Source organism: Acidithrix sp. C25 (genome assembly GCF_904848545.2).
In genome coordinates, this window is record NZ_CAJHCI020000002.1 from 1,153,432 (window position 1) to 1,211,102 (window position 57,671).

The following is a 57,671-nucleotide window of genomic DNA, read 5'->3' on the forward strand; positions in this document are numbered from 1 at the left end:
AAGTTGACAGTTCGGGTGCCCTATGAATTCTGCGAATGAATTTGTCTCCGTCACCTAACCCAAACCGCGTCTGCGAAGCTATCATTGAAAAAACCTAAATAACTATCTAATCTATTAATCCAACCCCGAACCAATAATCAGGCTACATTACAAATGGGTCACGCGAGAAAAGCCCCTAACGGTAACTTCAGGTCTAATAAGGCTTTGGAGGTTCAATCCCCTAGTACTTCAGTGGCTCCAGCAGGTGTTGGTACAAAACCGTTTCCGACGGCACCAGGAGATCAACTTCTGCCGCTACGTACATCTCCAAGCAACGAACTGCCACTATTACCCTTCGTCTAGCAGCCCCTTACAACGAATAACCGATGGAACGCCTAAGGTATAAGGTTCATAGACAAATTAAGCAAACATACCCCACGCTAAATAAGAAGAGGTGAATGTGCGGCTATTCAAACAAATCGGAACCTGTTGGGCGGTTCTATCGCTCGGCCTTTTACTTGGAGCATGTGGCTCAAGCGGCCAAAGCGCGACGACCACAACAATTCCACCAACCACTACCTCGACAACAATTCCACCAACCACTACCTCGACAACAATTCCACCAACCACTACCACTACCAAACCGAAAGATGTAAGAGTCGCGGGCGGACGATGTGTACCAAGTCAGCTCACCATCACCGAGGGCCGCCCCTCTGTGGCGGCAGGATCGATCGGCGTATCTTTCTCGATGACTAATTCAGCATCAACCGAATGTTACATGCAGGGATATCCCGGTCTGGAGATGCTCAATAGCGCTGGCGGCTCCATCCCCACTTATGTACATCGGGGAAATTCAGTATCTGTAATTTCAGAACCTGTAACTAAAGTCACTCTCCAAAGCGGCCAAACCGCCTATTTTCTCCTTGGTTACTCCGACGGCACCGGATATGGTAGTGCAAGCTGCCCCACATCCGCTTCGATTGAGGTCACACCACCAAATGACTACGGATTCAACGTCGTTAAAGCTATTATCAATCCCTATGGCGGTAGGACCATCGCGAATCTTCAATGTGGAGACGTCACGGTCTCACCGGTAATCGCATCGCTTCCCCCAGGATACTAACTATCTCAACAATTCCACCAACCACTACGAACAGTTAGATGTACGCCACTGAAAGAATTACTTTGGCACATTGCATAAACGATTATTTTTAGGTACCTTAAATCCAAGGAATCTATCCCTGGTTCCAACACCAGGGATAGATTCCTTTATAAAAACTCATTTACCGAGACTCAACCGTTGAACCTCAGATAATACGACACACCCTGATCCACATCAAACATATGCTGTTTAACCCACTCGAGCACTCGTGGCGTCTCTTTTGGATATATAGCCCATCCTCAATCAACTTAATTACAACTCCCCTTGAAAGAGTGCCGGGTCGAGACAACCACAGTTTTCAATGGCCATTGCCGCTCAGGCAAATTGATAAATTGCAAACCAGACAACAACCCTTTACCAATCACCCGGTAGCAATTACCAGACTTGTCGCATATAGCCTCTAGCCAACACTCACCTAAGGTAACTATCTATCAACCCGCGGAGCCTCCTAGGACTAAAGCTCACCAACATATGCCTTTATCTGACAAACCTTCAGTAGCATCCCGCAAAAACACCACTACCAAAAAAACCAGAACACCTAAGCAAAATCCAAGGCACAATTTCCGCCAAAAAATACTAACGTCAAAGACTCAAAAGCTCCGTGAGCGAAACACTAGTTGGCCTCAAGTGACTTCTCGAGGATCTGGGCTACATCTAGGACTTCTACACCTTCTTTGGCTCCACCATCGGCGATCTTGGCCTTGACTGCGTCATCGAGCATGATCATGCAGTAGGGGCATGCTGTAGATACCATATCTGGATCCATCTCTAGGGCTTGATCCATGCGTTCTACATTTACTCTCTTGCCGATCTTTTCTTCTAGCCACATGCGAGCTCCACCGGCACCACAGCAAAAGCCCTTTTCTTTATGCTTGTGCATCTCAACAGACGACAGTCCTGGAAGCGATCCAAGGACACTTCTTGGTTCTTCGTAGATGTTGTTGTGGCGACCTAGGTAACATGGGTCGTGATAGGTTACTTTGGCATCTTGGGTAATGGTTGGAACTAGTGCTTTGGCATCTACTAGCTCTTTGAGTAGTTGGGTGTGATGGATGACTTCGTAGTTGCCACCTAGGCCACGATATTCATTGGCTAAGGAATTAAAGCAGTGGGGGCAAGAGGCTATGATCTTTTTGGCTTTGGCTGAATTTAGGGTCTCTATGTTGGTCATTGCTTGGCTTTGATAGAGGTATTCGTTGCCTAGTCTTCGAGCTGGATCACCGGTGCAGCTCTCTTTCTTTGCAAGTATTGCAAAGGTGACTCCAGATCTATGAAGTAGGCGAGCAATCGATTGGGTGACCTTTCTAGCTCTTTCATCTAGTGCTCCAGCACAGCCAACCCAAAAGAGGTATTCGATATCCTCAGGGATCTCATTGGTGATTATTGGGACTTCAAAGTCAAGTTCTGATACCCAATCTCCTCGATGAGAAGAGCCAAGGCCCCATGGGTCTCCTTGGTTTTCTATGTTACGGAGCATGCCTTGGGCTTCACTTGGGAAGTCGCTCTCCATTAGAACTTGGTAACGACGCATATCTACAATTGCATCGATGTGTTCTATATCTACAGGACAAGCTTCAACACAAGCTCCACAGGTGGTACAAGACCACAGGACATCTGGATCTATGACACTTGGGACCAGCATCTTGGGTTCTTCAAGAAGTTGAGTGGTTCCAGCGGTTGTCAATAGGCGCTGGGAGGATTCAAAGAGGTGCTCTCTTAGATCCATGATAAGGAGTTTGGGAGAGAGGGGCTTTTGTGTATTCCAGGCGGGACACTGTTCTTGGCATCTACCACATTCTGTACAAGTTACTAGATCTAGCAGTTGCTTCCAGGAGAAGTCCTCTATCTTGCCTACGCCAAAGACGCTGTCTTCACTTAGCTCTTCTGGGTCCATGTTAGGTGTCTTATCTAGGGCACCTAGTGCCTTGGGACGTCGAGAGAATGCGATGTTGATTGGAGCTACGAAGATGTGTAGGTGCTTGGAGTAGGTGACAAAGACCAAAAAGCCCATGATGATGGCGATGTTACCCAATAAGAAGATGGTCTCAATTGCACTGTTGGCTGAATGGCCCAGGGGTGCTAGGGCGTTAGCGATTAGGTGGCTTGCAAATGCGAAGTTGGAATAGGGGAAGTCACCTGTATTTACTTGAGCGGCTCGATAGACCAATAGGGTTATGACAACTAGGGCTATTCCCGCCAGTACTAGCCATGCTGCAGAGTTATGTGATCCATAAAAGCGAGATGCTTTAGCCTTTTTCTTAGGTGCATTTATCACTCTGATTATTGAAAAGACGACCAAAGAGACTAAGACAGCTACAGAGAAGAAGTCTTCGATAAAGCCAAGCCATGAGTCATGGCCAATCAGTGGAATGGCGAAGTTGGATTGAAAGAGAGCTCCATATGCCTCTATGATCGTTGCGATCAAAATGGTAAATCCCCAGAAGGTAAAGAAGTGTGCAATTCCTGGGATTGTCTTGGCGAGGAGCTTTCGTTGACCAAGTACCTCTGTGAGTTCAGTTGAAATTCGAGAAGCTATGGTTGATGAGCGATTTGGGGCTTTAGCTCCAGATCTCACCAACTTCATAATAAATAGCGCTCTATTTAGAGCTATGGCCAATGCAGCCACAGTAATTACTAATCCAACGATTAGACGCATCTAGCCTCCAGGGATCTTCATCGGTGCCAAAAGATTCTAACGAGTGCTCATTTCGTCATTTAGTCGCCATTTAGTTTGAAACAACCAATTGGCAAAAGTATCCAATTGGTGGAACATCCAAATAGATTAGAGGAAAGAGCAGTCATAAAATAGGCAAAAACTAATGTTACCACCAAGTAACAAATCTGCCAACTCTATAGATGGTTATTCTTCGAAGTTCTTATGGCTCATAGATGGCTGACGCAGTCACCCCCCCAAAAAAAATAACAGTCGATGGCGAAGATGGTTATTCTTCGAAGTTCTTATGGCTCATAGATGGAGTTGGGCCGCTTTGATTTTGGTACTTAGAACCAAGGCTCTTAGAGCCATATGGGATAAGGGCTGGGGTTGTCATCTCCAGAAAGCTGATCTGTCCGATCTTCATACCTGGATAGACAGTTATTGGGAGATTGGCTACATTGGAGAGTTCCAAGGTGATATTGCCACTAAAGCCAGCATCGACAAAGCCGGCGGTTGAGTGAATCAAAAGGCCAAGACGGCCAAGGGATGATTTTCCTTCCAGGCGGCCTACTAAGTTGTCTGGGATTCCAATGCGCTCAAGAGTTGAGCCTAGGACAAATTCACCTGGATGCAAGATAAAAAGACCATCGGGATCTACCTCGATAACTTCAGTTAGATCCTTTTGTTCAACACGTGGGTCGATCACCTTAGCTACATGGTTGCGAAAGATACGAAAGAAGCGATCGACACGTAGATCTATAGATGAGGGTTGAATTGCATTTTCACCCAATGGGTCAACTACTATTCGTCCAGCCTCAATCTCAGAGCGTATGGTGCGATCGGAAAGAATCATACAAAATAACGATAGTAAGAGAGATTGCACTGACGAACGAGGTCGGGGGAACTTTTGATTCATTTAAGGGCTAAAGACAGATCAAAAAGCTTAGAAGGCTCTTGGTGCGAGGAGGGGAGGCCGACAAGCTGACCCCCTTAGGAGGGGAACCCTAGGTCAATCTGGCCAATCTAAGTCAATCTCATGACAGATTCAACTGTGCTGCCTTGGCCCTTATCTAAATCAGCCTCTAAGGTAACGAACCTGTGATACTAAGGACAGACAATAGGATCATCCTTGTCGTAGCTGTAATAATCCATTTGAGCAATTACCTAACGCTGGGCTATTCAATGGCAAACCAATCCGCTCTCCATGACTACTACAACCAAAGCATCGTCTTAGAAGCCAAAACTCGCCAAACATCTCCGCCATACAATGAGACCCGCGTGATAAATTTCTCTACCCCAATAGAGAAACAGGGGGGCGTGCGACATAACCGCACACCCCCCTGAGGTCAACTAACTATTAGATATATTGATAGAACTTACGCTACTGTAACGGATCCTAGCGAAGGAACCGCAACTACATACATTCCTGTGTAGCCATTGGCCCTCAACTGTGTTCCGCTATTGAACTGGTTGGCACTGCCTCCAGAGGTAACGTAGATTCCAGCTGAGCCTACTGGCTGGATAAGAGAACCGTCAGCAATAGTCGAACTTGCTGGAGCCGAACCGGATCCAGTAATAACAGTTGAACCCGTCGATGCCTCTACAGCAGCCGCTTGAGCTTGTGTAGAAATTCCGAATGCGTGACCACCATCGTAAACGTAGAACGTTCCGCCGAAGTTCTGAATCGAACCGTCAGCCATCGTGGTCGCTGCCGTTGGAGGAACTCCAGTACCTGCGGTCAAACCACCCGAACTTGGAACTTCTACAACTTGCATTGGCGAATATCCATCAGCCATAAACTGCGATGCGCTAGAGAACTGGTAGATCTTACCATCAGTACCCACAACCCAGATACCAGCAGAGCCAGCAACCTGTATCAAAGTACCAGCCCTTGGACCCGTTGCGGTTGGGAATGTTCCAGTAACAACTGAAGCAGGATTCATCGCCTGTAGCTGTCCAAAAGCAGCTTGGGTTGAGATTCCGAACCCAATTCCGCCGGCAATAACGTCAATCTGAGCACCAGACTGAACGAACGCGCCGTTTGGATAGGTCATTGCAGTAGTTGGAAATGTTGGCGCAACTGAAACTGTCGATGCAACGAGACCGGACAATGTGGCCACGTCCGTACCAGCAGCTGGGTTGATCACGTTAGAGATCGCGATCTTCAACTGATCGCCTTGTGCGATCGCCTTGCTCACGGTCAAAGTCACACCCGTATCACCAGCCACAGTGGTGTCAACCGTAACCGTTGCTGGAGCCCCAGTGCCACTCGAATTAGTCAAGTCAGTGATCGTATACTGAGAAGTAGCCGTCGGCAACCCTGTTCCTGTAGGGAAGTAGAGGCCTATCTGTGGTGTTGTTGACGATACGCCGACTGGAAATGCTGCGGAAGCCGAAACATTAGAAATCGTATATGTCGACGCTCCACCTGCCAAGGAACTGCTCAACGTAACGGTAGGGGTCGAGGTTGTTGTCGAAGCTGCGGTTAGCGAATAGCTAGCTGAAGTTGAAATCGTGTCACTATCCGTATAGACAGACGCGGAATCCGAACCAGCGGCGCTCGGGTTAGTTACGCCCAACAACGTGATGGAAATACTATCACCTGCTGTTACGGCAGTTGGCACCGAAACCGTTCCTGTATTTGCGGCCGCACCAACACCTGGAACTACAGTGGCCGGACCAGAAGTGCCGGCTGTCGTATCAACAAAGTAAGCACTTGTTCCGAGCACAGTTCCACTAGCTAAGGTTACGTGAACCAGCTGACTTGTCGAAAGGGCCGAAACGGCTTTGAAGCCAACCGAGTAGGAGGTCGAAGCACCCGTGGTTGCGCTAGCTGGCGTTACAGCCAAAGCTGTAACTGCAGTTGGAGAACCAAGAGACAGTGCACTAAAGGTAGCGTTGCTTGTGGTAGGAGCTGCCCCTCCACCTGCACCGGTCAACCAGTCAGTACCCGTGGTTGGTGCTGGCGTCAATGTAGGAGTAACGGTTGTCCCAGTCCCCGGATTGAGTACATTTGCAGCCGAAATCGACACATAGTCGCCAGCTGGAATGGCCGTACTGACAACCAAGTCAACATTATTCGTACCAGCAGTAGCTGATGTTGGGTTAGTTGTACTTATAACGGTACCTGCTGAGTTAGTAACGGTGATCGTATAGTCAGTTGCCGTCGAGGTGAAAGTACCGTTGGGCAATCCTAAAGTAAGGACAGTCCCAATCGGGAAACTCGCTGCGGTCCAACTTGAAGTAGTAGCAGCCGGGGCCGTAGTAGAATACAGCTCCACGTTTCCAACTGTGAGTTTGGTTGGTCCGCCCAAGACCGGACTCGACAATGAATCTGTCGTCGCGGCGGGGGCGGCAGTAGCGACCGTAAACGTATTCGCTGCCGTGGCGTAAACGGAATCAACCGAGTCCGCTAGCGTTGCAGTATATGTCCCCGCTGCATCATTGGCCGTGGTGAAGGTCATAGAAACAGCCGAGCCAGCCGCAATTGAGGCGCCGGCTGGAAGCTTGATGGCTACTGTAGTAACACCTGTAGTAACACCACTCGCGTAGGTAATGCTGCTCGTTGCAACAACCGTATTTCCACCACTCGTTATCGCAACCGAAGGAGTGGAGGCGGCGATTGCTTGGACCGTAGTGCCACCCGTTAGCTTAAGGGTGATCGTTCCTGCAGTTCCGACTCCGTCAGTAGCCACAAATGACGTAGTATAAACTGTATTGCTACCAGCTGTTAGATTTGACAATCCTACTGACAAGCCGGTAACTTGCGAACCAACTATATAGTTTGAAGTATTAATCGTCGTTGCGGCCGATGCAGCTGTTGCACCAATAAAGACCGAGCCTACGCCACCAACTACTAGCGCCGTAGCACCAGTCATAGCTAAAAATCTCTTAGTAAATGATCCTGTTCGTCGGGACAATCCACCCTCCTCGGTATTAGAGTTATCAAATTTCAATTTGTTCATATCCTCTCCACTTCCTCCTGCACTTTTTTTTGTCTAGCTCTGTAAAGGCCAAAAGCCATCTTTTCCAGAGTATTCCCAGACATGGGAGCCAGAACACTCTGATCTACTTCACCTACACCAAGTGTAATCTTAGACGTATGGATCTAGCTGATCGAAAGATAATCTAGCACCTACTTCCCGCCAATGGTGCCAAATTTCTCAATACAAATGCGAAATTCCTCCTAATTAATCCAAAATCCTTTGAAAACCTCAACCTTTACTCCTGATTTAGGTCAATCCTTCATTCAAATTCACAAAAACGATTGCCCAAGTGCATTCATAGCAATCGTGGCGAAAACTCAAAGGGTCGATAAATCTGACTCTGTTGATCTGCGGAGTCAGATTTATCGACGGGGAAAGAGAAACTACTGGACAACCATAGAGGTTCCGTTGCTACTATCAAGGAGTCGAGCGCTCTCCCCAATTCCGAGCTAATCACCCTCAACGAACTATAGAAAGGCAACTCCAAAAACAAAAGTCTTTGAGTGTCAAGTCCTCCCGGCTTATTCGTAGACGTGTATACAGTTAAAAATACGAGAAATACTGAATTTACCTTCAGAGCAAGTGCACCTAAGAGCAATGAGTGATGTCGGAACTCCGTAAGAGCACCTAACGACTCTCCGGGAGAATCACTTAGCCAATTTTCTATCCATCTCTCGAACTCGGCTAACCGACTCGGTCTCAAAAGTGCCATTTCTGCTAAGATTCGGATTATAAAATGGGTCGTCTTCGATGTATTTCATCCAAGTCGCGCGAAGGTACGCTATTTCAGAGTTGAAGCGACGCTTTTTAGCGGTGGTATCTTCATATCCTCGAGTTATCGACTCTTTGTGCACGAGTCTGACATTCGGATCCTGCACAATTCGATAACCGCTCGAAAGCACTTTCATGCAAAAATCGGTATCATTGAAAGCTATTCCCAGTCGTTCCTCGTTGAAACCTCCAACCTTAAGATAGATATCACGGTGCACCCCAAGACATGCACCAGTAACAGCGCTGACATTTCTAAGGGCAAAGAGATCATTGAAATAACCGTGACTTCCATCTTGATGCAGGTGGTACAAGTGTCCTGCCACCCCGCCCATTCCAACAAGCACACCGCCGTGCTGAATTTGGCCACTAGGATAAAGAAGATGAGCACCAACAGCGCCTACGCCCGGCACGGACAGAACTGAGACCATCTCACTTAGCCATTCGCCTTCGATGATCTCGGTATCGTCGTTGAGAAAGACTAAAATATCTCCCTTTGATATCTTCGCGAGAGCATTCACAGCGACCGAATAATTAAAACCAGCGTCAGCACGTCGCATGCTTAGGTGATAAGAAAATCGATGTCTTGTGGTCAAGGAATCCAAATACATGGTCGTTCTCGGCGATAGCGCCACATTTGAATCTACCCGCAGAACAACTTCATAATTCGAATAGGTAGTTTTTCCAAATAGACTATCTAGACATGCCCTTATCACTGAATAACCACCAGCAGTTGTAATTAGGACAGAGGCGAGTGGAGTCGAATTAGGAATCGGAAAAACTACCCTATTTATTGCTTTTGCTCCCGCCGAGGCAACAACCTCACAACCTGGAACAATGTTATCTAAATAAGTCTTCACTGCATTACGCCCCGCTTCGAGCGCGTAAGTTTTTACCTCAGATCCAGTCGATGTCGGAGAAGGCAGACTCCTCCAATGGTAGAGGACTCTTGGTATTCTCTTCGATAAGGAGAGGTCATTTCCAATTTCGCTGAGCAATCTGAGAAGAAAGTCCCAATCTTGAGCACCATCGTAAGCCGGCCGCAACCCACCTAAACGTCGCAGAGTTGAAGTCTTTACGACGCTGAGATGATTTATGTAATTCTTAGACAAAAGCAGTTCTGGAGAGAGAGTAGGTTTGAAATAGGCTTCGAAACGATTGCCGGTTCCGGTGATCTTATCCTCGTCGCTATAGATCAACTCAAGCCCAGACGATTTTTGCAGTTCCCTAGCAACATAAAAGAGGGCGAACTCAGAGATCTCATCATCGGCATCTAAAAATGCCAAGTATTCGCCTGTCGCTAGCGAGATGGCATCATTAGTGTTAACTGAAATTCCGCCATTCTGCTCTCGATAATGCGCTTTAATTCGCTTGTCCGATGCGACATAGCGCTCAATCAATGTCTTGATTCGAGCGTCGCTAGATGCATCATCTGAGATGCACAACTCCCAATTTGGATAGATCTGTGCTCTAACAGACTCGATTGCTGTTACAAAGTGATCGATTGGGGTATTGTAGGATGGAATAACCACGCTAATGAGTGGCTTTTTTGAAACGCTGCTATTTCGTCCAAAATCGCCTGACGATCGCCTTCGTCAATGCGCTCAGAATTCTCAATCCACTTTATATAGTTACTTTCGTCACTCAAAAGTTCTTGCTGGTTTTGAATTTCGGGCAGCTCCGACAACAAAACATTTCCAATAAGAGGACCAAAGATTCGAGCGATTCGATGATTTGGGACTCCCAAAATCGGACGCAGTCGGACTTCCTTCAGTTGGAATTCTCCGGTAAAGCCCATAACGACAAGTTCTAAGCGAGTTATCGTAGAATTGAAGTGAAATTGGATCTCTAACTGCTGACCAATTCTTCGAGAAGGAACCTGTTGGCTATAGCGATCAAAATTATTGGTCTCAGCGATAACATAGCCGCGAAGATTTTCCGTACCAACCAAAGTCTCTATCTCGACCTCTAGCTGATACCAGCCTGGCAACGGTAGAGGTGGTTCAATCGAATATCGCACCTGTCCACCAAGTGCGATGGATTTACCGGCCAAGCCACTCGAAACTACGCCTTGGAGGGGCTTTAACTTCGGATTCGTCATCGATAAAAAACGACGCCAACCCATTAAGCGTCTGATAGATATTATTGAATATCGAAGGGGCGCTGTAATGCGCCACGCCTCGGAATTTAGAACCTCGGTCTTTTCCTCAACTGCTCGTCCGATTTGCATTGAAACTGAGTAGTTGAGTTCCTGCTCAGCCGCCAGAGAAGCCCTAAGATCTTTAATCTCCTCGGTGAGCCGATCAGCGAGTACTTTATGCTCGGCCAAGTCACTACTGACAAAGTACATCTCATCGATCAATTCGCTATATTGTCGATTTGCTTCCGCGCTACGACTTTGTTCTTGGAAGAGACGAGCCTGTAGATCTCTTTGTTCGGCATTCAACCGATCTTTTTCGCTTATCTGTTGACATCGCGCTCCAAGTGATTGAAAGAGTCCTAAGACACTCGAAGGGTACTCCTGATAAGACCTTATGAGGTCTGCCAAAACAGGTGGCACTTCCGGACCGACCGCTAGAACGCCCAATCCATTCGAATGAGTGAACTCAATGCTTGGATAGCGGGTCTTGACTTCATCCCAAAACTTCCAAACGCCAAAGTCTCGTTCTCTTACGACTATATCGTGAAAGAGAACGACCCCTCGAGATGAGAGCTTGCTGACCCATTTGTCAAAGTCAACCTTTACAGCCTCGTAGGAATGGTACCCATCTACATGAAGCAAGTCGATAGTGCCATCGTCAAAGTATGAAAGGGCATTGTCAAAATACATTCGAAGGAGTGTAGAAAAACCACCGAATTTTCTTTGGTTATACGCTGACAGCTCAGCGAAAATCTCATCGCCATACAAACCCGAATGCTCGTCACCTTCCCAGGAATCGACGGCATAGCAAGCAGTGGGAAGACCTAGTTCGCTGACACTTTGACAAAAAGCAGAATAAGAGTCACCCTTATGAGTGCCAAGTTCAACAAACAATCGTGGTTTGACTGCTTCAATTACCCACAATGCAAAGGGAATATGGCCATGCCACCCAGGAATTTCGGTCAATCTGTCGGGAACTTTAAAGATGCTTGGATTCAGCCAATTATATCTGTCCATTGATCCGCTTGTCACGTCTGAAAACTCCCTAAAATCAGAACTTCTGGCCAAGATGAGATCGCTCTCCATGACGTTGCCAGACGAACCCTTCTAATTTAAATTGATGTAAGTACCACTAATCCTAGCCCTAGCAAAAGTTGAAGGGCGTACTGACACATTTGGATCGCTCCCGTAACACCTTGAACCCTCTAGTCCAACTGACTGGAAATGCAATAGCCGATCGATGATCAACTACCAAAGATAGTTGCAACACACCGCGTTAGCACCGATCAATCTTTGACCATTGAAAAATGTCTAGATCAACAAACAAAAATATATCTCGCTTCAGGGAAAAATCTTCGTCTTGTTGCTTTATCCATGGCACCCAGCATAAATTAGAGCGAATTGCAATGTCGGTTTTGTCCAGCTTGTTTAGCGATTGGGATCACACCCAAGTTATCTTGATTTCTAGCCAAAAAGCGATCCCCTTCTCAAGAGCTCCCTAAAACTTCTCTATCGTTGCTTTGCAAAGTCAACCATCACAGCCAACTAGGCGATCACCTTGGCTACATATGAGTTCACAACACAAGGTAATAACCTGAAACACGAACTAAAGTTCTAAGAACCACACAGGGATAAGTCCTTAAATTAATCCTGGAAACCTACTGACAAAAGCTGGGCACCAGTAGCGACCGCCACAAAATATCATCGCCCTGAAGAATCGCGATTAACCTTAGAAAAGCGAATTAGTTCAACGGTTCGCCGAGAACAAAATCTCAATCACCATAGATAACCGCCGGGCCAGATAAACACCGGGCCAGATAAACATCATGTCGCCCATATCACCTTCGATGGTACGATTCGGCACACCAATGCTACTCAACTAGTCACCGCTCAACCATTACTGCTCAAATCCAAGGGCCAGTCATCGCCATGTCACCCCTAAAATTCAACGGCAGAGGCTAAGGTTTCGATAGTCCAATTCAATTTCCGCTGTATCGAGTTGTCCTTCACAAAAAAACTGTGTCTGCGAACTTAGATCTCTGCAAAAGAGTCACCGATCTCCAAAAGAGCCACAAATGGTCAATCAAAAATTCGAACAAACATAAAAACAGTTTCAACCGGGATCCTAATGTATCGTAGCTTGGTCTCAATGGAACAAAATACACTTTGAACAAAGATCCATGATTGAAATGAATAGAGAAATCGGCGGTGGAGAATCTATGACAATCAAACGAGTTCTTGTAGCCAATAGAGGCGAGATTGCACGGCGCATCATCCAAAGCACAAACAATTTAGGGATCGACACTATTGCCTACGTCGCGCTAGACGAAAAAGAGATCGCCCAAAACTATGGGGCTAGCTCTATTGCGCTATCCCAAAATTCAGGAGCAGCAGCCTATTTAGAGTCAGAAGCCATTGTATTAGCGGCACTAGAAAATCAATGTGACGCCATTCATCCTGGATATGGCTTTTTATCCGAAAGTCCAACCTTTGCGAGGTTGTGTTTAGAAAACGGCGTAACCTTCATAGGTCCCAGTGTTGAGACGCTCGAACTCCTTGGAGACAAAGCCGCTAGTCGCCGTCTCGCAAAGATGCTTGGAGTTCCCACGGTTCCCGGTAGCGATGGCCCAACTACCTTGAGCGAAGTTCAATCCAGACTAGAGAGTTCAAATGCCTCTCTAATTTTAAAGGCAATCAGCGGAGGTGGTGGAAAAGGCCTTCGAATAATTCGACCCGGCGACGACGCAAAGATCGTCTTTGACCAAGCTTCCAATGAGGCAAAGGCCAACTTTCTAAGTGGAGACCTCTATTTCGAAGAACTAATCGAAGAAGCAAAACACATCGAGGTACAACTAATCGGAGATGGAAGTGGGCGGGTCTCTCATCTATATGATCGAGATTGCAGCTTACAGAGAAATCATCAGAAGTTAATTGAGATAGCTCCAGCTATCACAGTCAAAGACGAGATTCGAAAAAAACTCTTCGAATACAGCGTGGCGATTGGCAAGCATCTCAAACTGATGGGCCTTGCAACCATTGAATTTCTGGTCCACGAAGACAAAGTCTACTTTATCGAAGCCAACCCTCGAATCCAAGTCGAACATTGCATAACCGAAGAGATCCTTGGGGTCGACCTGGTGGCAGCTGCTATCAAAATCGCTGGTGGCGCCCGCCTCTCTCAGATTCGAATGCGACCTGATCAGATTGAGCCGCCCAAGAGCCTCTCGATTGAGGTGAGAATCTGCGCTGAAGCACTTTCAATAGAAGGACAAACAACACATTCGTCTGGCATAGTTCAATACCTGAACTTTCCTAGCGGGCGTGGAATTCGAATGGAGAGCAATCTCACACAAGGGTGTCACATTAGTTCACGCTACGACTCATTGATAGCCAAGATGATTCTGACAGACAAAGATGTGACCTTGGCCGAGTTGGCCAAAGGAATGGTCCGTAGCCTTTCGAGGCTTTCGATCCAACCTATTGACACTGACCAAATGCTCCTATGTGCCATTTTGGAGACGCCGGAATTTCGAAATGGTATTGCCACTACAGACTTCTTCGACAAATATAGAGCCCGCCTCCTTCACCGCGCCGCTCAGCTGCAGTCCGACATCAAAAAGACAAAAGCATTCGATGATGCAAAGGCGAAGGAGATCGACCCAACACCTCTTTTTATTTCAGAGAATCAAAGTCTAATAAGTGCAAAGATCACTGGGGTAGTAGTGGAGATGCTGGTTTTCCCAGGTGAACAGATAAAGGCATCGCAGGCTATTGCGGTAATTGAATCAATGAAGATGCACCACCTCGTATTAATTCCGACACCAGCAAGAATTGAGCAGATATTTGTCAGCGTTGGAGACGAGCTTCGAATCGGTGATCCGATTGTCCTTATTGGATCAATAGACGAAGAGCTCAAGCTTGGTGAAACCTTAGAGGTAACAGAGATAGACCTAGATGAAATTCGAGACGACCTAAAAGAGGTCATTGACCGGCACAACCTAACTCTTGACCAACATCGGATCGAAGTAGTTGAAAAACGTCACTCAAAAATGCGTCGAACGGCTCGCGAAAACATCGATGATCTATGTGATCAAGGCTCTTTTATTGAATATGGGGCACTAGCAATTGCCGCACAGAGAAGACGTCGAGACCTCGATGATTTAATAAAGAACACTCCAGCCGATGGCATTATTACAGGAATCGGAAAAATCGATAACACCTCATGCGTGGTCATCTCCTATGACTACACGGTCCTGGCCGGAACCCAAGGCCTTCAAAACCATAGAAAACTCGATCGAATCCTTGAAATTGCCAGAGAAAGACTACTTCCTATTGTCCTCTTTGCCGAGGGAGGCGGTGGGCGGCCAGGCGATAGTGACACCTCTCAAATTGCGGGTCTAGATTTAAATACCTTCTTCCTATTTGCCTCTCTCTCCAAAGTGGTACCAATTATCGCGATCGTCTCTGGCTATTGCTTTGCTGGAAATGCAGCATTGGCCGGCTGTGGCGACGTCATCATCGCAACTGACGACGTAAGCATTGGAATGGGTGGTCCAGCCATGATTGAAGGTGGTGGCCTTGGGGTAGTTGCACCAGGAGATATCGGCCCCATGGAGACTCAGTCGAAAAACGGAGTCATCGATATTGCCGTACCAGATGAGCAAAGTGCAATTACCATGGCTAAAAAATACTTATCCATTGTCTCAAAGCCAAAGATTACTGACAATTCCATAGAACAAGATCAAAGAAAACTACGGGTAGCTATTCCGCCAAATCGCCTACGGGTTTATGAGATAGACCCGATTATCAAGACGATCTTTGACTTTGATTCAGTCATTGAACTAAGAAGCCAATATGCAGTAGGTATTCGTACCTATCTAGCTCGGATCGAGGGTAGATCGATTGGGGTAATGGCAAATAACCCTCTTCATCTCAGTGGGGCGATCGACGTAGATGCTGCCAATAAGGCAAGTCGATTTATATCACTCTGCAGCGCGTATAAGTTGCCGATTATCTCACTCTGTGATACCCCTGGATTCATGGTGGGCCCCGATTCTGAGCGCCTAGGAGCGGTCAAGGTCTTTGGAGACCTCTTCATAGCCGGCGCGAACGCTAATGTCCCTCTCATTACAGTGGTCCTACGAAAGGGCTACGGCCTTGGAGCAATGGCAATGGCGGGTGGAGGCTTCAAAAGCTGTGCGCTCACGGTCTCTTGGCCAAGTGGGGAGTTCGGCGGAATGGGGCTCGAAGGGGCCATTCGCCTTGGCTATCGCCGTGAACTCGAGGCGATCACGGATCCAATAGCACGTCAAAACAGATATGACGAACTATTGGCACAAATATATGAGGTGGGCAAAGCGATCTCAATGGCTAGCGTCTTCGAGATTGACGACGTTATCGATCCCTCTCACACCCGTTCCAAAATCTCGAAGACTCTCTCGCAGCTTTAATCTTTGGCTACGATGAAACCTTGGCCATTCAAAGAATAAAGAGAAACGGTCCCTAAACGATCCTAATCAAGGCTCAGAATCCATCGGTGAAAATCTCATCCGAAGCAAGTCAACATGACGTCAAACTCAAAAACTAACGACCCTAAAAAAATGAACAACACAAAAGGTTTAAGGAACCAAAAAGATCAACCCATAGAAAAGTTCTGCCCATGAAAAAGTTCAATTAAATCTCCACAAGGCCACCTATCTATTAGTCCTCTATTAGATTGCTCCGAATAATAACTGGCCTTAATGCATGAAATGGATCAGATCGTATCAATTGCCATTGACGGTCACCGTGCTTCAGATACCTTGAGCTCTGGCGACTTAGTCTTAGTATTTCATGGGCCGTTGTGAGGGTCGCTGTCCGATTGCATGGAGGCTACCCTTCTCAAAACACCCTTAAAATCTTCCATAAAAGTCCTAGCTAAAGATAGTCTCCTTGATAACTTGGGGTCTAACTCCGTAGAGAAACCCATAGGGAGCGAATACAAGTCATAAATAGAGACGCCATTCCACCGCTAGGAGTCGACCAGATAATGCATCAACCAGATAAATATGATAAATACATAATTCACCGGCTGACTTATGTAGGTGAAATTGTATCCTACCTCCACTGAGCTCAATGTTCAAAGCTCAAAGCTCAATGTTCAATGTTCACTAGAGTAGGAGAAGATGATGCCATTCTGCAAGCAAAATCTAGCTCATCATTCAATTCGAGATTTACCGTTCTCGGTACCGTCTAAGTTAGTTCGTCGACCCAAACAGGGCTCAACAAATAAAGATTCCCTATATTCGATGACATCGTTATCGACTTCGCACATATGCAATTCGATAGACCCATCGATTGAGCACCGTTAGGGGAAGCAATCTGGTTATTTGCAAAAGAACTCTTGAAATAGAAACAGCCAAAAACGCTGTCGTAGTAATGAAATTTGTCGTCAAACCATCTCGTCTATCCTAAGAAAGATAACCAAATGCGACAACCTGGAAGATAGATTCCCAAGTAAGGAAACCGATTTACCAAATGACCCCATCAAAGCCAATGAAGATCAAAATCAATAACGCGTCAAATCCCAAGAACAGTTATCCAAAGGCTAATTGCGAGTGTTTGGTGATAACACTCCTTGGCAAAACTTCTTGGCAACACTAGACCTCAATGCCTTCCTAGTTACAGCGCTTGAGACTGTAAAGAGGTACCTGATTCTTTCAGGAAGCTAAGCCCCCTGAAAGAATCAAAGTTCAAAGCAGATTGATCCCGATTTAAAGGCCCGCATGGCCAACAAGTGCGCCTACGGCCGCGGTAACCGCCATGGCGAGCGAACCACCTATCATAACGCGCAAAGTTGCACGCCAAGGCTTAGCACCACCTACTGTTGCTCCTAAGAAGCCAATGACTCCCAGAGCTACTACAGCCACCGCAACGATAACTATCGTTCGAATGTTAGATGGAGCCAACACCAGAGCCACAATGGGTAAAGCTGCGCCAGAAGCAAATGCAGCGGCTGAGGCCAGTGCTGCTTGGACTGGACGAGCCTTTGACATCTCAAGTATCCCAAGTTCCTCACGGGCATGAGATCCCAAAGCGTCGTGCTTGCTAAGAGCTTCCGCAACTTGAACGGCTAACTCTTTGGTCAGACCTCGCTCAATGTAAAATCCAGCTAGTTCACGAAGTTCGGCCTCTGGATAGTGCTCTAGTTCGTGAGCTTCACGAGCCAAGTCCGCCTCTTCGGCGTCTCGCTGGGACGATACTGAGACATATTCTCCAGCTGCCATAGCCATGGCTCCGGCAGCTAATCCAGCAAAGCCTGCAGTTAGAATTACACTGTGGGAGGCTGAAGATGCCGCAACGCCTATCATCAACGAAGCAGTTGAGACAATACCGTCGTCGGCGCCCAGAACCGCTGCACGAAGCCATCCAGCCCTATGTAGTTTGTGGCCCTCGGCCTTTGGGTGGTGTTTTTTAGTGTCATCGACAGAAGTCATAGTTAAGACTTTAACCTCTATGTAAAGTCACCTAACTAATTGCGAAGTTGAATTTACCCGTACTTTACTCAATATTTGCCCTAGGTTCGATTAATCCAAGATTCATCTTTGAACATAAGGTCATTAATGTATTTCGCGAATCAGTTTGCCTTCAAAAAGTTAGAAGATTATAAAACCCCAACGAGCCGGATTAGCAAGAACGGGCGCCCGTGGCTACGATAGGTATGACATAAATAGAAGGAGAGACGATGGCCAACTCTTTTGGTTCAAAGACAGACCTCGTTGTCGGTGACAAAAGCTACTCAATTCACGCACTAAGTGCTACCTCGCACTTGGGAGACGTTTCAAAACTACCCTTTTCTCTAAAGATACTTTTGGAGAACCTGCTTCGAAATGAAGATGGCATATCAGTCAAAGCAAGCGATATTGAATATTTAATAAACTCTCGAAATGGCGCAGCGCCACAAGAGATCGCTTTTTCCCCTGCTCGCATTCTGATGCAGGACTTCACCGGAGTGCCAGCCGTCGTTGACCTCGCAACGATGCGAGATGCGATGATTGAACTCGGCGGGGATCCCAACAAAGTCAATCCACTCATTCCAGCTGAATTGGTAATTGACCACTCGGTAATTGCCGATGACTTTGGAAATTCGGACTCCTTCTCGATCAACGCTGGGCTAGAAGCCCAGAGAAATAAGGAGAGATATCAATTTCTTCGTTGGGGCCAGCAAGCCTTCGACAACTTCTCAGTCGTACCACCAGATACTGGTATTTGCCACCAGGTCAACTTGGAATACCTAGCTCGAGTGGTCTTTGTCGACGACAATAACAACGCCTACCCTGACACCTTGGTCGGCACAGATTCACACACCACCATGATCAATGGCCTATCGGTTGTAGGTTGGGGTGTTGGTGGAATTGAAGCTGAGGCTGCAATGTTGGGACAACCCATCTCCATGCTGGTTCCACGAGTCGTAGGAATCCGCCTTTCTGGAACTCTACCCGCTGGAACGACAGCGACCGACCTTGTTCTCACCGTTACTGAGATGTTGAGAGCCCATGGAGTGGTTGGCAAGTTCGTCGAATTCTACGGTCCCGGATGCGCAAATGTACCTCTTGAAAATCGCGCAACGATCGGTAATATGTCCCCAGAATATGGATCGACCATCACCGTCTTTCCAATCGACGACGAAGTTCTCAAATACCTATCCCTCACGGGAAGGTCCAAAGATCAGATCGCACTCGTTGAGGCATATGCTAAGACTCAAGGTCTATGGCTAGATCCAGATCATGTTCCTCAATACGACGAATACCTAGAGCTTGACCTATCGACCATCGTGCCATCGATAGCTGGGCCAGCACGACCACAAGATCGTGTTCCACTGACACAAGGAAAAGAGCGCTTCGTTGACGCGCTTGAAAAATCCTTCGCGCAACAAGGATCAAACAGCGAGCTCTCCAATAAAGTCCCCGTCACACTCAAAGATGGCAGAAGCTTCGATATCGATCATGGGCATATTGTCATTGCTGCTATCACCTCCTGTACTAACACCTCGAATCCTTCGGTCATGGTTGCCGCTGGACTGGTAGCCAAAAAAGCGGTTGAGCTTGGTCTCAAAGCCAAGCCATGGGTAAAGACGACACTAGCGCCAGGCTCCAAGGTTGTCATGGACTACTATGATCGAGCAGCACTGACTCCATATCTAGAAAAGCTAGGGTTCTTCTTAGTTGGTTATGGATGCACAACTTGTATCGGCAACTCAGGACCACTCCTTCCTGAGGTCTCAGCTGCAATCGCCGCGGGCAACATCTCTGCGGTATCGGTGCTCTCGGGAAATAGAAACTTCGAAGGCCGAATCAATCCAGACGTACGAATGAACTATCTAGCTTCGCCTCCCTTGGTAATCGCTTATGCAATCGCTGGCACCATGAACATCAATCTCGCCAGCGAGCCACTTGGTGAGACGGCTGACGGCAAAGCGGTGTATTTGAGTGACATCTGGCCAAGTGAAGCTGAAGTAGCTGAGGTGATCCGCCAAAGCATTGGAACTGAGATGTTTGCCTCATCATATAACAATGCGTTCCTAGGCGATGAGCGTTGGCAGACCCTTGATACTCCATCTGGAAGTCAATTCAAATGGAATAATGAGGAGTCAACCTACGTCCACAAGGCGCCTTTCTTTGCGGGTATCACGCCAACTCCAGCGCCAGTCAAGCCAATTGTAGGTGCAAGAGTTCTAGGGGTCTTTGGTGACTCGGTTACCACAGATCACATCTCGCCTGCCGGATCGATCAAAGCTTCATCTCCTGCTGGCGAATGGCTCTCGATGCGCGGTGTCCCCCAAGGAGATTTCAACTCATATGGTGCTCGTCGTGGTAACCACGAAGTAATGATCCGTGGAACCTTCGCGAACATTCGAATTCGAAATCGCCTTGTTGAACCAAAAGAAGGTGGCTTTACCAAACTCTTCCCCGAAGAGACCATTACTACGATCTACGACGCTGCTATGACATACCAAGAGCGAGGCGTTCCACTGGTTATCTTGGCTGGAAAAGAATACGGTTCTGGCTCATCACGCGACTGGGCCGCCAAGGGAACTTTCCTCCTTGGAGTTAGGGCAGTTATTGCGGAGAGCTTTGAGAGAATTCATCGTTCCAACTTGGTCGGAATGGGCATTCTTCCACTGCAATTCATCACCGGTGACTCAATCGCCTCCCTAGGTCTAAGCGGTCAGGAAGTCTTCGACATTAGCGGAGTCGAAGAGCTAGCTCAAAGTGACTCACTTCCCGATATGGTTACGGTGACCGCTGGAGACAAATCCTTCGATGTAGAGGTAAGAATCGACACTCCAAAGGAGTTAGATTACTACCGCCACGGTGGAATTCTTCAATATGTGCTTCGCAACTTGGCCAAATCCTAAAGACCAAGGCAATTGAAATTAACCCTTTGAATCTCAACCTGGTTTGGTTCAACTAGTTGAACCAAACCATTGAGATGGTCGACTTTTTCAATGGGTTCTTTTTTATGAAAAGCCGCGATTAAAGATCAGCTAGAGGAAGATGTCTCTTTCTCTAGCTGATTCGCATTAACAGGTTATGACATACGACAAATCAATCAATTACCTCTTACCAATTCGACCCAAAAGCTTCCAAACTCAAGAAAAACATGGGATCTATCTGGCGGGTCTCCTTGAATTTGCAATGTCAAAGATATGGACGGCCAAAGGCTTATAGCCCATTGGATCAGTTCTTTTGGGTTAAGGTTTTTGAATCAGTATTTTTTTGAAAAAGTCTTTTTAGAGGATGTTCTTGAATCGGCTTTTCCTTGTCCTATCTGGAATCGTGATTTGATCCGCTTGCACATCTAAAATGCACCACCGAGGCACTCTCGTACTTAGATGGCAGATGGTCGATGATTTATACAAAGACCAAAACCTCGACAACCAAGCCATTGCAACCCGGCGCTACATTGGGATAGTCATCCCATCTGCTCAGGAAAAAAAGATCGATGTCGTCGTTCACAAATGTGGAGATAGCCAAAGGGTAACTTCTTTAAAAGGCCACGTCTTATAATGCCAAATCAAAAATAACCGCACTATACCAATCCAAAGCTCGCTCTCGCGAAAATCTCTCTAATCGAAATCAACTTGCCAAAAAGATCCGCAAAGGACTAAGTTATCCTTTGGAAAGGCAAAAATGGGCACCAAAGGTGAGAACCTCTTCGATGCGCAGGTGGTAATCGACCTTAAAGCCCTCCTAGCCGGCTTGGTCATTTCGGTAACTTTTGACCATACTTTCATGCCCCCCAATATCGTCTCAGAGATCCCTCCCTCTGAATATCTTGGCTTTGAAGTTCTAGATATAACTTTTGACCCGGTGATGGGTCGAAGACGTATTCTCATACACCTAATTCGAGATGGATCATCCACAATAGCAACCCTTGACGCAGATGACTACCTACCGGTGATAAATGACTCTTCCTCGATGGAACTCTGGCCCAATAGTTCAGGTGAAGAAGTTATGATCAATCTAATGTCGGTTCATCTAATGGAAATAATCGGTGCAATACCCGCCCAAGAACCTTTGCCTGAAATAATTCAAATCAGCTAAAACAACTGGGAACAAATTAAAGCCCGGCAAGAACCCACGACAAAGAGTCCATTTGTAGTCTTTGAATTATTTGAGGGTCGCCCCACTCGTCCAATTCCAGGTGACCTATTAATTGGGTTTGCCAGCGTTCCCATGCAATAAGTCGCGACATCCAGACCATTACTAGCTAATTTACATTAGCGCAATGACTCAAAGATGAATTTTGATTCGCACCCCGTTCAACCGCAATCTTTTTGACAATCTCGCTATAGCGCCAATTTCATTGCTTGGAGAGTAACCTCGCCAGATATCACAAAAGGCTCCAAGTGCCATTTTCTTAGCCAAAAGTCTACTTCACCAGCTTTGACAACCCTGGCTCTATCATCTCCAATGAGTAGATAGGCTCGCCATCGCCAATCATTGGTAGATTCACAATCTTCAAAAATTATCATTTGACACCTTGTGCCTAAGCGTATCTGAGTGATGAACACCTCTTGGGCAACACATTTACACCCTTTAGCAAGGAGCAGATCCATAGCCGCACGAGAATGAGGCCTCAACAGCACACTCGCATCTTGTCTTAATCCATGGATCACTTTATGGGATAGACAACCAGGGCTCTAGAAAAATTACATAATTTCGCTGACGGCCAAAATCGACGATCGTCATTGGTTAGCGGGGATCTAAGTCCTCTTAAGAGGGTTATTTCACGTGTACTTGTTGCAAATATTGCGATATTGCTACTCCCAGAACGATTATCACAAGGCCGACTACCTCGAATAAAGTCGGAGTCTCGCCTAAAAAAACCAGTGCGAGCAAAACGCTTGAAATTGGCTGCAGGTAGAGAAAGGGTGCGGCCAGCGACGATCCAAGAATTGAAACCCCAAAGTTCCAGCCCGTAATCGCCAAAAGTGTCGATATCACACTGACCACGAGAATCGAGATCACCACAGAGACACTATTTAATTGTGGAATGACTGGATGCAAGAGTAGTTGAGCAACGATAACAATAGGGCTAACGCAGATGACCATCCAAGAGGTCATATCTAAAGCCGATATCTTCCAATCTTGGGTCAGAACGCTATAGAGGCCCCAGCAAAAAGTGGCTAAGACTCCCAGGATTACTGCCACTACTGCATTCGAACCGCCTGCTTCACCGCCCGGTGCGGCCACTGCGGCCACCACTGTTCCAACAATGGCGAGCGCGACACCCAATAAAAGGCCGCGAGAGAGTCTCTTCCTGATAAAAAGAGTGCCAAGGATCAATATCCATATCGGCTCTGTCGTGAGCGATATACCCACGATCGTGGCATGGGAATAGGTCAAAGCCGCACTTACCAGGCCATTGTACCCAAGGCCACCCAGCAACGAAACGCCTATGACACGAATAGAGCTAAAGCCACCTAAATCTAGCACCTTGAAATCTCGCCGCTTGATCGATCGAACTACCAATAGGAGCAAAATTACAACGACAAGCGGGACGAACCGATATTCCATCAATAGCACAACCCCACCACCACGATGTAAGAATCGAGTGGCCACTGGAGAAGCACCCCAAGCAATAGCGACTAACGCCAAGGCCGCCTTGGCCAATCCCGACCTTTTATCCTTCACCTAACACCGTAACTTTCAAGCAAAATCCCCTGAATCAGATTAAACCTAAACAAAGCAGGTGATATCCATCAAAAAATTAAATAGCGAAATTGAATATTCCGAATCAAATGCCCTGCTTGATCACCATTTCCATGGTATAACTCTCTATGCTGAGCTACCGATTGAAAGGTGGCATTACCTTCAGGTGGAGAATTCCCATAGGGGCCGGATTGATCAAAATACATCGTTGCATATAAAACTATTGCTGAAGAAAAACTTTTACCAAATCAAAAGGGCCGAAAAATGAAATGCCCACCCCCAAAAGCTACCAAGCTCTAGATACTCGCAATGACCACTTATCCAAAGCGAAATCCATGATAATCGCGGGCAAAAAAGCTGAGCTTGGTCATGGCTCAAAGAAACTACTACGCCTATTGGTTTCCTGGGCCCCTGGCCATATTGGCAAACTTGGTATAAGACTCCAAAAACGAAAGACGCGCCACTCCGGTCGGGCCGCTTCGATGCTTGGTAACTATGATCTCCGCAATTCCCTTGTCTTGACTCTCTGCGTTATAGACCTCATCACGATAGATGAACATAACGACGTCGGCGTCTTGTTCTAGCGAGTTATGAACAACAATCTCATTTGCTATGAAGTTTGAGGTTGCTGGAACAACAATGTCATATGTAGATGAAAGACCCATGGATCTAGCCGCAACCACTGGCTCAAAGGAGAGATCGTCTCCCAAAAACAGCGGATTCGATTCGACACTTGCCTCGATATCCTCTGACAAATCGCTACTCAAAGAGTCAATGTGGCCATCCTGTTCGTTGCGAAGTAACACCGCAAGGCCACCGCGAAAAGTGGGGCCACCTTGGGAATCGTCGGCAACATATGAATAGACCGTCCGAGTCATATCTCCTTGGTGGTCTCCTTGGCGGCCTCGGGCTTGGGTGGACTGGCTCGTCGTTGGATAGACAGCGACTTCATCTTGGTCATTTAGTTGCCAGAGCATCTTCCAACCTCGACGAGTAAAGAACCTATGGTTCAATGTCGCATCGATATAACGTCCGCTCAAAAGCTCGAGTCGGGTGGTCTCTTTGAAACCAGAAAACCGCACATCGCTAATGGGACTTGAAACCAGATCGCCATTTGAATTCATCGTCAAGACCTTGGTCTCACCAAGGCCCCAGAGCCTCTCTAGGGCTCCAATAGATATTGTCTCACCATTGGCCAAACACACCTTAGAGGTGCCGGCGATGCACCCAGATTCACGGAGATCTGCAAGTGCTGGACGCTTGTCTTGACGCATCTCAAGACCGCGTGACAACTGCGAAAGAGCAAGAACTGGCACCTCTAGCTCTCGGGCTAAGAGCTTTAGGCCTCTTGAAATCTCTGATACCTCAACCTGTCTCGATTCCGACCTAAAGCCACCCGACATCAACTGAAGGTAGTCAACGACCACAAGGCCTAGGCCGCCAGTAGCCGCCTTCAATCGTCTTGCCTTGGCTCGTATGTCTAAAACCGTTACCGATGCATTGTCATCTATAAATATTGGAGCTTCGCCCAAGTGACCAAGAGAGCGAGAGATTCGACTCCAATCCTCTTCAGAGAGGTTGCCCGTTCGCATCTTGCGCGAGTCAACCCGTGCTTCAGCCGCGAGTATTCTCTGGGTGAGTTCTATATGGCTCATCTCTAAGGAAAAGATCAAAACTGGAAGATTTGCGCGAGTCGCGACTTGAGTAGCGATTCCAAGTGCAAATGATGTCTTGCCCATAGCGGGTCGGGCTCCAACGATAATAAGAGCTGAACGCTGAAGACCCGACAGGATCTCATCGAGCTCATGAAAGCCAGTTGCAACTCCAGTAATGGAGTCTGGATGTTCATATTGGGCCTGAAGTTCATCGAGGGTCTTGAGTAACACATCTTTGATAGAGACTAGGGTCTCAGCGCTCTTTCTTTGAGAGACCTCAAAGATCAAAGTCTCAGCCATATCTATGACTGCGCCTACATTTTCTGGGACAGAGTAAGAAAGCTCTGAGATCTCAGTGGCTACCCTGATCAACTTTCGAAGTAGGGAGTATTCCTCAACGATTCTGGCATATCTCGCAGCACTGGCAATTGTTGGGGTCTTGGCCTGAAGTTCCAAGAGCGATGCGGTTCCGCCTACCGTCTCCAACTTGTCTTGGCGACGAAGTTCATCAGCAACGCTAACTGGATCGCTAGATTCACCTCGAGAATGAAGACTGGCTAACGCCTCAAAGATTGCTACATGGGATGGTTTGTAAAAGTCAGATGCCTGGCAAAACTCCAACGCATCTGCAATTGCGTCCCTGGATAATAACATGGCGCCCAGCAAAGACTCCTCAGCCTCGAGGTTATGAGGAATTGCTCGTTCTAGACCACCATCCACTGACTTTAAATCACGGCGCGGCGCTCTAGCCACTTTGGTCACCACCTGCTAAAAAAGAGGATCGGACTATTCCTAATCAGCAAAATCGCTAAAAAGAGATAGTCCGTTGCTCTACTTATAATAGTTATTCACTAACGCCTAGGCTAAAAGAAAAGCCATGATGACGTCTTTATTCGGTTACTGAAACCGTAACGCTAATTCGCACTTGTGGGTGCAAGGAGATCTCAACCGTGTGATCTCCAACTTCGCGGATATGATCCACTAGGAGAATCGAACGACGCTCGAGTGTAACCGAGTGACTCTTTTCGATCGCCTCGATGATCTCAGGAATACCGACTGAGCCGTAGAGCTTTCCTTCATGGGAAGCATTTCCGCCAACCACAACGGTAGCTCCAGCTAGCCTCTTGGCTATCTCTTCAGCACCTTCTCTGGCCTTTTTGTCTTTGAGATCGCGCGAACGACGCATCGAATCGGCCTGTGCCTTTATTCCAGGAGTCGCCTTTATGGCGTGGCCCCGTGGAATCAAAAAGTTTCTTGCGTACCCATCAGCGACATTGACGATGTCGCCGCGCTTACCTAAGTTGGCTTGATCAGTTCTCAAAACAATCTGCATTAGTTCTCATCCTCCAAATCAGCTCCACCAGCAAACATGTCGACCAAGTCATCGCTTTCATCTGCGTCAGGCGTATAAGCATTATTGGAATCTTGCTTAGGCGGACGAATCGAGGTACGCTCTGCGACCATTCGTTGGGTATAGGGAAGTAGTGCCATTTCGCGGGCGTTCTTGATTGCTCCCGCAATTGCCCTTTGATGCTGATCACAGTTACCTGTGACTCTACGGGCACGAATCTTGCCACGCTCGCTCATAAATTTCTTTAGCGGATCGGTGTCTTTGTAATCTATGTACTCAATCTTCTTGATGCAGTACATACATACTTTTTTCTTGATCTTCTTGTTAGTTTCCTTGGGCGCTCTACGGGACGAGCTCTCTTTGCCTTTGGCCATTAAAAGGGTTCCTCTTCTTCGATGTAATTACTTGGAATTATTTCATTCACAGGACCCGATGGTGTTTGGGTAGGCGCTCCATAGGTTGGAGCGGAATAACCCTGTGAATTGTCGTTAGTACGGGTACGGCGTTCGGTACGATTCAACTGTGCAGAGGTAAACCTCAGGCTAGGTCCAACTTCTTCAGCCGAGATCTCAATTTTGGACTTCTTTTGTCCATCTTGATCTTCCCAACTTCTTTGCTGAAGTTGCCCTACCACAATCACACGCGAGCCCCGATATAGGCTCTGCGCGGCGTGCTCTGCCAATTCGCGCCAGCATACGACGTCAAAATAAGAGGTTGCTTCCTCCCACTCATTTGTCTGTCGATTCTGCCAGCGTCTATTAACTGCAATTCCGAATGTTACGCTTGGTTGTCCTGATTGGGTATATCGTAACTCTAAATCACGAGTTACATTTCCAATCAAAGTTACCGAGTTTCCGTTTGACATCTGTCTTCTCCAGCTGGTGTGGTCTGAGCCATCGGCTCGCTATTCTTGGGCTAAAGCCTCTTTGGCGAGCACTCGACCCGCGATGCGCTCTGGCAATCTGATGATCTTGTGGCGTAGAACTCCATCCGATATGGAGAGAATTCGAGAGATTTCAGTAACCGTAGCTGGAGTAGATGCAAATTCAATTATCGAGTAATTACCCTCTGAAACCTTATTGATCTCATATGCGAGTTTGCGTCGTCCCCATCGATCGATACGTCCGACATTTCCGTCTTTACGCACGAGATCTAAGACTCTTGTTATGATTCCATCTGAATCGCTATCATTTAGACGCGAGTCAAGAATAACCATAAGTTCATATGGCCTAAGCAATATATATTCCTCCTCCGGACCCTGGTTTCCCAGGGGTTCCATGGCCAATCCACAGAACAGGTTCGGTGAGATTTCTCCCACAATTTCAAAGAGTAAAGCTTAGTTGTATATGAATAAAAAACGACCGAGCCAACCAAGGCACCGTTCATGAGAATCGCTCAGCAAAACGTCATCTACTTCGATTTAGAGGCTCGGCTAAGAAGCAAAGACAAGGACATTGATGGAAATCGACCATATCGCCTTTTGACTATCGGCTATTAAAAAAGCTTAGCCTTGGGGTCACCTCTCTAAAGTGGCGACAACCCCAAGGCTTCATATTTGAGTTTTATCTCCCAGAAACTAAATGTTCCTAAGAATAAAGGTCTAATAGAGCTTAGAAATTACACCGTCGCTGTCATGATATGTCTGAGTGTCATCAGGAAAGTGGCCGGTCCGCACATCTTTAACATATCGAGCTAGACCCTCTATACCCAATTCTTCAAGATTGGCGTAACGCTTCACAAACTTCGGAGGCTTCTTGGAGCCATACCCCAAAATATCGTGAAAGACTAAAACTTGTCCATCACATTGAGCACCCGCACCAATACCGATAGTTGGAATCGAAAGTGTATTTGTAACCGCCTTAGCCACTACATCTGGAATTGCCTCTAGAACTAGACAAAACGCTCCGGCCGCCTCGACTGTTTTGGCGTCTTCCAAAAGTGCTTGGGCCTGTTCGTTGGATTTAGCTTGGACCCTAAAACCACCAAACTTATTTACCGATTGAGGCGTCAATCCCAAATGGCCGACAACTGGAATCTCGGCCTCCACAATCGCCTTTATAACCTTAGCCCTGATCGCACCGCCTTCAATTTTGACGGCACTGGCACCAGCTCGAATCAACTTCGATGCGCCAACAACAGCATCTTTCGTCCCGGTGTGATAGCTCATCCAAGGCATATCGGTGACAATCAAAGCAAGAGGATCTGCTGCGGCTACCGCTTTTGTGTGATGTACCATATCGTCAATGGTTACCGAGAGAGTGTCTTTGTGGCCCAAAACAACCATTGCCAATGAGTCACCGACGAGAATCATGTCGGCCCCTGCCTGGTCGACCATACGCGCACCAGGAAAATCATACGCGGTGATCATGGAAATTGGCTCGTGCCCGAGACGAACCTTAGAGTTACGAATAGATGGAACAGTGACGCGTTCCCGAATCATGGTAATTACCTCCCGTGTCCCGCGCTAGAAGCTGCAGGCACTGATTTCAACAATATCAGTAACTACTTATTGCACGCAAGGGGCAACCAAAAAAGATTTTCTACCCTTTTCCTACCAGCCGCTCAACAACTCTTCAAATCTGCCGCCTTGAATTGCTAATCTGCTTGACCTATCGGTGCATAGATTGGATCCTTGGTCTGCCTGCGCAATCTTTACTTGCGTCATATCGCAAAGAGGCCATGGCTGGCAAAACAGCCATCGAGCGACACAATCGAAATATCTAGATGGAAATGATCCCCAGCAAAAGACCCAATAACAAGAGACCGATCAAACCTAAAATTGACCTTGTGACTCCCCAGAGGAGGTCAGCTAACCCGTCGAGATGGACTAGCCATACTGAATCTAGAGCCAATCAGATCGATAAAATTGACTAGCGTTCGCAAATGCTTCCTGCTTCTACGGACTTGGTCAATCTATGCGGTGATCATCCAAAGCAAAGGTCGCCATCCCAGCGAATATCACTATTTCGTCATCGAGCGAGGCTACGCTAAGCGCTCTCTTCGCCAAAGACAAAAGGGGCCAAAAGTCGATCAAGATGGTTCCATTTACAGTTTAAACACACCTCTACCTCATACACTTTTGCATCTATATGTCTCGATAGGATCGAATCGATCTCACTCTCAGAGTTCAAACATCGCCCGTGTGCTGGCAACTTTGGACCAAAGGCAAAGTAGACGCTAACGAGTTTGGTATCTCGACATATAGGACATATAGAACTCTTGGGCTTCCCAAGGTTCAAAGCAGCGCGCATCAACTCTGGTTGGGCATCGCAAATCTCCGTCTTTAGGACCTCTCCTCGTCCAAAGGCACGTAGAAGTGCTCTTCGAGCAAGCACAAAATCAATTGTTCGCTCATTTACACCTGATATGTCTATTTTAGATTGTCGTTCCACCGAAGTTAAATGTTACCGAGCTTCTAGAAAGTAACGACAACGAAATTTATCTTTGAGCAACTATGGCTGCCAAAAGGGTGAAATTTCGACCCTGCTTGAAAAAAAATACGATCGGGTATTGTTTTTTAAGGAATAACTTCGTGATATATCAAGTTGATATATCGAAATCGCATAATTGATGGGTAGACGCACTAGGGCAGACTGGTTTGAGAGTAATTAGTTGATATCAAAGTCAAGGAAATCCAAAACGCTGGGTTCTATCGATCTGGGTTGCATCAAACAGGATATCTTGAACTTGGTTTGATGCTTGGATACAAAAAGAACCTCGAACCGTTGGTTCTAAGATTTGGTCCTTGAAATCAGGTAGAAACCACCACTTGAGGACAGCCTTAATTACGGGCGTGGCTTTATCAAGTAGTAGTGAATCTAGTTATCATTTCGCCCACAGAGATCGAGATGGTGGCCAATGAGATTGGCCAATGAAATATAAGAAAAGTTCGATAGATGATAGCTGACACCAAATCTGATTGTCAGATGTCAGCTATCAACGATTACAAGTTTGACTTAAAGTGAATTGCCAAGGAGGTGATCATGAAAAAGACATCGTCACAATTATTAGATCTAGCCGTCTTAGCGCTCTTGAAGCGAGGCGATTACCACGGATATCAAATCAAAAAAAGTCTCTCAGAGTTGGCTGGTCCTCTTCTTCAATTCTCATTTGGATCGCTATATCCAGCACTAGCTCGCCTGGAGGAACGCTCCGCGCTTGAATCCTTCGTCGACTCTGCCTCTACCTTTGTAGCTGCCACAGGATCGCTGACTGGTGATCTCGCGATGAGTGACGAATGGGTGAGGGCCACTACATGGCGCTCAAATACAGAACGAACCGTTCGCACTAGGCGTGTCTATAAAATTACCGAGATTGGAGTCAAGCTCTTCGACGAACTTTTCGAGCATGCTCCACTCGAATCTGAAGCCGATTTCTTAGCTTGGCTAAGCCTCGCCGATGAATCCAAATTCGATATCGTCTTGGAGCGCTTTTACGAGAGGGTGGCAAATCTCGAGAGGCTTCGCAAGATACGCTCTGTCGCATCAAAACCAAATGCAACCGCTGGCATCTTGCCTGACCAGATCAACCGAAGGCTAATTGGAATCGTTGAAAACGAAATCAATTTCGTAAAGTCCCTAATTGCCACGGTTGAATCGCAAATTTCACTAAATAATGAAGAAAGGATCGCTAGGGAGACTACGTCGGTTTCACAACCATAACTTCTAACCTCCATCGATCCTTTCTTTGCATTAGCAAAGTCAGCGGTTCAGGGAGATCAAGAATCAAAAAATTAAGGGTGAATCGATCTATCAGAGATAGTGATTCTAAACTAGGAAGGAATAAATATGGGCTCAAAGATAAAGGTAGCTCTAGCCGGAATCGGTAACTGTGCCAGCTCGCTGGTACAAGGAGTTGAATACTACAGAAACGCTGACCCAACTGAGGTCGTCCCAGGATTGATGCACGTCCAACTAGGTGACTACCACGTTGGAGATATAGAATTTGTAGCCGCATTCGATGTCGATGCTTCAAAAGTAGGGACTGATCTCTCCAAGGCGATCCACAGTGGTCAAAATAACACTATTCGCTTCGCCGAAGTGCCTGATCTTGGTGTTACGGTCCTTCGCGGACCGACCTTTGACGGCCTTGGCAAGTACTACCGACAGATTATCGAGGAGTCTCCCGCCGAACCCGTCGACGTAGCAGCAATCCTAGCCGCCACTGGCGCTGACGTTCTCGTCAGCTACCTTCCCGTTGGTTCCGAGCAAGCGCAAAAGTTCTATGCACAGGCTGCCATCGACGCTAAGGTCGCCTTCGTAAATGCAATCCCTGTCTTTATCGCCTCAGATCCGATCTGGGCAGCCAAGTTCACCGAAGCCAATGTGCCCATCGTTGGCGACGACATCAAGAGCCAAGTTGGCGCTACGATCGTCCACCGAGTTCTTACCCGTCTCTTTGAAGACCGTGGAATGGTGCTCGATCGAACCTACCAACTAAACGTTGGCGGAAATATGGACTTCAAAAACATGCTTGAGCGTGAAAGACTAGAGTCCAAGAAGATCTCTAAGACACAAGCCGTCACAAGCCAGGTAGATGGTGGCATAGATGACTACAACGTCCATATTGGGCCATCGGATCACGTTGCTTGGTTAGAGGACCGTAAATGGGCTTATATTCGCCTTGAGGGAAGAAACTTCGGTGACGTACCTTTGAACATTGAGCTAAAGCTCGAAGTGTGGGATTCGCCTAACTCAGCTGGAGTTATCATTGACGCTCTACGTTGTGCCAAGATCGCCAAAGACCGTGGAATTGGAGGCCCAATTCTAAGTGCCTCAGCCTACTTTATGAAGTCTCCACCGGTACAATATCGCGACCACATCGCCCACGATATGGTCAATGAATTCGCCAAGGGACTCTAAGTTCCACTAGGGCCGACGGCCACGGTTACAGCGACAGCTTTATAATCAAAATTTATAGAGGCCCTTGATGAGAAATTATCTCATTATTGGCCTCTATTTTTTATTGAAATCCTACTTAACGGCTAGTTAGTGTGGAAATTCCTCGAAAATCACCTAATGGCTATATTCGCCAACAACGTCAACTGATAACTACATCGCCGAAACCACATAGATCCAACCAAGACAAAACTAGATAAACTTTGCCGACCCAAGGTTGGAAAATTGAGACTTAGCCCAAAAGGCCATCTTTTGGCAATCTCCATGTCGATCTAAAACAAATAACCTGGTCACCTCATAAGAGCCACCCATTTGCAATCAAATCCCAAGGTGTTGATAAAAATGGGTAGATGACTCTGGTGAGCAACTCTGTTAAACAGATCAAACCAAACCAAGCAGCACACACAGAAGGCACATCATCAACATTAATTAATTAATCGCAACACAAATTAATCGGGGGCAAAAGAACCTTCGCTAGAGTCAAATCAACTCGATTAGCTCCAACATCGACTCTTTCCAATAGGTGAACTTGCGCTCTGGCAGCATAAGGGCATGTGATGGATGATAAGCAGCCACAAAAGCTCGATCGTGGCTCACCAGAATCGAAGTCCCACTCCAGTGGCGAAGCATCTCTCCTACTGCCGCTCTCGATCGAGGATCAAGGTTATTCGAAGGCTCATCCAAGATCAAAAGGTTGTTGTTTCCAGCTGCGATCTTAGCCAATGAGAGCTTGGTACGCTCACCACCGGAGAGCGAAGCGGGATTCTCATTTACGTGGGCATCTTTGAGTCCAAAAGATCCCAAGATCGCTCGACGCTCTCGCTCTTCTTTGAGAATCGAATCCCCTAAATTACCAAGAACCGTAGTTCCATAGTCGATCTCTTCATGCTCCTGGGCAAAGTAGCCCATAGCCACATTGTGGCCCAATTTGATCGTGCCCGATGTAGCTTGTTGAACTCCTGCCAGACATCTCAGCAGAGATGACTTACCAGCACCGTTTCGGCCAATTACAACCAGTCGGGTTCCTCGCTCAAGACTCAAACTAAGCGAAGGTATAACTACCAACTCTCCGTATCGTACCGATAACTTATCGACCTCTAGAGCGGTCACACCCGATCTTGGTGGTGTAGGGAGTTTGAATTTAATCTTGGTGGTAGCCGCCCTTACCTCTGTTCGACTCGACTGCATTCGTTCAACTCGTGAATCTAAGCTCTGGGCGGTCTTAGCTCGTGATGCGGTTGAGTGGCGCATCGAATCAGCAAGTTCTTTGAGACGCTTTATCTCTTTTTCTTCCATAGTGGAAGCTTTAAATCGTCGTGCTGAATCTTCTTCCACGAAGGCAAGATACGCAGAGTAGTTACCCTTAAACTGCTCCAGCTTTCCGTTCTCTAAGTTAAAGACTCGAGTTACCGATTTATCCAATAGTGCCAAGTCGTGGGAGACGACCAACAGTGCACCGGCAAAGGCGGTTAGCTCCGCCATTAGCCATGCCTTGGCCTTTAGGTCCAAGTGGTTAGTAGGTTCGTCTAAAATCATCGTCTCTGGCTTTTGATAAAGTACTCTTACAAGCTCCAATCGACGACGCTGACCACCCGAAAGAGAAGACAATTCAGCCAATAAGACATCTTCATCAAGGCCAACGCCTTTTGCCAACCTGAAGATCTCTGACTCCGACTCGTATCCACCGCGGTGGCCAAAATCGTCTTGTAGATCAACGAGATGTTGTATGTTTTCAGTGGTTGGATCTTTGCTTACGAGCTCTTGGGCAACTCTTAGGTCATGTTCGATGCGATCCAGACCCCTGGCTGAAAGGACATGATACAGGCCATATGGCTCCATACCTAGACCTTCATCGTCTACATCCTGAGGAAGAAACCCCACACTACCTTGGGCTTCTATGACACCACTAAAAGACAGGGCAGCTGCTGCATCACCCATGAGCACCGACAGCATTGATGATTTGCCGGCCCCATTACGTCCGACAAGTGCGATCTTATCTCCATTATTGATTGAGAAACTTGCGCCGCCGACGAGTTGTCGGGCCCCAAGGTTCACATCGAGTTTCTCTACTCTGAGCACGAAAAGTAAACCTGCATTTCTGGACTTGTTACTATAACAGCGTACTTCGCCACAGCGGCTTTATCGACCGTCGCATAGCAGGCGGGCCATCACCCATGCAAATACAAATATTCACACCACTCAAACAAGAGAGCCAAAATGAACCGCTACCAGCGACTCTAACCGAATAAAAAAGAGATCTTCGAAGATCAGCGGTCGAAGATGACCCAGACAACTAAATGCCCATTATTACCGCGCACTGCCGACTTGACCAATCCAAGAGGACGGTATTTCTCACTTTGGATACACTCACCTAATCGAAGAAAGTGAAGCTAAAAATCGCGCCGTAACCCGCCCAAGTTACATCTCCTAGTGCTAATTCTTTAAAAAATTAGATCCAACAATTAAAGCCAACTGAAAAACCACCAAAGAGTACTCGCGTCATATCAATTGGTTCAAATTTAATTGAGTCAAATAGACCTGAGCCTCAAAGTGCCTCGTCCGTTTAACCAATCACTTATTTACTCATAGTCAATTGGGTGGGCAATTAGCCAGTCGATAAGAGCCCACCTATGGGAGCTAACACTTTATAGAGATATAATCACATAAAACAATTATTTAACAACTAAAAATGAACTTAAACTAGCTTATATAGAGAAAAAATCGTATTTATGAAAAAACCCACACAAAACCACTAGATCAACCCTCACCAATTGCCGATAGGGATCGAGCTGAAATTTTCCAATCGCTAACTCACATGGACTCGATTGGCTATTTTCTGATTAGCTGGGTTCTAATTAACTCTCAAATAGTTAGCTCCCAACTAATGGCGCAAGCAAACCTCACCTAACATCGTTGGGTTGACCAATAATGCGATAGATCTCCACAGCAAATGGACCCTCAAGATGCGCCTCGTCGGTTGATCCCACACCAACTAGTCCGGCACAGATTTCTTCCCCCGCGCCGCGAACTACTGGTTCTCGGTGGCTAGCCAAATCGTCGTTTTTAGCATCTTCACCATGACTATCCATTCCCAAACTAGTCATAATCAATTCAAGATGATCAAAACCAAGGCGATCTGTTTTATATAGATTTTCTCTAGAGTAGGTGACATTGACGAGAAATTTATCGATTCTATAGATCCACTGGACCGGAGAAAAGACGATCTCTTCGATCTTGGCATCTAAGGAGATCTCCGAGTGCAGAGAGATCAGCGCTCGACTCCAATTCAGAATCGACGAATGGTCGGCGATCTGTTCTTCCACATCTCCGAAGATCGGGTCGCTTATCGGAAGCCAAGTCTTATCTCCCTTGGAAAAGCCACGATTTACCTGCGAATTCCACGGCATCGGAGTTCGAACCCTATCTCGTAGGAAAGCTTTTTCGTTTCCGATGCGTTTTCTGGCCTGAATGCTCATGTTGTCGAGAAGATCAGCCTCGTCTAAATCTGAATCAGCCAGGCCGATCTCATCTCCAAAGTACAAGACACTCACCCCTGGCACCATAAAGATCAACGCCAACGCTACCTTTATCTTGTCTTTATCTTTATTACACCACCGAGACCCAAAGCGAGAAATATCATGATTCGACCCAGTCCATGTAGCCCTAGCTCCCATTGGAAGGCCGCCAATAGCGCCCATGATCGAACGACGGATCGCGGTTGGCTCAAATAACGAGGTCGTAAAGCCAAAGTTGAAAGTCAGCTGCAGCTCGTCACCATCTCCAAAAAAGCGAGCCAAGGTCTCTGGTTTGTTGACCCACGTCTCACCTAAGAGAACCTTAGGAGGATCATATTCATTACAGATTTCTCTCCATCTTCGATAGAGTCCGTGAACCTCGGGTCGGTTCTTGGAAAAGATTGGTGCCACTCCAAATGGTGCATCCATTACATCCGCAATAGCGATCGGATCATCGCGAAGATAGCGATCTTTGTAGATCCCATGGGCAACATCGATACGAAAGCCATCAACTCCCGCATCAAACCAATAGGTCAAGATCTTCTCAAACTCTTCGTGGACCGCTGGATTCCACCAATTTAAGTCGGGTTGATCTGCCAAAAAATTATGAAGATAGTACTCATTGCTATCGTCGTCTAGCGTCCAAGCGCTCGATCCCGTTCCATCTAGCCAATTATTAGGTGGTCCACCATCGCTCTTTGGCGGAGCCCAAACGTAGTAGTCCCGGTATTTCGAAGCCTTAGATGATCGGCTATCAATAAACCATGGATGCTTAGAACTTGAATGATTTGGAATTATGTCCAAAAAAACCTTAATTCCAAAGCTCTTCGCCTTGGCGATCAAAGCTTCAAAATCACTGTCATTGCCAAGTTCCGGCGCTAAGGCGATGTAATCACTAACATCGTATCCAAAGTCCGAATTAGGAGACCTAGTTATCGGGGAAAGCCAGATTGCATCGATTCCAAGCCATGCTAAGTAACCTAATTTAGAGATAACGCCTCTAAGATCGCCAATGCCATCCCCGTTTGAGTCCACCCAGGATCTAATGTAAATCTGATAGATGCTGGCCTGAGACCACCAATTAGGATCGCCATCTAAATGCGACGGAGAAATTTGATCAGTCATAGTACCTCTTTTTAAAATCTTGCTCTGACGATAGCCCTTGGGCTAAAGAAAATCTTGACGCACCACTTATTCGTCTCGCCATTCATCACGCCGCTATACGGTAAATACAACTGGCTAAGCCAAACTTGGAACTCCTGCTGGTTGTCATCCGCCGTCCCCGAGTTGTTCTAACGGCGACAAAACCTCACTAGGTAACCAGCCATTGTCGTCTATCAACTTGGCGACATCGAACAAATGAACATTGCATTCATCTCTGGCAATAACGTAGTCGACTCACCTTGGATAAAAATAAAGATCGATGAATACTTGAATTAGAGCTCTCAATCTTGCTTTATCTTAGAAGATTCGAGAAAATCTCCTCTATTGCACCCGTTGGCTAAGGACAAATGCACCCGACAAATAAAGAAAGACTCAAATAAAGAAAGACTCAAATAAAGAAAGACTCAAAGATGACCCCCTAGCGACAAGTCTCCGGGTGCGAGCTAGGTAACGACAATATTGCATCAAAATTAATTTGGATCCAAAATCAAAGATCCATGCATCCCTAAGCCAATTCGACAACCCCTAAGTCGCCAAAGGGCGCTAACATTTCTTTTAAAAGACTGCCTTTTGGACGAATAATACTTCCATTCTGGCGCTCAAGATTTAGGTACGGTCGAGATGAACCCACTCTTTGGAGCTATCGAAAGAAACGTTGGATCACTTCGAAGTTGCCGCGTTGTTGAATTAGGTGCGATAGGAGGCATAGTCAGCGCTCCATATACCAACGTCATCTCAAACCTCATAGTTGTAGAACCATCCGCCGAAGTTATAACGAAACTTACTCAAGAGGCTGATCCAGATAGCCCTAGATATGAGGTTCACAATGGAGGTCTCGATGAATTGGCCTTTATCAACATCGACTCGGCCGACACCGTCATTAGCGCACTGGGCTTATTGTCAACTAGTGATCCAGATCGCCTTCTTCGAAGTGTAAAGAGAATATTACGCCCATCTGGATCGTTCATCTTCAGCGTTGCCCATCCCTTGCTAATAACCAATTCACTGATCGAACCTCCTAGTGACTATCGCTACTTCGAAAGCCACATCGTCGATACCCAAGTGCTCGGCTTTGGCCTTGAACTCCCACAAAAGATATCGCTTAGGCCAATCTCAAAACTCTTTTCGCTTGTGCAACGAGCGGGACTTTATGTCGATACCTTTGAAGAGATCTCAATAAGAAATCAAATCAAACAAAAAACCCAACAACAAGATAAAGACAAGGATCTACCTGATTTCATAATTGTCAAAGTAAAAAAACGATAGAGAAGCGAAGCTAGCACTCCAAGAGCACTTCATTTGCTATTTCACCAAAATCGAGTTAGCAAATAGAACCAATCTCGCCATTTAAGCCCTTTTCCCTGGGGCGGCACACAAGCCAATGCAAATCAGGCCATTTCAAAGGCGTCAAATTGGCAACCATCAAGCCGTATCCACGCGGCAGAGGTCTTGCTCGATTCGATGAACCTGCGACTCGCCTTGATCAAATCAAAAACCACTAAATAGTCAAAACCCATCGACCTACGTCTTTAAGAATGTTGAATCACCTGATGGGTAAATGAAGGCGCTGAATCATCTTGGTTGGCTTTGGATCGACTTACTTAGTCCTGCTTAGTCTTAGAGCCGACCATTTCGCTCTTGCCAAAAGGTCAAGAGGCGCTTGGTTGCTTGATCTTCACCGATCAAACCTTCTTCGATTCGCAACTCCATAAGAAATTCAAGGGCAACTCCAACCTCTTTCGATGGAGCAATACCTAAGATCTGCATAACCTGGGTTCCATCTAGCTCTGGGCGAAGTGAATCTAGCTCCTCTTGGGCTCGTAGCTCTTGGATTCGAACCTTGAGCTGTTGCATCCGAGCTTCTAGTGCTCTCACCTTATTTGCATTTCTGGTGGTACAGTCAGCCAACGTCAACGCGTTCAAATTATCTAAGAGATCGCCTGCGTCCACGACATAACGTCGCACCGCCCTATCTGTCCACCCCGCTTCATAGGTATGAAATCGCAAGTGCAAATAGACGAGACGCGAAACCCTCTGAATCATCTCACTTGAATAGCGAAGCGCCCGCATCCTCTTCTTGGTCATCTTTGATCCAACTTTGTCGTGGTTGTAAAAGGTCACTCCGCCTTTTTCAAAACGACGAGTCGCTGGCTTTCCAATATCATGAAAGAGCGCCCCTAGTCGCAGCTCCAAATTCGCTTCAGTCTTATCTATGACGCTATAAGTATGTTCAAGTACATCTTTATGGTGGTGAATCGGATCCTGTTCTAGGGCCAATTGGGAGAGTTCTGGTAAAAAGAAATGCGTAAGGCCGGTGTCGTTAAGAATCCTAAGTCCCAAAGATGGCTTTGGGGTTACCATAAGTTTGTTGAACTCCGTAGCAAGCCTCTCTGGCGATATAATCTCAATGCGACTTGCCATCTGTGACATCGCCAAAACAACGCCTTCATCAACTCTAAAGTTCAGCTGCGCTGCAAATCGACAAGCCCGTAGCATCCGAAGGGGATCGTCATCGAAGGACTTCTCCGGCTCTCTAGGCGTGCGAATCAAACCTTGCCTGAGATCTCCCATCCCGTCGAAGAGATCTATTACAGAAGGCGACTCATCCGAAAGATCTAGCGCCATTGCGTTGATCCTAAAGTCGCGTCGGATCAAATCCTCTTCAAGGGTAGTTGGCATGGTCACCACCGGTTTGCGGGAATCGCTCCTATAGAGATCGCCTCGATGAGTAGTAATCTCAACTATCCGTGAACCAATAAGTGCTGAGATGGTGCCATATTCGGCGCCAACCGTCCAAACCTTGCGGCTGATAGAGGAAAGGATCGCCTCTACCTCATTTGGCATGGCGTCAGTGGTTAGGTCATAGTCAATCGAAGGACCTCTTGATTGATCCGCCGAAGCTTGGCTTACATCCGTTCTTGGATCATCCTCTAGAGATCCATCACCGCCAAAAAAATCTCCGACAGAGTTATCACCCATGTGAGATGCACTCTTTGGGTAACTCATTTTGTCATGGGTCGCACTCAAAATCGCGTCGCGGACCGAACCACCAACTAGATAGATCTTTCTTTCGTGACGACTAAAGGCCTCAACTAAGGTATGAAGTTCGCCTTTGATCTCCCTAACACGAACGTCGAATTCCGATTTATCAAATTGCATAGTCTTTAAAGTTCCAGTGATCGCGCCCTTTGTTCTCTGATAGCATTCAAAACTCCAACAAGGGCTCCTCCCTCGCTGGCTCGTTCTAGATGGAGAGTCTCTCCCCCCATGGCCGCTATCGTCTCGGCTGTACTCAACCGAAGGGCATCTAGATCGTAACCGCCCTCTAGGAATGCCAAGCGCCGACCCCCTGGAACGAGTGAAAAGAGCCACGTAATGAGCGAGCCAAAGTCACTTGAGGTCAATCCCAGATCGCAAAGAGGATCCCCAATATGGCTATCAAATCCAGAAGAGGCTATTACCCAGGTTGGAGAGAACTTCTCGATAGCGGGCATCAAGATCTGCTCGATCGCACCAAAATAGGTAGCACCGGTTGTACCTTCTGGAACCGGGATATTTATTGTGGTTCCCAGTCCCTCTCCAACTCCAACTTCTGAGGCGCGTCCTGAACCTGGATAGAGAGGATATTGGTGAACTGATGCGTACATTACGTCTTTACTTGAATAAAAGATATCTTGAGTCCCATTGCCGTGGTGTGCGTCGTAGTCAAAGATCAACACCCGTTCACCTTGGCTAGCAAGGGATGCGGCGGCTACTGCGACATTGTTAATTAGACAAAACCCCATCGCACGATCTATCACGGCGTGGTGGCCCGGGGGTCGAACAGCTAGAAAAGCGCTATCGGCTTCATTGTCACCAAGGCGGCGTATGGCATCTAATCCAGCTCCTGCCGCAAGGATGGCAGCATCCCATGAAGCCACAGAGACAGAGGTATCAGGATCTAGTCGTCCGCCACCCATAAGGCAGAACCGTCTCAGAGCATCGATATAGTTCTTATCATGCACGCGGTAGAGATCTTCCATCTTGGCTGGAGTTGGCTCGAAGTGAATAACCGCCTCACCAACCCCTGACAGATCCACACCCTCTAGTACGGCCTCCAAACGCTCTGGACGCTCTGGATGATCAGTTCCGGAGTCATGCTCATGGAATTTTTTATGAGTACCAACAAGTATTGCCATCACCCAATAGCTTAGGTCCACAGCGCCCTAGAGTAATAATCACCATATGGAAATTTCAACAGCAACAACTATCAAGTGAAAGAGACTCCCATCTGAACTCGGGGTCTCCAGTTGTTGACATTGCCTTTGCCCTTCAAACAACGATGGCTTCGATCTCAACGGAAACCCTAATAACTTGGGGAATCCCTCCTATTGACTCAAGATCATTTCCAACGAAGCTTTCGCCATCTAATCCATCAAAAACAATCCCGACTCCCCCAAATATTACAGTTATCTTGTGATAAATAACAACCACATCGATATTTTCCAGATGCTTTATAGCAATAGATCGCCGCTATTTAAAACATCTAGTCCACTCTTTAGAAAATAACTAAATGAAGCTATAAAATCTACTCGGGATACAAACCTAATGTTAACAATTGTCAACGTTTCAAATTGTCAACGTTTCAAATTGTCAACAAGGTGGCCTAGGATGAATCAAAGTGAATAATCATAGATTCTCAACATCTCACCGTAAGGAATGTCACCGCAAAATAGCATCCTCGGAACGATCTAACATTTGAAGCTTGAAGTCGTCACCTTAAACCACCCAAGTCACTCTAACTCAATCTAAGCGGTTTGTAGTCTGGACCTAGTCCTATAAAAATAAGTGAAAAACAAAGCTAAATATAAAAAATATTTCATAAATTAATCGCTTCATATATAAATGCAAAGTCAATATAGGATCTACATTAAAATCAAAAAGAAAAATATTTTCAAATCAAGACTCTAAAATTATGGATTCTACCAATAGATATACAACCTCATATTGATCCGCTCTGAATCACTTATTTCTCCAAATAAAATTCGATAGCCCCTCTAGAAGATTCTCATATGCGAGTATCGATCTCTAGATGCAAAGTCATACAAGTTAAATGAACTTCCAATACCCAACAACAATTCGATAATCACTGTTACCTCAGGATCCTTGGCAAGAAGCAAAATACCAACTGGCAGCGTCCATGGAACCATCTCACCTTAGATAAAAACCATTACTAAACCTAAAGCATCGCCGTAGGTGCCTGCCATCTAAGGTGAGATTGGTTAAGTAGCGTAAAATAACGAGAGACAAATGCGAGCAATTTTCTTAGACCGTGATGGAGTTTTGATAGATAATGTCGTTCGAAGCGACCAGACTGTTGGCAGTCCAAGAAGCAGGGCTGATGTAATCATCAACCCACTCTCAGTGCAATTTGTAGAGTCACTCCGTCAACTCAGCTATAGCGTTGTGGTAGTAACTAACCAGCCTGACATCGCTCGCCATCTACTTTCGCTAAATGAACTCCTTAGAATAAATTCATTAATAGCCAATAGAATTCCTGGAATTGAAAGTATTGCGACCTGCATTCACGACAAAGACGACCGTTGCACCTGTAGAAAACCATTGCCCGGAATGTTAACTAAAGCCGCGGAGCGACTTGGTATCGATTTAAATCAAAGCTGGATGATTGGTGATAGAAGTTCTGATATCGAAGCGGGAGTCGCTTGTGGGGTAAGGTCGATTTGCGTTCCATCGCTTCTTAGTCATAGTCGACCAAGACGTACCTGCGAATCCCACTATCCACACTTCCAAGCGGACGATCTTATCGATGCACTGCGAATCATTACAGCTAATTCGATCTAGCGGATTTATCGACTAAATGCCGCTCAACATAGTCAAACGATTCAGGTGTACCTATCTCATAGTAGAGCGCCTCTGTGGGCAACGCTCGAAGTTGCTGTCTCTCAGCCAATCGGGAGTAAATCTCAGACAGATCAAATCTCGTCTCTGAAATACCAAGATCTAAGATATGGTCTCGATTTAGCAATGAAATTCCAAAATCAATCCAGTCTTTATCAGCTACATCCACTTTGGAATGACTCTTGACCAGGTCACCTTCTATTGCAGTATTGCAGCGTCCATCGACTCCATTTTGTGGCCTTGAAACCACAAGGACGCTTCTTCTCTCAGGATCTAGGTTCGAAAACCTTGTGATCTCTTCATATGAAATATCCAGTAAGGTATCACCATAGGTAAGAAAAAAGTTATCTGGTAGAAATGCGAGTGCCCTAAGTAAGGCTCCACCTGTGCCTCTTAGGTTTGGGCCATCGTCTACCATAGCAACAGGAATCGCGCTATCTCTAACCGACAGCGAAGCACTTATAGCCATAGAGCCCTTGCCGGTCAATAAAAAGACCGAATCAATCTTATTTTGATAGAATTCCGCTAACTTCCACTCTAGGAAATCAGCTCCACCCAAGGGCAACAATACTTTCGGTCTGCCCTTTGCCAAGGCCTCTATCCGGGTACCCAAACCACCCGCCAAAACAACTGCGACGTTCATTACCACGCTCTCAAGGTGGTAGTTCCTTCGTAATCAATCGCAATGGGAACTTCTTGAAGGCCATTCTCCTCCATAGCAAGACGAAGTTTAGCTGGATGATCAGTCGAAAAGAGTAAAAAGCCGCCACCTCCAGCACCAATCAACTTGCCGCCAAAAGCACCGGTAGCTAACCCTTTTTGAATAATCACATCCATCTCATCGTGAACCAATGAAGGTTGACGATGATACTTCAGCTCCCACTGGCGAGTCAACATTCTTCCAAAGCCTTCAACTTCGCCATTTGCTAAAGCTTCAGCAGCAATATATCCCGCCTTGCGCACCGACTCTAAATTATCGACAATTGCTTTAGTGGTCCCGGCCCCTCTGGCGAGCGTCTTGAGTTCCTCTGAAGCAGAACGTCTAATACCTGTATAAAAAAGCATCAGAGATCTCTCAAAATCACGCCTATCGGCCTCGCGCATGACAATTGGGGTAACCGAGACGGATTCATCGCTGCGAAATTCAAAAGCAGTAATTCCACCACAGGCAGCAATATATTGGTCTTGCTTTCCCACTGGCTCGTTCAAGACGTTTATCTCAATGTCGCTGGCAATTGCCGCTATCTCTTGAGCCGAGCGAGGATCTCTCGAATAAGAAGATAACGCTCTTACCAATCCAACACCAAAACTACCCGAACTTCCCAGACCCGTTCCAGCCGGAATATCAGCAATTGACGTCACTTCAAGAGCACCTGGAGAATCAAGTCTCTCCAAAACAGCTCGTATCATGGGATGTCTAATCTCGGAGACCTTGGCTACGTTCTCTATCTCAGAGTATTTAAGGAGGTAGCGATCCTCGAAATTGCGATGTATTGCAATGTAGATATGCTTGTCAATCGCCGCTGCAACTAAAAACCCGGAACCATGGCTTCGATAAAACGACGGAAGATCGGTTCCACCCCCACCAAGAGAGATTCGCAAAGGGGTTCTTGAAATTATCATGCCTCATAGGACCTTTGAACGATTTCAAAGACAGCCCTAGAATCAAAGACTGTGGCGCCAATTGATTCATTTCCCTCTATTGCGCCGATAAAGTCCACTATCTCACGCTTCCAGGAAAGATCGTCTGGTTTGAACTCCACGGACGATATCTGAGGGGGCCCCAACTTCTCCCCCATGTCGTATATCCGGAAGGTCTCCGCGCCATAAGAACCGCCCAAACCTGAAACCTCGACCTTTGCACTTTCGCAGAAGACCTCTAGCAAAAACTTGTTCTTCCATTCTGTCCAGCTAGCGTGCAAAAGCGCTTCGAATCCCGAATTAGAGCCGACAAGATTTAGGATGGCGTTATCCTCAACCTTGCCTCCCCAAAAGATGTTCGAAATACTTGAAAATTTATATAAAAGATCTTCCCCTGTTAGGAACCTCACCAGATCAATCAGATGAGAGCCTTGATCTAACAGTTCGCCACCTCCAGAAATAGCTGGATCAAATCGCCATTCGCGTTCATAGCCAAGGCGACCACCATGGCCATAAACAGCTCGAATAAATTTAACTTGCCCATATCTTCTAGAGAAAATCGCTTCGCGCATCGCCAAGATCCCCGGATGAAAGCGATGATTAAAGCCAACCGCTATCTTTGAGTCTGAGCCACAATGGGCTATAAAGTCGATCAAAGAAGTTACATCCTCCAGCGACATGGCACCGGGCTTTTCTAGAAGAAGATTGACATTAGATTCAACCACAGCCATTGCAGCCTTAGTTAACTCGCAATGAGGAGTCGCTACAACAATGACTCCATCCTTACCAACTGAGGAGATCAGCTCTTGGATGGTTGATTTGGCTACCGATCCAAAAGAGTGCGCCAGAGTACTAGCCCGACTCTCATCAATATCGAAGACGCCGGCCATCTCAAAGCCAAGCTCGGCCAAAGCTCCGCTGCGCTTCTTGCCGATAAGTCCGGCTCCGATTAGACCAAACCGTTTGCTTACGCTAGCCATGGCTCATAGTATCCAATCATTTTCAAGAATCCATTTGACGGTGTCCTTGACAGAACTCTCGATCGACCTTTGAGTTGTCCATCCAGCGAGCTTTGCTTTATCGACGTCAAGCAAGATAAGGGGATTATCCCCGATCCAACCCCTATCTCCTCCGCTATAGGTAATGTCTGGGTTGAGACCCATCACTGAGGCAATCCACCTAGCCGAAGAATTCACCGTTGAGAATTCGGGTGTACCTAAATTAAAGACGTCAAAGCCAGAATCCGATCGAATGTCGATCAAAGCTCTCACGCAGTCCTCGACATGCATATATGATTTACGCTGATTGCCATCTCCTAGGATATGAAGCTTGGATGGATCTTTAGCGAGCTGTCTAACAAAATCAATGACGTGACCATGTGAGTAACGAGGGCCAAGAACTGACACGAACCTGAAAGCCGTAACCCTAAGCTTTTTCGCATGGGCATAAGCGGCTAAAAAGCCTTCGGCTGCAATTTTGGAAGCACCATAAAGACTTGTTTGAGTTGGTATCGCCACATTCTCAGGGGTGGGAAAGATCTCTGCTTCACCGTAGATCGAACCAGTCGAGCTAAAAACAAAATCTATGACACCTTCGCCTGCTGCTGCGTTAGCTACATTTAAAGTAGCGATAACGTTTTGATAGGCGTCCCTATCGGGATTGTTCCACCCATCGCGTACATCTGCATTCGCTGCAAGATGAAATACGGTATCTATCCCCGCCATGGCCGATCGCAACTCATCGACGTCCCCCAACAGGTCGCCACGTCGCACATCTGCATTCGACGTCTCTAGAAACTCGCCGCGACCAGTGGAAAAGTTATCAAAGATCCTAACGTTGCATCCGATTCGTACCAATTGGTCGGCCAAATTCGATCCAATAAAGCCGGCACCGCCAGTTATAAGTACATTTCTCATTTAGAAGTAATGCTCTCCCAAACCGGCTTGGACTCGATCACCTTAGGGTGTCCTACAATCAAATGCCATATGACTGCTTGAAACCCCTCCACTTGCGTTGTCACCGTGGCATCATTGACCGTTGGAATTATCACCGAAGCCGTTGAATTTTCCCCTAGGTGACCGCCATCTCTACCGACTACGCCCACGACACTAGCGCCAATGGAATTTGCGTAATCAACGACTCTTACCAACTGCATGCTCACTTTACGGGCGGCGTCGCCACCTCCTACCGAAAAAACAAAAACAGCATCATTGCTTGAAAAACGCGAAGCCTTCAGCCATTCAACGTAACATTCTTCCCAAGATTGGTCGTTTATGCGCGCAGTCAATTCACTTACGTTATCTGAGATACAGTACGATTCAATCCCTAGCAATTTCCTAAAATCGCAGGTAGCATGAGAGGCATGACCTGCTCCCCCACCGGAACCCGCAAAAAACACCCGCCCGTTCCGACCTTTTACGTCAGAAATCACATCAACTAATCGTTCGATACTGTTGACGTCAATCAGTTGGGCAATTTTAGATGCTTCGGACAAGAAGTCCTCAACGTAGGTCATATAGCCACCTTGTTCTCGCTACAATTTAGATCTGAAAAGCATCCAATCAAAACCACTGGTAAACGTTTATCACCGTAAACGCATTCTTGTATTGTACCAACCTAAAATCACAGACCTGTTGAAAGCGAAACTAACTTGACAGCAAATACAATCGATTTAGACCTTTACGTAGATGCCGCAGATCTCAGCGCCATAGCAGAATTCATGAATAACCCCCTTGTAAAGGGATTCACAACAAATCCGACACTTATGAATAGGGCGGGCGTTAAAAATTACGCGGCCTTCGCCTTCGAAGCCGCTCAACTGGTTAGCCCCTTTCCCCTCTCGCTTGAAGTATTCGCAGACGATGAGCAAGAGATCTATGATCAAGCAATCGACATCTCAAAAGTTTCACCAAATGTCTTCGTAAAAGTACCTGTGACTAACACCAAAGGACAGAGCCTAGAAAAAACGATTCATAAACTCGCCGACAACGGAGTCAAGATAAACGTGACTGCGCTCATGACGATAGATCAGGTCGAGAGAGTGTCGAATGCGCTAATCTCTGGGGTCGATGCAATAATATCGGTCTTTGCGGGGCGAATCGCAGATACCGGAACTAATCCCATCCCGATCATGAAAAGATCGTCAGAGATCACCCACACCAAAGTCGGGCACAAATTGCTATGGGCGAGTCCGCGCGAGATCCTAAATCTAATCCAAGCTCAAGAGTCCAATTGCGACATCATTACTATGACACCAGATCTCTGGAAAAAATTACCTATGCTTGGAAAAGATTTGACCGATCTTTCCCTAGAGACGGTTCAAATGTTTTACAACGACGCTACTGCAGCCGGATATTCGCTTTGAACAACTGATATAGATAGCTACAGTCGACCCTTAGCCCTCAGCTCGTACCTAACAACGAACTAAGGTTCGACTGGTAAAAAGATGGATTCATAGATTTTGAGAACGATACAAGCCAAATATAACTACGCACAGCGTGCGGATCGCATAAGCGTTATCATGCCGGTTTATAACGAGATTTCTACGATTAAAGAGGCAATCAAATCATTTCAAGATGCCTACAAATTAGATAGCCGCCTAGAGTTGATAATCGTAGAGAGTGCGAGCGATGATGGTTCGCGAGAATATGTCACTAAATTCCAGGATGAAAAGGGAATATTGGTCATTCTTGAGGAGCGCCCATTCGGCAAAGGTCACGCTGTGCGCAACGGAATCAGCCATGCCAAGGGTGACATAATCTCGATTTTCGATGCTGATGGGGAATATGTCTTCTCCGACATTTGGAAACTAGTTGACGCTATCGAAGATGGACGTGCGTCATTCGTCCTCGGAAGTCGACACGGACCGGGTCAAAAGGTCAGGCAATTTGGAAAACACAATTGGCTTGCTCAATCGATGAATCTTATGCATTGGATCTTTGCAACCATGATCAATCTTGCATTTGACGTACGTATCCGCGATCCGTTTACGATGTGGAAGGTATTTCGAAGAGAGATCCTAGATCATCTAGAGCTCGTAAGTGATAGGTTTGATCTCGATTGGGAAATTATCTGTAAGTTCGCGATCTTGGGCTTCGTGCCACTTGAGATTCCAATAAATTACATCTCCAGAGACTATAGTCAAGGTAAAAAGGTAAAGCTTATTAGCGATCCAATCTCGTGGATAGTACTACTCCTCAAGTTGCGATTCAGCCAAGCCACCAAAGAACTCCGTTCGACAAGAATCTAAATCCAAATAGCCAATTCTCAACATAACAAGACTTTCCAATGAGGGCCACTCAAAGATTCGAGTGGCCCTCATTGGTGTCATCTGCGTTACATCGCGACCATCTCGGTATCGAACGATTGCCAACCAGTAACGCTAGTTAAAACTTCCAAATCTCAATCTGACCCCGTTCAATCTGACCCCGTTCAATCTGACCCCGTTCAATCTGACCCCGTTCAATCTGACCCCGTTCAATCTGACCCCGTTCAATCTGACCAAATCAAATGTTTAGCAAAAACAGAACCTAAGAATGCGGACGAGCCCCCTAACACAGAGCCCGTTACATCACCTTTGATCAAAGGCTACGTAAAACCTTCGCCACTTGACAAAAAATCATGCGAACCCTTCTCCTTTAGAAACACAAGGGTAACCGAATTAGTCGTGACTTACAGACCTCAGCCCAAACCACCACATCGATCCATTGCATTAGAAACTTTTGTAAATACCTACTCACTTCTTTAGAGATTCCACTCGAACAAAGAGGAGGTTGCGACGGATATAGTTTGACAATTTGCCACATTGATAAACCACCAATGCCGCTAGCTCCTTATCATGGATAAGGGCTTCACCGTCAGGCCACTCAAGGATGAACGGGTTGCAATTTTTACACTTTACTAAAACACCAAACCTAGAAAAGGACAAATTTAAATATGTCGCATGTGATCATCACCGGCGCCAGTAGGGGTTTGGGAGCAGCTGTTGCTCTACGAGCTTCTAACTTAGGTTGGGACGTCTCCATTGGTGCACGTTCGAGAGTCGATCTTGATACGATCTCAAAGCTGCTCAACCCAAAACAAAACAATCACGCAAACTCAATCGATGTGTCAATTGAGAAAAGCGTCACTGAATTTTTCAAAAATGCAGTTGATCACAACGGACCTGCCTCTGCGGTCGTTCACTGCGCTGGAATCTATGGACCATTTGGGCCATCAAACTCAATCAGGGCAGACGAATGGATACGTACTATCGAAACCAATCTCATGGGCACTTTCTACGTTGCTCGCTCTGCTATCGACATGATGCTTGAGCACAACGGCGGCAAAATAGTTCTACTAAGTGGGGGCGGTGCAACCAATCCGATGCCCAATATTTCAGGCTATGCCGCAAGCAAAGCAGCGGTCGTGCGATTGATGGAAACACTGGCCCTAGAGGTTCAAGAGCACAACATTCAAATCAATGCAGTAGCGCCAGGTCTCCTAGACACTGCGATGCTAGATGAAGTTATCAAAGCCGGACCAAGTGCTGTTGGCGAATCATTCTTCAAACGGATGGTGCAGGCTAAATCAGATGGAGCCGACTCCATGGACAATGCCGTGGAATTGATATTATTCCTAATGAATAACAACGTACCAGGACTCACTGGAAGGCTAATAAGTTCGAAGTGGGACGAATGGAGATCCTGGGATGCCAATACTTCAATATTCAATAGCCAAGATATCTTTACCCTGCGGCGTCAGGTAACTCCCTGAAAAGTAATAAGCCAAAAAAGACCCGGCAACCAGATGCAGCACTTTAGCTAAGCGATCGCGAAAACTACGCGGCTCACCATTTTCACTACGGTCGCCAAAGCTTATTAATCGGCTCAGCCAAGAGTCCAAAAGTCCAGTGCGTGCAACTAAGACTACGTTCATCTAATAGCTATTTCACGAAACCCACGTCAAAGGTTATGCCCCTAGTCCTGAGACCCTAGTCCAATTGACCTCAAAAATTCGACGATCAAACCGCAACAGAGAGAAACCTATGCCCAATAGATTTTGAATTTGAAGAAAGTAAATGAGAATTTAGTTCCAATCCAAGATACGAGACCCCTATTTGAAGGTTGGCCCATGAAGTGATCGACCATCCATGTCTCGCAAGGACTAATATAATTCAGTATTTAATATAAAGATAATGACTGATCGCAAAATTAAGGGCGACAATTGAGCTGATAAGATATCCTAATCTAACAATTCGAACGAGACATAAAAGCTTTATAACTTCTCGAATTATTAATCTTCGGGTCAGTGTCGTATTCAATTTGCAACAAGTAAACGATATCTAAAATCAAAAAATAAATCAAAATATCATAGAAACAGGGGCTAGACAATAAAAACGATCAAAGATCAGACACCAATAGATCATGCAAACCAAGCCCCTGTCAGCATTCTACGCAAGGACGGGTCACGCGACAAAACACTCGATCTTGCCTCAATTGTGGTAATGACGCTAATCATTCTTGGCCGATATTACAAAATCCTGTTAGGGCAAGCGAGTCTCTTTAGCGACACCAATATTATTCCTAAAAGCTACTCTGTGGCCGACCCAGTGGCTGGGTCACAGATAACCTACTATAAAGAAATAGCCGTCAACCATGCTTGGTCGCTAGGACACCTGCCGATATGGTTACCCAAAGAAGGTTTAGGAATCACCCTGGCAGGAAACCAAGCCGCTCCTTGGTTTGTGCCTGAGATAGTACTGCATCTTCTCTTTCCACACAATCTATCGATATGGAATGTCGTTGCCTTGACTATTGGAGCGTGCGGCTCCTATCTTTTTGCCCGCGCCCTCAATATTAGCTACCTCGGTTCGATCGTAGTTGGCCTATCGTATTCCTTGAGCGGACCTGCGATCGCAAATCTCAATCTAGATATGATCAATCCTCTTATGGTGATGCCCTATCTCGCTTTAAGCTCCACGTATTTAATTGATGCAATCAACCTAAACCGCAATAAGTACCTGTGGATCGCCATAAATACATTCGTTGCATCTCAATTGTTCTTGTCGGGCTTCGTAGAAGTCTTACCGATTGAACTCATCACAATTGGGCTAATCACATTGACGATGATCCTAAAGACTAAAGGCTCCTGGCAATCAAAGATAGCGATGGCAGCGCTTTGGTCAGCTACGTTAATCGCGGGCTTCGTTGCTGCATTAGTTGCAATCGTACCATTTCTGACACCACTAACCAGCTATTATTCATTTCAAGACACCAAAAGTTGGTCGCTACATAACCCACGGTATTGGCTCCTGTCACTCTTTGACTACTGGTCATTTGGCAAAGCAATAACATCGGGCTCCTTGCAAATCAACAACACCGTTTGGACCGCGGGAACACCAATTCTTTTTGGACTGAGTGCTACGGCCCCGATAGCACTATTTATAAAAAGACCTTCCAAAGACAATCATCGAGCGATCGCCTTGGTCATGACCGCAGTAGTCATCTTCGGGATACTAGGATTCAACGATACTTTCTCGGTACTAAACATCTTTCAACTTCCTCCGCTGAACCTAATAGCCATGGTTCGATTCCTGCCATTTTTATGGTGGCTGCCCCTATGTATTCTGGCTGGATTTGGGATCGATGCATTGAAGTGGCGACTTCCGCTTATATCAGGCTTTCTATTGACGGCTAGCATAATCGCACTACTTTGGTTCGACATTTTCAAAAAGGGTCCAGCGATCTTTGCGATAATTTCAAAGACCAATCTGTCATCCACAATCGCTACAAACCTACCAATTATAGCGATTTTCATAGCGCTACCCCTTGTCATCGTATTTCTACCGAATAAATTTAGAGCTCCAGTCGCCTCCATCGTAAGCATTTGGATGATTCTAATCATGGTACCCAGCACCTTCTATACAACTAAAGTGCCCACATCTCAAATACGAAAAATTAGCCAAATCCTAACCAACAACGGCTACCAAAACTCGCTTACCTTCTCACCCTTCAATTTTCTTCTTCCGTCGATATTGATCAAGAATTCAATTCCGAGTATTCAAGCATTTGATGTTTATTTTCCTAAAGGCTACGCCTACTCACTTAAAAAATATTTCGGAAATCAATCGCCATTTCAGCCGCAATCGCCGATCTTTCCCTTTGCTCCAGCGATGATCAACGTCCCCATAGATTATCAAACAATACCTGAGCTAAAAGCGCTCGGCGTTGAAGTTGTCATTGTCTCCAATCCATTAAATTTGAGCCGCGAAATTCCATTATCTGCTGTAAAGATCTCAAATGTTCCACAAAGCCTAAAGGTGTCCCAACAAAGCTTTCAAAAGGCATTCACAACACTTTTGAATATCTACGACTCACGACCGGATCTACAAAAGGCATTCACAATTGACAAAAGCGGTACAACACTCCTGAAATGGGCAATCAGCGTCACAAATAGCTCGGACACATCTGCGCCCCAACTGGCTCCGTTTGATCAAATATATAAGAGCACGCTCTCTTACTTGCGCACCCAACCGAATTTTACGATCTACAACTATTCAACGAGTGGATTTCGCAAACCTCAGCTTCGCCTACTAGGAAAGACGCTAGTCCAAGGGCAAATTGAGTTCATTTACGACATAGCAAATGGCAAAAATAGAACTCCGTTATGGGTCCCAAAGACAATCAATTACTCTAATAATCGCAATCGGAATCCGATAGCCATCTCCTCGAACTCAGTAACGATCGAGGCGTCTAATCTATCAAAAACTCTTCAAAATAATGCTGTCAATTTGACTTCAATACACTTCACTGAAAACTCGTCTCAAATGTCGGCAAGCTTCAAAGCCAACAGACCTGGAATTGTAGTAATTAGACAACAAATATCACCCGGTGAAACAGTTACAGTCAACAACCACAAGACCAAAGTTCTCCTGGTAGACAACTTTATGGCCGGAGTCAAAGTAAGAGCCGGAAATAACTCAATCAAAATTAGCTTTACTTCACCATTACAATTAATAATCTTTTGGGGAGACCTCTTGCTAAACTTTGCTTTATTGACAACAATAATAGTTCTTTATTTCGGTAGAAGGCTAGGATCTGTCTGCCAAGATAAACAAAATGATTATCTTGCTCAACTAACCGAAGGGTAAACAATCATACGAACACTTTCAATTCCTCCTAGTTATTTGGGAATAAAAGTGTTAGATTTAGCTTGCATCACTTTCTGAGATTAACTATTTGAAATTATCGAGAAGCTGTGGTGCCTAAACCTGTCACGTTATTCTCCTGCGCCTCGGTCAATATTTTTAGGTCTTATTTAGTTTGTATGTCGCTTATTTTTACCTTCAAAGCGAAACAATTCCACAAAAAAAGTCATCGTGGAGCGACTTTCTCGTCCATCACCCGGCTACAGATCACAATCCTCAGCACACACGTAAATCAATTCCACATCCGATCTTGACCATAGAGCCTTAAGGTCACAAAAAGTACAACAGAACTGAACATAGAGGCATTCAAAATTTCGATTTGAAATGCCTCTATACTTAGAGTGAAGGCGACTGCTTGCTTTACATGCCGATTTTTGGATCTATGACTCAAAACCATTTACACATCAAAGAACCGATAAATCGTATTTTGACAAAAGGTAACTCCTCGAAACAAACAACTTTGAGCTCTCTAGCTGGCACCGTGGTCACATCGAACGACAGCCAATCCCATAGCCGCCTGACTAAAAACACCAAAGATATAAGCCGCCACACAACGCATTTGTCTAGGTACCTTTAGAAACAAACAAACCATTACCCCGATCTCCACATAGGATAAAATAGAGACGTAGCGCTCAATAGAACGTCACAAGAATATGGGCCATCGAATATCATAGGAATCCTTGAGCTAGCTCTCAATTTAGCTATCTCCGTCAGAGGATCGAGACGTGGCAACCCCTTAGAAGATGCCGATATCAACAATCTAACAAAAGTACCATTAGCATTGACATGGTCGAAGACCACCGTCCACAAACCGTGGTCTGAGCCAGAGTAGTCAAGAGTGTAGGTTGCGACCTAAGTACAATGCAGGGGCATGGAAAGCTTCGATGGCGCTAAGTCAAAAGTTCAATCTAGCCAGGATCCTCACGAATAGGGATAACTATGACTCTCGACCCAATAAGCTGAATTTCTATTTGGTAAAAGTTAGACCAAGTTCAAATACATACCGGAACAACAATTACTCGAATAATTCAAGGCTAAGAACAAAGGCCTTTGGCCGACTACTTACTTCGATCGTCTTTCTCGCAACCTTTTTCACCTTCGGAACGATCTTTGTCGGGCCCATCGCATCATCGTCCGCAGCTGCCGCAGAGACGTCGCCCTCAATCACAGTTACAGCAGGTCCTTCCATAGCACATCTAGGAAGCGGCTATGTAATTTCCATAAAGGTCACCAACGCACCCTCACACTCAGCTATAGAGGGCTTGCTCTATCCAAAACTTCAAAATCGAAGTGAGTTAAAGTATCTAAATAATGCTGGGAGTCTCAGCTATCCAATCGCATTTTCTAGACCGGTATCGGTTCCAGGTAACCAAACGGCAACTTCCACCCTTGTAATACCGATCTCATTTACCGCGCCGGGTTCGGCTAGTTCTAACAAATCAGGCTTCAACCTCGATCTCACTGATTGCGCCAACACATGCGATGGTGTTTACCCATTGGTAATTACCATGATCCACAAAGGAGCCACGATCGCATCTCACGCAATTCCTATAGCTATTTTGAGTCCGGCCGTCCCTAGTACCGTTCCTCTTGGACTCGGGCTAAACATAGATCTAACTTCTCTAAAGAATGCAAATGCCATCCCAGTTATCTCTGAGCTTGCTAAACTTCTATCGACCTATCCGACCCTCTCGCTCACCCTAAGCTTTAGCGCCCAAACTCTAGAAGTAATCAAAACCTCGAAATCGCAATCCGCTCACCAAGCGTTACGCACGATCGCCAGCTGGGCCTCTCAGCCAAACCACCAAATTCTCATCAATAGTGTCACTCCGTTGAATTTGGTGCAGTTGGATGCTTCTAACCTTCTTAGTTACATCGCCCAAGATAGCGCCCTCGCCTCAAAGATTGCAAGCCAAGTCGGCCTTACACCAGCTACATCGCCCAAAATATTTGTTACCCAAGGACCCCTTGATAACTCTGCCCTTAGCGCGCTTGCTAACGATGGCTTTCATCAGGTTGTGACCGCTGGCAACAACCTCGACCTTCCTGACCTAAAGTACACACTTACAGCCGGGTTGAGAATACCTCAGGGAGCTTCGAGTCCAGTTTCAATATTAAGCCAAGACCCAAAATTAAAGCAAGATCTTCAAAAACCATCAAATGCCTTTGAGAAATCAAACTTTACGATCTCTGATTTGGTATCGGTCTTTGAAGATCAACCTAATGATTCAACACAGCGAATAATGTCGCTTACCCTACCTGTCAATAGCTCAAACCAAATAGCTGTTGCCAATGACTTCCTTGGCTCTTTATCGGGTGCAAAAGTGATAAAAATCATGACACTTGGTCAAGCATTCGACGCGTTAAATTCCGCTAAGCCAAAAGCTCAGTGGCTAGAGACTTCTCTCACACGACAAAGACACTCCCAAATAGCCAATCTTGCCACCTTCAATAAAACTGCTATCAAATTAGCTGCTACAAAGAGTGCCTTGATCAATAAGAAACTCGCAGATCCAATGACCCTTTGGCTTATGGAAGCGCTATCATCGAATAACTCGCAATCTCAAAACCAAAGCCTTCTAGCCAATATCAACTCATCGATCACCAAAATCTTCTCAGGTGTTTCACTTCCAAGCAATAGAACTGTCACATTGACTTCAAATAATGCAAGCGTTCCCATCTCTGTTACTTCACATTCGCATGTTGGCCTGATGCTTCGCCTTGGGCTATCTAGCGACCGTCTCAATATACCAAATGGCAACAACGAGCTAGTAAAAGTAGTCTCTGCCACAAATACCGCTACCTTTGTTATCTCGACCAAAACTCTGGGAATCTTCTCGGCCAAAATGACACTGTCGACACCAAAGGGAAACCTAGAGATCGCATCCACTCAAGTAGTTTTTAGATCTCTTACATTTTCCACGGTTGGATCGCTGCTAACGATCTTGGCGCTGCTAACCTTAGGATTTTGGTGGCTCAGAACCCTATTTAGAGGACGGTCGCGAAATCAAAATCTCATACCCCGCCAAGCCCCTCAGAGTCAAGTTGAATCAAAGGACCAAACAGAACCACCTGCCTTCGACCAAGAAGCCGCCTTACAATCCGACCAAAGCTCTATTGATGAGACTGATTAACAAATGAAAAAGATGGAGTCTTTGATTGGGAACGTAGCCACCAGGCGCCGAAACGCTGGAGCTATGGCCATTGGCACGATAATATCGCGCGTAACTGGACTTCTTCGCCTCTCTGCAATTGCATGGGCACTTGGAATTTACACGATCTCAGATATCTTCAACCTCTCCAACAACGCACCTAATACATTTTTCGATCTCTTGATTGGGGGCGTACTAGCCTCCACGATCGTTCCGGTGATGGTAAAAGCATCGTCTCGAAAGGCTAAAAACGAGGTCTGGGAGTCCCTTTCAGCCATCACGACTGTTACCGTTGGAGCCTTAATAATTGCCACCTTGATCTTT

Annotated in this window: 39 protein-coding genes and 1 pseudogene (2 of these 40 only partly in view); 15 read left to right on the forward strand and 25 right to left on the reverse strand. The window is 46.2% G+C overall.

Annotated features, from left to right (window positions below; all coding sequences use genetic code 11):
* Both ACIDITHRIX25_RS98240 and ACIDITHRIX25_RS98245 read left to right on the forward strand, forming a co-directional pair.
* Positions 1-39, forward strand: partial view of a hypothetical protein gene (locus tag ACIDITHRIX25_RS98240; protein WP_268749149.1) — the end only. Its footprint begins 90 nt before the window's first position; only the last 39 of its 129 coding nucleotides appear in the window; the start codon falls outside the window, past its left edge; the stop codon is at positions 37-39.
* Between the two features lie 400 nt (positions 40-439).
* Positions 440-1,102, forward strand: a complete 663-nt coding sequence (locus ACIDITHRIX25_RS98245; protein ID WP_201733481.1) for a DUF4232 domain-containing protein — start codon at positions 440-442, stop codon at positions 1,100-1,102.
* A gap of 652 nt (positions 1,103-1,754) precedes the next feature.
* Here ACIDITHRIX25_RS98245 and ACIDITHRIX25_RS98250 read toward each other — a convergent pair.
* The 5 genes from ACIDITHRIX25_RS98250 to ACIDITHRIX25_RS98270 all read right to left on the reverse strand — a co-directional run bounded on the left by ACIDITHRIX25_RS98250 (position 1,755) and on the right by ACIDITHRIX25_RS98270 (position 11,723).
* Positions 1,755-3,797 (reverse strand): (Fe-S)-binding protein, encoded by a 2,043-nt coding sequence (locus ACIDITHRIX25_RS98250; RefSeq protein WP_201733482.1) that lies wholly within the window; start codon positions 3,795-3,797, stop codon positions 1,755-1,757.
* A gap of 286 nt (positions 3,798-4,083) precedes the next feature.
* Positions 4,084-4,650, reverse strand: coding sequence for a dCTP deaminase (dcd, locus tag ACIDITHRIX25_RS98255; RefSeq protein WP_052604367.1), 567 nt, complete (start codon positions 4,648-4,650; stop codon positions 4,084-4,086).
* A 523-nt stretch (positions 4,651-5,173) separates the two neighbouring features.
* Positions 5,174-7,762 (reverse strand): beta strand repeat-containing protein, encoded by a 2,589-nt coding sequence (locus ACIDITHRIX25_RS98260; RefSeq protein ID WP_201733483.1) that lies wholly within the window; start codon positions 7,760-7,762, stop codon positions 5,174-5,176.
* 668 nt (positions 7,763-8,430) lie between these two features.
* Positions 8,431-10,083, reverse strand: coding sequence for a glycosyltransferase family 2 protein (locus tag ACIDITHRIX25_RS98265; RefSeq protein ID WP_201733484.1), 1,653 nt, complete (start codon positions 10,081-10,083; stop codon positions 8,431-8,433).
* Entirely contained in the window at positions 10,041-11,723 is a 1,683-nt protein-coding gene (locus ACIDITHRIX25_RS98270; RefSeq protein ID WP_201733485.1) for a class I SAM-dependent methyltransferase, read from the reverse strand. The genes ACIDITHRIX25_RS98265 and ACIDITHRIX25_RS98270 overlap by 43 nt, the downstream gene beginning before the upstream one ends.
* Positions 11,724-12,880: 1,157 nt before the next feature.
* Here ACIDITHRIX25_RS98270 and ACIDITHRIX25_RS98275 point away from each other — a divergent pair.
* Positions 12,881-16,141 carry an acetyl-CoA carboxylase family protein gene (locus tag ACIDITHRIX25_RS98275; RefSeq protein WP_201733486.1) on the forward strand — a complete coding sequence of 1,087 codons (3,261 nt, stop codon included), beginning with the start codon at positions 12,881-12,883 and terminating at the stop codon, positions 16,139-16,141.
* A 1,302-nt stretch (positions 16,142-17,443) separates the two neighbouring features.
* On the opposite strand, the gene ACIDITHRIX25_RS98280 is transcribed toward ACIDITHRIX25_RS98275, so the two are convergent.
* Positions 17,444-18,166 (reverse strand): VIT1/CCC1 transporter family protein, encoded by a 723-nt coding sequence (locus ACIDITHRIX25_RS98280; protein WP_052606022.1) that lies wholly within the window; start codon positions 18,164-18,166, stop codon positions 17,444-17,446.
* 248 nt (positions 18,167-18,414) lie between these two features.
* On the opposite strand from ACIDITHRIX25_RS98280, the gene acnA reads away from it, so the two are divergent.
* Together acnA and ACIDITHRIX25_RS98290 are read left to right on the forward strand one after the other, a co-directional pair.
* Complete coding sequence (gene acnA, locus ACIDITHRIX25_RS98285; protein ID WP_201733487.1) at positions 18,415-21,087, forward strand: aconitate hydratase AcnA; 2,673 nt, start codon at positions 18,415-18,417, stop codon at positions 21,085-21,087.
* Between the two features lie 775 nt (positions 21,088-21,862).
* Entirely contained in the window at positions 21,863-22,276 is a 414-nt protein-coding gene (locus ACIDITHRIX25_RS98290; protein ID WP_152626049.1) for a hypothetical protein, read from the forward strand.
* Positions 22,277-22,957: 681 nt separating this feature from the next.
* Here the strand turns inward: ACIDITHRIX25_RS98290 and ACIDITHRIX25_RS98295 are convergent.
* The 8 genes and pseudogenes from ACIDITHRIX25_RS98295 to ACIDITHRIX25_RS98330 form a co-directional block, all read right to left on the reverse strand.
* A complete protein-coding gene (locus tag ACIDITHRIX25_RS98295) occupies positions 22,958-23,869 on the reverse strand; it encodes a DMT family transporter (protein WP_082058702.1) in 912 nt (303 codons plus the stop codon).
* A gap of 410 nt (positions 23,870-24,279) precedes the next feature.
* Positions 24,280-26,295 carry a replicative DNA helicase gene (gene dnaB / locus ACIDITHRIX25_RS98300; RefSeq protein WP_201733488.1) on the reverse strand — a complete coding sequence of 672 codons (2,016 nt, stop codon included), beginning with the start codon at positions 26,293-26,295 and terminating at the stop codon, positions 24,280-24,282.
* Positions 26,296-26,431: 136 nt separating this feature from the next.
* Positions 26,432-26,875: a 50S ribosomal protein L9 gene (gene rplI / locus ACIDITHRIX25_RS98305; protein WP_052606044.1), complete on the reverse strand. Its 444-nt coding sequence runs from the start codon at positions 26,873-26,875 to the stop codon at positions 26,432-26,434.
* Positions 26,876-27,012: 137 nt separating this feature from the next.
* Positions 27,013-27,267, reverse strand: a pseudogene (gene rpsR, locus ACIDITHRIX25_RS98310) (30S ribosomal protein S18); the annotation flags it as partial.
* Positions 27,267-27,758, reverse strand: coding sequence for a single-stranded DNA-binding protein (locus ACIDITHRIX25_RS98315; RefSeq protein WP_052606047.1), 492 nt, complete (start codon positions 27,756-27,758; stop codon positions 27,267-27,269). The pseudogene rpsR and the gene ACIDITHRIX25_RS98315, both read right to left, overlap by 1 nt.
* Before the next feature lie 39 nt (positions 27,759-27,797).
* Entirely contained in the window at positions 27,798-28,172 is a 375-nt protein-coding gene (gene rpsF, locus ACIDITHRIX25_RS98320; RefSeq protein WP_201733490.1) for a 30S ribosomal protein S6, read from the reverse strand.
* A gap of 321 nt (positions 28,173-28,493) precedes the next feature.
* On the reverse strand, positions 28,494-29,333 hold the full coding sequence (gene panB / locus ACIDITHRIX25_RS98325) for a 3-methyl-2-oxobutanoate hydroxymethyltransferase (protein WP_052606050.1): 840 nt from the start codon (positions 29,331-29,333) through the stop codon (positions 28,494-28,496).
* A gap of 547 nt (positions 29,334-29,880) precedes the next feature.
* Complete coding sequence (locus tag ACIDITHRIX25_RS98330; protein ID WP_201733491.1) at positions 29,881-30,285, reverse strand: DUF5318 family protein; 405 nt, start codon at positions 30,283-30,285, stop codon at positions 29,881-29,883.
* A gap of 591 nt (positions 30,286-30,876) precedes the next feature.
* Between ACIDITHRIX25_RS98330 and ACIDITHRIX25_RS98335 the strand changes: the two genes are divergently transcribed.
* Both ACIDITHRIX25_RS98335 and ACIDITHRIX25_RS98340 read left to right on the forward strand, forming a co-directional pair.
* Positions 30,877-31,554, forward strand: a complete 678-nt coding sequence (locus ACIDITHRIX25_RS98335) for a PadR family transcriptional regulator (protein WP_201733492.1) — start codon at positions 30,877-30,879, stop codon at positions 31,552-31,554.
* Between the two features lie 126 nt (positions 31,555-31,680).
* On the forward strand, positions 31,681-32,754 hold the full coding sequence (locus tag ACIDITHRIX25_RS98340) for an inositol-3-phosphate synthase (protein ID WP_052606053.1): 1,074 nt from the start codon (positions 31,681-31,683) through the stop codon (positions 32,752-32,754).
* A gap of 516 nt (positions 32,755-33,270) precedes the next feature.
* On the opposite strand, the gene ACIDITHRIX25_RS98345 is transcribed toward ACIDITHRIX25_RS98340, so the two are convergent.
* Entirely contained in the window at positions 33,271-34,869 is a 1,599-nt protein-coding gene (locus ACIDITHRIX25_RS98345; protein ID WP_052606055.1) for an ABC-F family ATP-binding cassette domain-containing protein, read from the reverse strand.
* Positions 34,870-35,690: 821 nt separating this feature from the next.
* On the reverse strand, positions 35,691-37,430 hold the full coding sequence (locus ACIDITHRIX25_RS98350) for an alpha-amylase family glycosyl hydrolase (protein ID WP_201733493.1): 1,740 nt from the start codon (positions 37,428-37,430) through the stop codon (positions 35,691-35,693).
* Between the two features lie 660 nt (positions 37,431-38,090).
* Between ACIDITHRIX25_RS98350 and ACIDITHRIX25_RS98355 the strand changes: the two genes are divergently transcribed.
* The gene (locus ACIDITHRIX25_RS98355; RefSeq protein WP_201733494.1) at positions 38,091-38,735 is read left to right on the forward strand and encodes a class I SAM-dependent methyltransferase; all 645 of its coding nucleotides are present in this window, start codon (positions 38,091-38,093) and stop codon (positions 38,733-38,735) included.
* Positions 38,736-39,086: 351 nt separating this feature from the next.
* On the opposite strand, the gene ACIDITHRIX25_RS98360 is transcribed toward ACIDITHRIX25_RS98355, so the two are convergent.
* The 3 genes from ACIDITHRIX25_RS98360 to ACIDITHRIX25_RS98370 all read right to left on the reverse strand — a co-directional run bounded on the left by ACIDITHRIX25_RS98360 (position 39,087) and on the right by ACIDITHRIX25_RS98370 (position 42,658).
* Positions 39,087-40,628: a CCA tRNA nucleotidyltransferase gene (locus ACIDITHRIX25_RS98360; protein WP_201733495.1), complete on the reverse strand. Its 1,542-nt coding sequence runs from the start codon at positions 40,626-40,628 to the stop codon at positions 39,087-39,089.
* A gap of 5 nt (positions 40,629-40,633) precedes the next feature.
* A complete protein-coding gene (locus ACIDITHRIX25_RS98365) occupies positions 40,634-41,647 on the reverse strand; it encodes a histone deacetylase family protein (protein WP_201733496.1) in 1,014 nt (337 codons plus the stop codon).
* Between the two features lie 858 nt (positions 41,648-42,505).
* Complete coding sequence (locus tag ACIDITHRIX25_RS98370; protein ID WP_201733497.1) at positions 42,506-42,658, reverse strand: hypothetical protein; 153 nt, start codon at positions 42,656-42,658, stop codon at positions 42,506-42,508.
* A gap of 100 nt (positions 42,659-42,758) precedes the next feature.
* Here ACIDITHRIX25_RS98370 and ACIDITHRIX25_RS98375 point away from each other — a divergent pair, with 100 nt between their 5' ends.
* Positions 42,759-43,310 carry a D-glycero-alpha-D-manno-heptose-1,7-bisphosphate 7-phosphatase gene (locus ACIDITHRIX25_RS98375; RefSeq protein ID WP_201733498.1) on the forward strand — a complete coding sequence of 184 codons (552 nt, stop codon included), beginning with the start codon at positions 42,759-42,761 and terminating at the stop codon, positions 43,308-43,310.
* On the opposite strand, the gene ACIDITHRIX25_RS98380 is transcribed toward ACIDITHRIX25_RS98375, so the two are convergent.
* Genes ACIDITHRIX25_RS98380 through ACIDITHRIX25_RS98400 form a run of 5 tightly spaced genes read right to left on the reverse strand, consistent with a single transcriptional unit; the run spans position 43,297 to position 47,523 of the window.
* A complete protein-coding gene (locus ACIDITHRIX25_RS98380; RefSeq protein ID WP_201733499.1) occupies positions 43,297-44,010 on the reverse strand; it encodes an NTP transferase domain-containing protein in 714 nt (237 codons plus the stop codon). The two genes, ACIDITHRIX25_RS98375 and ACIDITHRIX25_RS98380, sit on opposite strands and share 14 nt — an antisense overlap.
* Positions 44,010-44,990, reverse strand: a complete 981-nt coding sequence (locus tag ACIDITHRIX25_RS98385) for a GHMP family kinase ATP-binding protein (protein ID WP_052606072.1) — start codon at positions 44,988-44,990, stop codon at positions 44,010-44,012. The genes ACIDITHRIX25_RS98380 and ACIDITHRIX25_RS98385 overlap by 1 nt, the downstream gene beginning before the upstream one ends.
* Positions 44,987-45,988 (reverse strand): Gfo/Idh/MocA family protein, encoded by a 1,002-nt coding sequence (locus tag ACIDITHRIX25_RS98390; protein WP_201733500.1) that lies wholly within the window; start codon positions 45,986-45,988, stop codon positions 44,987-44,989. Before ACIDITHRIX25_RS98390 ends, ACIDITHRIX25_RS98385 begins: the two co-directional genes overlap by 4 nt.
* 3 nt (positions 45,989-45,991) lie before the next feature.
* Entirely contained in the window at positions 45,992-46,924 is a 933-nt protein-coding gene (locus ACIDITHRIX25_RS98395) for an NAD-dependent epimerase/dehydratase family protein (protein ID WP_201733501.1), read from the reverse strand.
* Positions 46,921-47,523: an SIS domain-containing protein gene (locus ACIDITHRIX25_RS98400; protein ID WP_052606078.1), complete on the reverse strand. Its 603-nt coding sequence runs from the start codon at positions 47,521-47,523 to the stop codon at positions 46,921-46,923. Before ACIDITHRIX25_RS98400 ends, ACIDITHRIX25_RS98395 begins: the two co-directional genes overlap by 4 nt.
* A 135-nt stretch (positions 47,524-47,658) precedes the next feature.
* Between ACIDITHRIX25_RS98400 and ACIDITHRIX25_RS98405 the strand changes: the two genes are divergently transcribed.
* Together ACIDITHRIX25_RS98405 and ACIDITHRIX25_RS98410 are read left to right on the forward strand one after the other, a co-directional pair.
* Entirely contained in the window at positions 47,659-48,372 is a 714-nt protein-coding gene (locus ACIDITHRIX25_RS98405) for a transaldolase (protein WP_201733502.1), read from the forward strand.
* 96 nt (positions 48,373-48,468) lie between these two features.
* A complete protein-coding gene (locus ACIDITHRIX25_RS98410; protein WP_152626052.1) occupies positions 48,469-49,257 on the forward strand; it encodes a glycosyltransferase family 2 protein in 789 nt (262 codons plus the stop codon).
* Positions 49,258-49,389: 132 nt separating this feature from the next.
* Here the strand turns inward: ACIDITHRIX25_RS98410 and ACIDITHRIX25_RS98415 are convergent, their stop codons facing one another.
* A complete protein-coding gene (locus ACIDITHRIX25_RS98415; protein ID WP_349632165.1) occupies positions 49,390-49,512 on the reverse strand; it encodes a pentapeptide repeat-containing protein in 123 nt (40 codons plus the stop codon).
* 431 nt (positions 49,513-49,943) lie between these two features.
* Between ACIDITHRIX25_RS98415 and ACIDITHRIX25_RS98420 the strand changes: the two genes are divergently transcribed.
* The 4 genes from ACIDITHRIX25_RS98420 to murJ all read left to right on the forward strand — a co-directional run.
* Positions 49,944-50,762, forward strand: a complete 819-nt coding sequence (locus ACIDITHRIX25_RS98420) for an SDR family oxidoreductase (protein ID WP_201733504.1) — start codon at positions 49,944-49,946, stop codon at positions 50,760-50,762.
* Between the two features lie 730 nt (positions 50,763-51,492).
* A complete protein-coding gene (locus tag ACIDITHRIX25_RS98425) occupies positions 51,493-54,138 on the forward strand; it encodes a hypothetical protein (protein ID WP_201733505.1) in 2,646 nt (881 codons plus the stop codon).
* Positions 54,139-55,079: 941 nt separating this feature from the next.
* The gene (locus tag ACIDITHRIX25_RS98430) at positions 55,080-57,329 is read left to right on the forward strand and encodes a DUF6049 family protein (RefSeq protein WP_201733506.1); all 2,250 of its coding nucleotides are present in this window, start codon (positions 55,080-55,082) and stop codon (positions 57,327-57,329) included.
* A 3-nt stretch (positions 57,330-57,332) separates the two neighbouring features.
* Positions 57,333-57,671, forward strand: partial view of a murein biosynthesis integral membrane protein MurJ gene (gene murJ / locus ACIDITHRIX25_RS98435; RefSeq protein WP_052606088.1) — the start only. It continues 1,278 nt past the right edge of the window; the window shows 339 of its 1,617 coding nt (coding positions 1-339); the start codon lies at positions 57,333-57,335; its stop codon lies off the right edge, out of view.

Bases quoted from the DNA above. Each gene is read 5' to 3' on its own strand.
- dcd (WP_052604367.1), bottom strand. From the start codon at position 4,650: ATGATTCTTTCCGATCGCACCATACGCTCTGAGATTGAGGCTGGACGA.
- ACIDITHRIX25_RS98375 (WP_201733498.1), top strand. From the start codon at position 42,759: ATGCGAGCAATTTTCTTAGACCGTGATGGAGTTTTGATAGATAATGTC.
- ACIDITHRIX25_RS98315 (WP_052606047.1), bottom strand. From the start codon at position 27,758: ATGTCAAACGGAAACTCGGTAACTTTGATTGGAAATGTAACTCGTGAT.
- ACIDITHRIX25_RS98350 (WP_201733493.1), bottom strand. From the start codon at position 37,430: ATGACTGATCAAATTTCTCCGTCGCATTTAGATGGCGATCCTAATTGG.
- ACIDITHRIX25_RS98400 (WP_052606078.1), bottom strand. From the start codon at position 47,523: ATGACCTACGTTGAGGACTTCTTGTCCGAAGCATCTAAAATTGCCCAA.
- ACIDITHRIX25_RS98335 (WP_201733492.1), top strand. From the start codon at position 30,877: ATGAAAAAGACATCGTCACAATTATTAGATCTAGCCGTCTTAGCGCTC.
- ACIDITHRIX25_RS98420 (WP_201733504.1), top strand. From the start codon at position 49,944: ATGTCGCATGTGATCATCACCGGCGCCAGTAGGGGTTTGGGAGCAGCT.
- ACIDITHRIX25_RS98260 (WP_201733483.1), bottom strand. From the start codon at position 7,762: ATGAACAAATTGAAATTTGATAACTCTAATACCGAGGAGGGTGGATTG.
- rpsF (WP_201733490.1), bottom strand. From the start codon at position 28,172: ATGGAACCCCTGGGAAACCAGGGTCCGGAGGAGGAATATATATTGCTT.
- ACIDITHRIX25_RS98250 (WP_201733482.1), bottom strand. From the start codon at position 3,797: ATGCGTCTAATCGTTGGATTAGTAATTACTGTGGCTGCATTGGCCATA.
- ACIDITHRIX25_RS98275 (WP_201733486.1), top strand. From the start codon at position 12,881: ATGAATAGAGAAATCGGCGGTGGAGAATCTATGACAATCAAACGAGTT.
- ACIDITHRIX25_RS98430 (WP_201733506.1), top strand. From the start codon at position 55,080: ATGGCGCTAAGTCAAAAGTTCAATCTAGCCAGGATCCTCACGAATAGG.
- ACIDITHRIX25_RS98360 (WP_201733495.1), bottom strand. From the start codon at position 40,628: ATGCAATTTGATAAATCGGAATTCGACGTTCGTGTTAGGGAGATCAAA.
- ACIDITHRIX25_RS98365 (WP_201733496.1), bottom strand. From the start codon at position 41,647: ATGGCAATACTTGTTGGTACTCATAAAAAATTCCATGAGCATGACTCC.
- ACIDITHRIX25_RS98425 (WP_201733505.1), top strand. From the start codon at position 51,493: ATGACGCTAATCATTCTTGGCCGATATTACAAAATCCTGTTAGGGCAA.
- ACIDITHRIX25_RS98290 (WP_152626049.1), top strand. From the start codon at position 21,863: ATGGGCACCAAAGGTGAGAACCTCTTCGATGCGCAGGTGGTAATCGAC.
- panB (WP_052606050.1), bottom strand. From the start codon at position 29,333: ATGATTCGGGAACGCGTCACTGTTCCATCTATTCGTAACTCTAAGGTT.
- ACIDITHRIX25_RS98340 (WP_052606053.1), top strand. From the start codon at position 31,681: ATGGGCTCAAAGATAAAGGTAGCTCTAGCCGGAATCGGTAACTGTGCC.
- ACIDITHRIX25_RS98390 (WP_201733500.1), bottom strand. From the start codon at position 45,988: ATGGCTAGCGTAAGCAAACGGTTTGGTCTAATCGGAGCCGGACTTATC.
- ACIDITHRIX25_RS98395 (WP_201733501.1), bottom strand. From the start codon at position 46,924: ATGAGAAATGTACTTATAACTGGCGGTGCCGGCTTTATTGGATCGAAT.
- ACIDITHRIX25_RS98370 (WP_201733497.1), bottom strand. From the start codon at position 42,658: ATGGTTCCATGGACGCTGCCAGTTGGTATTTTGCTTCTTGCCAAGGAT.
- acnA (WP_201733487.1), top strand. From the start codon at position 18,415: ATGGCCAACTCTTTTGGTTCAAAGACAGACCTCGTTGTCGGTGACAAA.
- ACIDITHRIX25_RS98380 (WP_201733499.1), bottom strand. From the start codon at position 44,010: ATGAACGTCGCAGTTGTTTTGGCGGGTGGTTTGGGTACCCGGATAGAG.
- ACIDITHRIX25_RS98280 (WP_052606022.1), bottom strand. From the start codon at position 18,166: ATGACTTCTGTCGATGACACTAAAAAACACCACCCAAAGGCCGAGGGC.
- rplI (WP_052606044.1), bottom strand. From the start codon at position 26,875: ATGCAGATTGTTTTGAGAACTGATCAAGCCAACTTAGGTAAGCGCGGC.
- ACIDITHRIX25_RS98355 (WP_201733494.1), top strand. From the start codon at position 38,091: ATGAACCCACTCTTTGGAGCTATCGAAAGAAACGTTGGATCACTTCGA.
- ACIDITHRIX25_RS98385 (WP_052606072.1), bottom strand. From the start codon at position 44,990: ATGATAATTTCAAGAACCCCTTTGCGAATCTCTCTTGGTGGGGGTGGA.